The 57671-nt window shown below is 72.4% G+C and carries 47 protein-coding genes, 1 pseudogene and 1 riboswitch (2 of these 49 only partly in view); of the genes and pseudogenes, 16 read left to right on the top strand and 32 right to left on the bottom strand.

The genetic code is table 11. The annotated features are described in order from the left end of the window. The 15 genes and pseudogenes from ACIGZJ_RS08540 to ACIGZJ_RS08470 form a co-directional block, all read right to left on the bottom strand. On the bottom strand, window positions 1-2064 hold the 5' portion of the coding sequence (locus tag ACIGZJ_RS08540; RefSeq protein ID WP_396456552.1) for a putative bifunctional diguanylate cyclase/phosphodiesterase. The gene continues 861 nt to the left of window position 1, outside the view; the window shows 2064 of its 2925 coding nt (coding positions 1-2064); the start codon lies at window positions 2062-2064; its stop codon lies beyond the left edge, outside the window. 459 nt (window positions 2065-2523) lie between these two features. Further along, on the bottom strand, window positions 2524-5559 hold the full coding sequence (locus ACIGZJ_RS08535) for an AAA family ATPase (protein ID WP_396456533.1): 3036 nt from the start codon (window positions 5557-5559) through the stop codon (window positions 2524-2526). A gap of 131 nt (window positions 5560-5690) precedes the next feature. After that, on the bottom strand, window positions 5691-5855 hold the full coding sequence (locus tag ACIGZJ_RS08530; RefSeq protein ID WP_396456532.1) for a hypothetical protein: 165 nt from the start codon (window positions 5853-5855) through the stop codon (window positions 5691-5693). A 287-nt stretch (window positions 5856-6142) separates the two neighbouring features. Continuing rightward, window positions 6143-7654, bottom strand: a complete 1512-nt coding sequence (gene gatB, locus ACIGZJ_RS08525) for an Asp-tRNA(Asn)/Glu-tRNA(Gln) amidotransferase subunit GatB (RefSeq protein ID WP_396456531.1) — start codon at window positions 7652-7654, stop codon at window positions 6143-6145. 73 nt (window positions 7655-7727) lie between these two features. Beyond that, a complete protein-coding gene (locus tag ACIGZJ_RS08520; protein ID WP_387945351.1) occupies window positions 7728-7967 on the bottom strand; it encodes a hypothetical protein in 240 nt (79 codons plus the stop codon). Further along, window positions 7964-9457, bottom strand: a complete 1494-nt coding sequence (gene gatA / locus ACIGZJ_RS08515) for an Asp-tRNA(Asn)/Glu-tRNA(Gln) amidotransferase subunit GatA (protein ID WP_396456530.1) — start codon at window positions 9455-9457, stop codon at window positions 7964-7966. The genes ACIGZJ_RS08520 and gatA overlap by 4 nt, the downstream gene beginning before the upstream one ends. A gap of 6 nt (window positions 9458-9463) precedes the next feature. Continuing rightward, window positions 9464-9760: an Asp-tRNA(Asn)/Glu-tRNA(Gln) amidotransferase subunit GatC gene (gene gatC, locus ACIGZJ_RS08510; RefSeq protein ID WP_030302932.1), complete on the bottom strand. Its 297-nt coding sequence runs from the start codon at window positions 9758-9760 to the stop codon at window positions 9464-9466. Between the two features lie 230 nt (window positions 9761-9990). Then, a pseudogene (locus tag ACIGZJ_RS08505) lies at window positions 9991-11667 on the bottom strand (putative bifunctional diguanylate cyclase/phosphodiesterase); the annotation flags it as partial. Between the two features lie 373 nt (window positions 11668-12040). Continuing rightward, window positions 12041-14350, bottom strand: coding sequence for an NAD-dependent DNA ligase LigA (gene ligA, locus ACIGZJ_RS08500; protein ID WP_396456551.1), 2310 nt, complete (start codon window positions 14348-14350; stop codon window positions 12041-12043). A 22-nt stretch (window positions 14351-14372) separates the two neighbouring features. After that, window positions 14373-15416, bottom strand: a complete 1044-nt coding sequence (locus ACIGZJ_RS08495; protein WP_396456529.1) for a methionine synthase — start codon at window positions 15414-15416, stop codon at window positions 14373-14375. A 125-nt stretch (window positions 15417-15541) separates the two neighbouring features. Continuing rightward, window positions 15542-17647 (bottom strand): right-handed parallel beta-helix repeat-containing protein, encoded by a 2106-nt coding sequence (locus ACIGZJ_RS08490; RefSeq protein WP_396456528.1) that lies wholly within the window; start codon window positions 17645-17647, stop codon window positions 15542-15544. A 440-nt stretch (window positions 17648-18087) separates the two neighbouring features. Continuing rightward, complete coding sequence (locus tag ACIGZJ_RS08485) at window positions 18088-18774, bottom strand: hypothetical protein (RefSeq protein WP_396456527.1); 687 nt, start codon at window positions 18772-18774, stop codon at window positions 18088-18090. A 155-nt stretch (window positions 18775-18929) separates the two neighbouring features. Next, window positions 18930-19619 carry an SDR family oxidoreductase gene (locus ACIGZJ_RS08480; RefSeq protein ID WP_396456526.1) on the bottom strand — a complete coding sequence of 230 codons (690 nt, stop codon included), beginning with the start codon at window positions 19617-19619 and terminating at the stop codon, window positions 18930-18932. Window positions 19620-19632: 13 nt separating this feature from the next. Next, window positions 19633-20163, bottom strand: coding sequence for a TIGR00730 family Rossman fold protein (locus ACIGZJ_RS08475; protein ID WP_396456525.1), 531 nt, complete (start codon window positions 20161-20163; stop codon window positions 19633-19635). A gap of 95 nt (window positions 20164-20258) precedes the next feature. Beyond that, window positions 20259-20861, bottom strand: coding sequence for a TetR/AcrR family transcriptional regulator (locus ACIGZJ_RS08470; RefSeq protein ID WP_396456524.1), 603 nt, complete (start codon window positions 20859-20861; stop codon window positions 20259-20261). Window positions 20862-20953: 92 nt separating this feature from the next. Here ACIGZJ_RS08470 and ACIGZJ_RS08465 point away from each other — a divergent pair, with 92 nt between their 5' ends. Then, the gene (locus ACIGZJ_RS08465; protein WP_396456523.1) at window positions 20954-22087 is read left to right on the top strand and encodes an FAD-dependent monooxygenase; all 1134 of its coding nucleotides are present in this window, start codon (window positions 20954-20956) and stop codon (window positions 22085-22087) included. 129 nt (window positions 22088-22216) lie between these two features. Here ACIGZJ_RS08465 and mnmA read toward each other — a convergent pair whose 3' ends face one another. Together mnmA and ACIGZJ_RS08455 are read right to left on the bottom strand one after the other, a co-directional pair. Next, window positions 22217-23353, bottom strand: coding sequence for a tRNA 2-thiouridine(34) synthase MnmA (gene mnmA, locus ACIGZJ_RS08460; protein WP_396456522.1), 1137 nt, complete (start codon window positions 23351-23353; stop codon window positions 22217-22219). A gap of 45 nt (window positions 23354-23398) precedes the next feature. Beyond that, window positions 23399-24586 (bottom strand): cysteine desulfurase family protein, encoded by a 1188-nt coding sequence (locus ACIGZJ_RS08455; protein WP_396456521.1) that lies wholly within the window; start codon window positions 24584-24586, stop codon window positions 23399-23401. 180 nt (window positions 24587-24766) lie between these two features. Here ACIGZJ_RS08455 and ACIGZJ_RS08450 point away from each other — a divergent pair, with 180 nt between their 5' ends. Next, window positions 24767-25516 (top strand): IclR family transcriptional regulator, encoded by a 750-nt coding sequence (locus ACIGZJ_RS08450; RefSeq protein WP_396456520.1) that lies wholly within the window; start codon window positions 24767-24769, stop codon window positions 25514-25516. On the opposite strand, the gene ACIGZJ_RS08445 is transcribed toward ACIGZJ_RS08450, so the two are convergent. From ACIGZJ_RS08445 to ACIGZJ_RS08410, 8 genes are all read right to left on the bottom strand, one after another. After that, window positions 25452-26111 (bottom strand): trimeric intracellular cation channel family protein, encoded by a 660-nt coding sequence (locus tag ACIGZJ_RS08445; RefSeq protein ID WP_396456519.1) that lies wholly within the window; start codon window positions 26109-26111, stop codon window positions 25452-25454. The two genes, ACIGZJ_RS08450 and ACIGZJ_RS08445, sit on opposite strands and share 65 nt — an antisense overlap. Before the next feature lie 159 nt (window positions 26112-26270). Then, on the bottom strand, window positions 26271-27362 hold the full coding sequence (locus tag ACIGZJ_RS08440; protein WP_396456518.1) for an ABC transporter ATP-binding protein: 1092 nt from the start codon (window positions 27360-27362) through the stop codon (window positions 26271-26273). 34 nt (window positions 27363-27396) lie between these two features. After that, the gene (locus tag ACIGZJ_RS08435; RefSeq protein WP_396456517.1) at window positions 27397-28464 is read right to left on the bottom strand and encodes an ABC transporter ATP-binding protein; all 1068 of its coding nucleotides are present in this window, start codon (window positions 28462-28464) and stop codon (window positions 27397-27399) included. Next, window positions 28461-29471, bottom strand: coding sequence for an ABC transporter permease (locus tag ACIGZJ_RS08430; RefSeq protein ID WP_396456516.1), 1011 nt, complete (start codon window positions 29469-29471; stop codon window positions 28461-28463). Before ACIGZJ_RS08430 ends, ACIGZJ_RS08435 begins: the two co-directional genes overlap by 4 nt. Before the next feature lie 98 nt (window positions 29472-29569). Then, entirely contained in the window at window positions 29570-31339 is a 1770-nt protein-coding gene (locus ACIGZJ_RS08425; RefSeq protein ID WP_396456515.1) for an ABC transporter substrate-binding protein, read from the bottom strand. A 53-nt stretch (window positions 31340-31392) separates the two neighbouring features. Beyond that, window positions 31393-32382, bottom strand: a complete 990-nt coding sequence (locus ACIGZJ_RS08420; RefSeq protein ID WP_396456514.1) for an ABC transporter permease — start codon at window positions 32380-32382, stop codon at window positions 31393-31395. A 512-nt stretch (window positions 32383-32894) separates the two neighbouring features. After that, complete coding sequence (locus ACIGZJ_RS08415) at window positions 32895-33833, bottom strand: enhanced serine sensitivity protein SseB C-terminal domain-containing protein (RefSeq protein ID WP_396456513.1); 939 nt, start codon at window positions 33831-33833, stop codon at window positions 32895-32897. A 147-nt stretch (window positions 33834-33980) separates the two neighbouring features. Further along, on the bottom strand, window positions 33981-34763 hold the full coding sequence (locus ACIGZJ_RS08410) for an enhanced serine sensitivity protein SseB (RefSeq protein WP_396456512.1): 783 nt from the start codon (window positions 34761-34763) through the stop codon (window positions 33981-33983). 300 nt (window positions 34764-35063) lie between these two features. Continuing rightward, window positions 35064-35169: riboswitch (glycine riboswitch) on the top strand. Between the two features lie 228 nt (window positions 35170-35397). On the opposite strand from ACIGZJ_RS08410, the gene gcvT reads away from it, so the two are divergent. The 4 genes from gcvT to ACIGZJ_RS08390 all read left to right on the top strand — a co-directional run bounded on the left by gcvT (window position 35398) and on the right by ACIGZJ_RS08390 (window position 39900). Next, the gene (gcvT, locus tag ACIGZJ_RS08405) at window positions 35398-36519 is read left to right on the top strand and encodes a glycine cleavage system aminomethyltransferase GcvT (RefSeq protein WP_396456511.1); all 1122 of its coding nucleotides are present in this window, start codon (window positions 35398-35400) and stop codon (window positions 36517-36519) included. 146 nt (window positions 36520-36665) lie between these two features. Then, complete coding sequence (gcvH, locus tag ACIGZJ_RS08400) at window positions 36666-37043, top strand: glycine cleavage system protein GcvH (RefSeq protein WP_396456510.1); 378 nt, start codon at window positions 36666-36668, stop codon at window positions 37041-37043. An 81-nt stretch (window positions 37044-37124) separates the two neighbouring features. Continuing rightward, window positions 37125-38393, top strand: a complete 1269-nt coding sequence (gene glyA, locus ACIGZJ_RS08395) for a serine hydroxymethyltransferase (protein WP_387945312.1) — start codon at window positions 37125-37127, stop codon at window positions 38391-38393. Between the two features lie 139 nt (window positions 38394-38532). Continuing rightward, the gene (locus ACIGZJ_RS08390; protein WP_396456509.1) at window positions 38533-39900 is read left to right on the top strand and encodes an L-serine ammonia-lyase; all 1368 of its coding nucleotides are present in this window, start codon (window positions 38533-38535) and stop codon (window positions 39898-39900) included. Window positions 39901-40013: 113 nt separating this feature from the next. On the opposite strand, the gene ACIGZJ_RS08385 is transcribed toward ACIGZJ_RS08390, so the two are convergent. Continuing rightward, window positions 40014-41264 carry a helix-turn-helix domain-containing protein gene (locus ACIGZJ_RS08385; RefSeq protein WP_396456550.1) on the bottom strand — a complete coding sequence of 417 codons (1251 nt, stop codon included), beginning with the start codon at window positions 41262-41264 and terminating at the stop codon, window positions 40014-40016. A gap of 212 nt (window positions 41265-41476) precedes the next feature. On the opposite strand from ACIGZJ_RS08385, the gene ACIGZJ_RS08380 reads away from it, so the two are divergent. From ACIGZJ_RS08380 to ACIGZJ_RS08365, 4 genes are all read left to right on the top strand, one after another. Further along, the gene (locus ACIGZJ_RS08380; protein ID WP_396456508.1) at window positions 41477-41815 is read left to right on the top strand and encodes an ATP-binding protein; all 339 of its coding nucleotides are present in this window, start codon (window positions 41477-41479) and stop codon (window positions 41813-41815) included. 156 nt (window positions 41816-41971) lie between these two features. Further along, window positions 41972-42394, top strand: a complete 423-nt coding sequence (locus ACIGZJ_RS08375) for a hypothetical protein (protein ID WP_396456507.1) — start codon at window positions 41972-41974, stop codon at window positions 42392-42394. Window positions 42395-42465: 71 nt separating this feature from the next. Further along, window positions 42466-42960 carry a MarR family winged helix-turn-helix transcriptional regulator gene (locus ACIGZJ_RS08370; protein WP_396456506.1) on the top strand — a complete coding sequence of 165 codons (495 nt, stop codon included), beginning with the start codon at window positions 42466-42468 and terminating at the stop codon, window positions 42958-42960. Continuing rightward, window positions 42957-43418 (top strand): MarR family transcriptional regulator, encoded by a 462-nt coding sequence (locus ACIGZJ_RS08365; protein ID WP_396456505.1) that lies wholly within the window; start codon window positions 42957-42959, stop codon window positions 43416-43418. Before ACIGZJ_RS08370 ends, ACIGZJ_RS08365 begins: the two co-directional genes overlap by 4 nt. 74 nt (window positions 43419-43492) lie before the next feature. Here ACIGZJ_RS08365 and ACIGZJ_RS08360 read toward each other — a convergent pair whose 3' ends face one another. Together ACIGZJ_RS08360 and ACIGZJ_RS08355 are read right to left on the bottom strand one after the other, a co-directional pair. After that, window positions 43493-44281: a hypothetical protein gene (locus tag ACIGZJ_RS08360; RefSeq protein WP_396456504.1), complete on the bottom strand. Its 789-nt coding sequence runs from the start codon at window positions 44279-44281 to the stop codon at window positions 43493-43495. A gap of 67 nt (window positions 44282-44348) precedes the next feature. Next, the gene (locus tag ACIGZJ_RS08355) at window positions 44349-44756 is read right to left on the bottom strand and encodes an ATP-binding protein (RefSeq protein WP_396456503.1); all 408 of its coding nucleotides are present in this window, start codon (window positions 44754-44756) and stop codon (window positions 44349-44351) included. Window positions 44757-44921: 165 nt separating this feature from the next. Here ACIGZJ_RS08355 and ACIGZJ_RS08350 point away from each other — a divergent pair, with 165 nt between their 5' ends. From ACIGZJ_RS08350 to ACIGZJ_RS08340, 3 genes are all read left to right on the top strand, one after another. After that, window positions 44922-45734 (top strand): helix-turn-helix transcriptional regulator, encoded by an 813-nt coding sequence (locus ACIGZJ_RS08350; RefSeq protein ID WP_396456502.1) that lies wholly within the window; start codon window positions 44922-44924, stop codon window positions 45732-45734. After that, entirely contained in the window at window positions 45731-45931 is a 201-nt protein-coding gene (locus tag ACIGZJ_RS08345; RefSeq protein WP_396456501.1) for a DUF397 domain-containing protein, read from the top strand. The genes ACIGZJ_RS08350 and ACIGZJ_RS08345 overlap by 4 nt, the downstream gene beginning before the upstream one ends. A gap of 228 nt (window positions 45932-46159) precedes the next feature. Then, window positions 46160-47002 (top strand): hypothetical protein, encoded by an 843-nt coding sequence (locus tag ACIGZJ_RS08340; RefSeq protein ID WP_396456500.1) that lies wholly within the window; start codon window positions 46160-46162, stop codon window positions 47000-47002. A 325-nt stretch (window positions 47003-47327) separates the two neighbouring features. Here the strand turns inward: ACIGZJ_RS08340 and ACIGZJ_RS08335 are convergent, their stop codons facing one another. The 4 genes from ACIGZJ_RS08335 to ACIGZJ_RS08320 all read right to left on the bottom strand — a co-directional run bounded on the left by ACIGZJ_RS08335 (window position 47328) and on the right by ACIGZJ_RS08320 (window position 52173). Further along, window positions 47328-47804, bottom strand: a complete 477-nt coding sequence (locus ACIGZJ_RS08335; protein WP_392929378.1) for an ATP-binding protein — start codon at window positions 47802-47804, stop codon at window positions 47328-47330. A gap of 198 nt (window positions 47805-48002) precedes the next feature. Beyond that, a complete protein-coding gene (locus ACIGZJ_RS08330; RefSeq protein WP_396456499.1) occupies window positions 48003-49262 on the bottom strand; it encodes an Ig-like domain-containing protein in 1260 nt (419 codons plus the stop codon). Between the two features lie 200 nt (window positions 49263-49462). After that, entirely contained in the window at window positions 49463-50728 is a 1266-nt protein-coding gene (locus tag ACIGZJ_RS08325; protein WP_396456498.1) for an Ig-like domain-containing protein, read from the bottom strand. A gap of 215 nt (window positions 50729-50943) precedes the next feature. Beyond that, window positions 50944-52173, bottom strand: a complete 1230-nt coding sequence (locus ACIGZJ_RS08320) for an Ig-like domain-containing protein (protein ID WP_396456497.1) — start codon at window positions 52171-52173, stop codon at window positions 50944-50946. 235 nt (window positions 52174-52408) lie between these two features. Between ACIGZJ_RS08320 and glgX the strand changes: the two genes are divergently transcribed. The 3 genes from glgX to ACIGZJ_RS08305 form a co-directional block, all read left to right on the top strand. After that, complete coding sequence (glgX, locus tag ACIGZJ_RS08315; RefSeq protein WP_396456496.1) at window positions 52409-54643, top strand: glycogen debranching protein GlgX; 2235 nt, start codon at window positions 52409-52411, stop codon at window positions 54641-54643. A gap of 176 nt (window positions 54644-54819) precedes the next feature. Continuing rightward, window positions 54820-56691, top strand: a complete 1872-nt coding sequence (locus ACIGZJ_RS08310; RefSeq protein WP_396456495.1) for an ABC transporter ATP-binding protein — start codon at window positions 54820-54822, stop codon at window positions 56689-56691. Beyond that, on the top strand, window positions 56688-57671 hold the 5' portion of the coding sequence (locus tag ACIGZJ_RS08305; RefSeq protein WP_396456494.1) for an ABC transporter ATP-binding protein. The gene runs 873 nt beyond the window's last position; only the first 984 of its 1857 coding nucleotides appear in the window; its start codon is at window positions 56688-56690; its stop codon lies beyond the right edge, outside the window. Before ACIGZJ_RS08310 ends, ACIGZJ_RS08305 begins: the two co-directional genes overlap by 4 nt.

Raw genomic sequence — 57671 nt, 5'->3', positions numbered from 1 at the left:
GCGGGCCTGCGCCTCGACGGTGGCCACGGCGCCGTTGACGAGGTCCACCACCGGCTGGTGGAGCAGGGTGAAGCCGCCCTCGCGGACGGCCACCCGCAGCCGCTCCTCCAGCTCGGTGCGGCGCTCCAGGTCGGCGCGCATGGCCGGGGTGTAGAGCACCACCCGGCCCTTGCCCTCGGACTTGGCCCGGTACATCGCGAGGTCGGCGTTGCGCATCAGCTCGTCGGTGGCGGCCCTCGGGTCGGCCGCCGGGCCGCGCTCGGGGGTGCCGAAGGCGATGCCGATGCTGGCCGCGACGCTGAGTTCGGCGCCGCCGATCCAGTACGGCTCGGAGAGCGCGACCCGCAGCCGCTCGGCGAGCTCCTGGACCTGCAGCCGGCCGAGCGGTCCGCAGACCAGGGCGGCGAACTCGTCGCCGCCGAAGCGGGCGACGGTGTCCCCGCAGCGCACCGCGCCCTGGAGCCGGCGGGCGGCCTGCACCAGCAGCTCGTCGCCGACCTGGTGGCCGGCGCTGTCGTTGACGGCCTTGAAGCCGTCCAGGTCGAGGAAGAGCACCGCGACCCCGGTGCCGCTCTCGCCCTGCTGTCCGCGGGCGCCGAGCGCGGCCCGCACCCGTTGGGAGAACAGCGCCCGGTTGGGCAGGTCGGTCAGCGGGTCGTGGAAGGCGTTGTGCTGCAACTGGGCCTGGAGTATCACGCGTTCGGTGACGTCCCGGCTGTTGAGGATCAGGCCGTCGCGGTACCGGTTGACGGTGGACTCGACGTGCAGCCACTCGCCGCCGCCGGAGCTGATCCGGCACTCCACCCGGGCGGAGGGCTCGGCGGCGCCCGGGTTGCGGTGGGCCGCGCGCCGGCCGCGGGCGAGGAAGCGGCGGACCTCCAGCAGCACCCGGTCCACGTCCTCGGGGTGGACCAGGTCGAGCAGGTTCCCGCCGACCAGCTCCTCCGGGTCGCGGCCGTAGACGCCGAGCGCGGCCGGGGAGACGTAGGAGAGCACGCCGTTGGCACCGGCGATCATGATGACGTCGCTGGAGCCCTGCACCAGGGAGCGGAAGTGCGCCTCCTTGTGGGCGAGTTCCTGCGCCAGCGAGAGGTTGTCGAGCAGCATCACGCCCTGCCGCAGGATCAGCGCGAGGCCGACGGTGCAGGCGGCGGAGGCCACCACCCGGTCCAACGGCCGTCCACCGAGGGCGTTGTAGAGGATCCCGGCGGTGCAGACCGCGGCCGCCGCGTACGGGGTGAGCGCGCTGAAGGTGGTGGCCACCCGGCGGCGCGGCAGGCCGCCGACCGAGGGGTGCTCGCGCAGCGGGCGGCGCCAGCGCGGCGACCACGGCGCCCAGGCCAGCAGCAGGCTGCCGGCGAACCAGCCGGCGTCCAGCAGCTCGCCCGAGTGGTAGCTGACCCGCAGCTCGGGCGAGGTGAACAGGGCGTCGCAGAGCACCGTGACGGCCAGGCCCACCATCGCGGTGTGCACCGCCGCCCGGTTGCCGTCGCGGCCGCCGAAGCGCAGCCCGACGACCAGGCTGACCAGCAGGATGTCCAGGACGGGGTAGGCCAGGTTGAGGGCGAGGCGCAGCGGGGAGCCGACCTCGCCGGCGGCGGTGCGCCCGAGCGCCAGGCTCCAGCTGAGGGTGAACAGCGAGCCGGCCACCAGCCAGCCGTCGAGCAACAGGCAGAGCCAGCCGGCCGCGCTGCGCGGGCGCTGGGCGAGCACCAGGACGCCGGTGATGGCGAGCGGGGCGAACAGCAGGAAGGCGTACTCGGCGAGCGAGTCCTGGGGCAGCGGGGTGCCCTCCACCAGTTCGTACCAGCCCCAGGTGCCGTTGCCGAAGGAGACCATCAGCGAGGAGAGGCCGAACAGCAGCCAGGCGGGGCGGGCGTGGCCGCCGACCGCGCAGCCGTACGCCAGGCAGGACAGCGCGGCCGCGAGGGCGGCCGCGGCCAGGCCGAAGTCACCCATGAAGACCGAGAGTTGGGGGGATCCCCAGCCCAGGGACGCACCCAGCGCATACGTCAGGCAGAGCGCGCCGAGCGCGGCGCCGGGCAGCCCGCGGCTGTGCAGCAGCCTGCGGGTCGGGCCGCCCGGGGCGGTCGTGGACGCGTCGGATTCCGGTACGCCGGGCCGTCCGGCTCCGGGCAGCACCGCATCGGTGGAGCTCACTCGGCCTCTCCCCCTCCGGCCCGGGACCTCGCGCCCCGGCCACGGTCCACCGGCCGCGCACCAGGTGGCCGTACGCGGTGACCTGGCGCCCCGTCAGGGCGGTGGCCCAGGGGGTGGGCGGCCTTCCGGTCGCCGCACCGCACCGATGTTCCCTGGTGGGACCCTACACCACTTCGGTCACTCAATGACACGCACACTCAACTTAGAGTAATGGCGCAGGGGTGGGGAATTGCACCCGATTCCGCCGGATCGGCCCGGTTGGCGGCGGCGCGCGGGCGGGGGCTCACGCGGCGCGCACGGGAGCACGCGGCGGCGCCCGCCGCCGGCCGCACCCGGGCGCGGTCCCGGCGGCGGACCGGCGGATCAGCGGCCGGCCGCGGCGAGGTCCTCCGGGAAGAGCCGGAGCCGGTGGGCCAGCGCGGCCGCCTCGCCCCGGCCGGTCACCTCCAACTTGCCGAGGATGTTGGAGACGTGCACGCTCGCGGTCTTCGGCGAGATGTACAGCTCCTCGGCGATCTGCCGGTTGGTACGGCCCTGCGCGAGCAGTCGGAGCACGTCCCGCTCACGGGGGGTGAGGCCGAGGGACTCCCCGGCGAGCGGCGCCTTGGCGGGGGCTGCCCGGCGCGCGGTGAGCGCCAGGCCGGCCCGGTCGGCCAGCGCGGCGATCTCGGCGAGCAGCGGGGCGTCACCCCGGGCCTTGGCCAGCTTCCGTGCCTCGCGCAGCAGTTCGCCGGCCTCCTCGCGGCGCCCGGCCAGCACCTCGGCCTCGGCGGTGCGCAGCAGCGCCCAGGCCAGCGGGTACGCCAGTGCGGTCGGGCGCAGCGCGTCGACGGCGGCCGACCAGTGCGCCGGGGTGTCGGCGCCCTCGGCCCGGGCCAGTTCGGCCTCCAGCAGCCGGGCCCAGCCGTGGTGCAGCGGCGCCTTGGGGGTCAGCCCGGCGGCCGCGGCGGCGATCCTGGCCAGTACCTCGGCGCGGCCGTCCTCGGCCTCCGGCAGGCCCCGGCAGTCGGCCTCCACCGCGGCGCCCTCCACCAGCAGCGGGTAGAGGTCGGCCTCCTGCCCGATCGGCAGGTCCAGTGCCGCCAGCAGCTCGGCGCGGGCCTCCAGCGGGCGTCCGCTCAGGGCGGCGATCCGCACGGCCAGCCGGCTGATCGGCACCGAGTGCTGGAGCTGGCCGATCCGGTTGGCCGCCCGGGCCTGCGCCAGCAGTCCGGTCGCGGCCGACAGGTCGCCGCTCAGCAGGGCGAGTTCGCCGCGCATCCGGTCCAGGAACTCCGCGTGGGTGCCGTGCGGGCGGGTCGCCTCGGAGTCGGCCAGCACCCGGGCGGCCTCCTCGGTGCGGCCGAGGTCGATCAGCGCCTCGGCCAGGTTGCCGATCAGGATGGTGCCGGTGTTGCGCAGCAGCCCGGTGCTGTCGGCGGCCTCCAGCCCCTCGCGGGCGAGCGCCACCGCCTCCTCGGAGCGGCCCAGCCCGCGCAGCATGCTGGCCAGGTTGTTGATCCCGCGCAGCAGGACGTCGGGCACCCCGAGCCGGCGGGTGGCCTCCACCGCCGCGGTCAGTTCGGCGACGGCGGCGTCCGGGTCGTTGCCGAGGTCGTTGTGCAGGCTGGAGAGGGTCATCCGGGCGTGCTGCTCGACCGAGTGCGCGCCGACCTGCCGGGCGATCGCCACGGCCCGCTCGGCGAGTTCGATGTGCTCCGGCCCGGGGTGCTTGAGCATCGCGACGCCGGCCCCGAGCGCGAACACCTCGGCCTGGACGGCGGACGGCGCGAGGTTCTCGACCAGCCGGTGGGCGTGCGCGATCTCCTCGTCGTCGCCGGAGCGGCGCAGGTGGCCGAGCATCCGGGCCCGGTTGATCCGGAACCAGGCGGCGCGGGCCGGGTTCTCCTGCTCGTCGACCAGCTTCAGTGCGCGCCGGGACAGGCTCAGCCCGCGCTCGCGGTCGCCGCTGCGGCGGGCCGCGACCACCGCCTCGGCCAGGACGTCGATCAGTTGCAGCCGCGCGCAGGAGGCGTCGTGCGTATCGTGGTCGCAGCCGCAGGGCGGGTAGGTCTCGGCCCAGTCGTAGGGGCGCAGGGTGTGCTCCAGGACGTCCTCGGACACCTGGTCCCACAGCTCCAGGGCGCGCTCCAGCATGCCCAGCTGCTCGGCGAAGGCGTTGCGCCGCCGGGCGGCCCGGGCGGCGTCCAGGGCGGTCGGCAGGGCCCGCGCCGGATCGTGCGCGTGGTACCAGTAGTTGGCCAGCCGGGCCGGGCGGACGTCGCAGGCGACCAGGTGGGGCTGGGCCTCCAGGGCGGTGGCGAAGTGGCGGTTGATCCGGTGCCGCTCGCCGGGCAGCAGGTCGTCCGAGACGGCCTCGCGGACCAGCGCGTGCCGGAAGCGGTAGCCGTCGCCGTCGGTGTCCGGGCGCAGGATGTTGGCGCCGACGGCGGCCCGCAGCGACTCGATCAGCTCCTCCTCGTCGTCCAGGACGGCGGCGAGCAGCGCGTGTTCGACGTAGGAGCCGCCCTCGGCGGCGATCCGCACGGCCCGCTGGGTCCCCTCGTCCAGGCTCTCGACCCGGACCAGCAGGATGTCGCGCAGCGAGTCGGTCAGTCCGGAGAAGCAGCCGTCCTGGAAGGCGGTGGCGAGCTCCTCGACGAAGAACGGGTTGCCCTCGGAGCGGCGGTGGATCCGGTCGACCAGCTGGCTGTCGGGCGCGCCGGTGCCGAGGATGCCGGCCAGCTGGGCGGCCACCTCGCCGCGGCGGAAGCGCTCCAGCTCCAGCCGCTGGACGGTGCGCAGCCGTTCGAGCTCGGCGAGGAAGGGCCGCAGCGGGTGGCGGCGGTGCAGGTCGTCGGTGCGGTAGGTGGCGACCAGCAGGACCCGGGCCCGGTGCAGGGTGCGGACCAGGTAGGCGAACAGCTCGCGGGTGGAGCGGTCGGACCAGTGCAGGTCCTCGACGGCGAGGACGAGGGTACGGTCCACGCCGAGTCGCTCGAACAGCCTCGCGGTGTGCTCGAACAGCCGGGCTCGGCCGTACTCGTCGTTGGGCTCGCCGTCGGCCTCGCCGAAGTCGGGCAGCAGCCGGGCGAGATGGCCCTCGCTGCCCTCGGCGGCGGCCTCCAGTTCGGCGCCCAGGGCGCGGTGCAGCCGACGCAGCGCGGTGGACAGCGGCGCGTACGGCAGGCCCTCGGCGCCGACCTCCAGGCAGCCGCCGACGGTGGTGACGACCTGTCCGCCGCCGTCGCAGGCCTGCTGCAGGAACTCCTCCAGCAGCCGGGTCTTGCCGACCCCCGCCTCGCCGCCGATCAGCACGGCCTGCGGGCTGCCGGCCCCGGCCCGGCGCAGCGCCTCCCCCAGTGCGGTGATCTCGGTGCCACGGCCGACGAAGACGGGACTCACCGATATCTGCTGCATGGATGCGAGCATGCCATAGGCCCAGTCGGCAGGCCGACCGGTTATCCCGTCCCCCGGACGGCCGGAAGGGGAGGCGCCGGTGGGCACCTCCCCTTCCTTCTCCCCCTCGGCACCCGAGGGGTGCCGGTCTGTCAGCACTCGCGGAGGTGAGCGGCGCGCCGCTCGGTACGGGTGCCGACCAGGCGGCGCAGTCCGCGCCCGGCCCGCGGGGCCCTGGCCTGGAGGACCAGCCGTTCCTGCTCGGCGCGGTGGCGCAGCTCCCGCTGGTGCTGCTGGATGAGCTCGTACTCGATCACGGTGTTTCCCCTCGTGGTGGTCTCTCGTTCTGAGGTAAAGATTCCTCTCCCAGTGGGGGGTGCCACATCGGCAGCCTGCCGGATCTTGCGGGCGGTCTTCGGCTTAGACCCGGCACCCCGGGTACGGCAAAGGCCCGGATCCACCCCACTTACGAGGTGAATCCGGGCCCTGAGTCGACCTAAGGTGCCTTAGAAGGCCTTAGGCGCCTTAGAACCGTAGGCAAAACCGCGGTTCTGCGGACAGTTCCTACTACTGGCCCTCCACGCCGAGGCGCTCCAGGCTGTACTTACTGGCCCTCCACGCCGAGGCGCTCCAGGATGAGGTCCTTCACGCGCGCCGCGTCGGCCTGGCCACGGGTGGCCTTCATGACCGCGCCGACCAGCGCGCCCACGGCCGCGACCTTGCCGTCGCGGATCTTGGCGGCGATCGCCTCGTTGCCGGCGATGGCCTCGTCGACGGCCGCACCGAGCGCGGAGTCGTCCGAGACCACGGCCAGGCCGCGCTTCTCGACGACCTCGTCCGGCTCGCCCTCGCCGGCCAGCACGGCCTCGATGACCTGGCGGGCCAGCTTGTCGTTCAGCTTGCCCTCGGCGACCAGCGCGGTGACCCGGGCGACCTGCACCGGGGTGATCGGCTGCTCGCTCAGCTCGGTGCCGGTCTCGTTGGCCCGGCGGGCCAGCTCGCCCATCCACCACTTGCGGGCCTGGTCGGCCGGGGCGCCGGCGGCGATAGTCTCCAGGATCGGCTCGACCGCGCCGGCGTTCAGCACCGACTGCATGTCCTTGTCGGACAGGCCCCAGTCGCCCTGCAGCCGGGCGCGGCGCACCCGCGGCAGCTCGGGCAGCCCGGCGCGCAGCTCCTCGACCCACTCCCGGGCGGGCGCGATCGGCACCAGGTCCGGCTCGGGGAAGTAGCGGTAGTCCTCGGCGTTGTCCTTGATCCGGCCGGAGGTGGTGGAGCCGTCCTCCTCGTGGAAGTGCCGGGTCTCCTGGATGATCGTGCCGCCGTCGGTCAGCACGGTCGCGTGCCGCTGGATCTCGAACCGGGCGGCCCGCTCGACGCTGCGCAGCGAGTTGACGTTCTTGGTCTCGGAGCGGGTGCCGAACGTGGTGGTGCCGTTGGGGCGCAGCGACAGGTTGACGTCGCAGCGCATCTGGCCCTTGTCCATCCGGGCCTCGGAGACGCCCAGCGCCTTGATCAGCTCGCGCAGCTCGGCGACGTACGCCTTGGCGACCTCGGGGGCGCGCTCACCGGCGCCCTCGATCGGCTTGGTGACGATCTCGATCAGCGGGATGCCGGCCCGGTTGTAGTCCAGCAGCGAGTGCGAGGCACCGTGGATACGGCCGGTGGCACCGCCGACGTGGGTGGACTTGCCGGTGTCCTCCTCCATGTGGGCGCGCTCGATCTCCACCCGGAAGGTCGAGCCGTCCTCCAGCTGCACGTCGAGGTAGCCGTTGAAGGCGATCGGCTCGTCGTACTGCGAGGTCTGGAAGTTCTTCGGCATGTCCGGGTAGAAGTAGTTCTTCCGCGCGAACCGGCACCACTCGGCGATCTCGCAGTTCAGCGCCAGACCGATCTTGACGGCCGACTCCACGCCGATCGCGTTGACCACCGGCAGCGAGCCCGGCAGGCCGAGGCAGGTCGGGCAGACCTGGCTGTTCGGCTCGGCGCCCAGCTCGGTCGAGCAACCGCAGAACATCTTGGTCTTGGTGCCCAGCTCGACGTGGACCTCCAGGCCCATCACCGGGTCGAACGACGCGAGAGCGTCCTCGTAGGAGACCAGGTTCATGACGCTCACAGCGTCCCTTCACTAAAAAGTCTTTGGGAGGTACGGGCCCGGCCGCCGCTCGCGCGGGGCCGGGCCGGGGCGCTCAGCCCAGCAGGACGTCGTCGTCGCCGAGGCGGCGCAGCTCGCGTACCAGCAGGGCCGTACCGGTGACCAGGGCGGCGGCGCCGACCAGGGCGTTGATCAGCTTGAGCGTGTCGTTCTCGCCGCGGGCGCGCTTGACGTCCTTGACGATCGACACCGCGCCGAAGGCGCTGGTGCCGATGGACAGCCACAGGCCGGGCTTGCTGTGCTTGAAGCCCTTGGCCTTCTCGATCTTGCTCACAGTGCCGGTGCCTCCTCCAGCAGGGGGTGCCCCCACTTGTCGTTGAGTGCGGCCTCGACGGCGCCGCCCACGCGGTACAGGCGGTCGTCCGCCATCGCGGGTGCGATGATCTGCAGGCCGACCGGGAGATTGTCCTCCGGGGCGAGCCCGCAGGGCAGCGACATGGCCGCGTTGCCCGCGAGGTTCGACGGAATCGTGCAGAGGTCGGCCAGGTACATCGCCATCGGGTCGTCGGCGCGCTCGCCGATCGGGAAGGCGGTGGTCGGGGTGGTCGGGGAGACCAGCACGTCCACACCGGCGAAGGCGGCGTCGAAGTCGCGCGAGATGAGCGTGCGGACCTTCTGGGCCGAGCCGTAGTAGGCGTCGTAGTAGCCCGAGGAGAGGGCGTAGGTGCCGAGGATGATGCGGCGCTTCACCTCGGGGCCGAAGCCGGCCTCGCGGGTGAGGGCGGTGACGTCCTCGGCGGAGCGGGTGCCGTCGTCGCCGACCCGCAGGCCGTAGCGCATCGCGTCGAAGCGGGCCAGGTTGGAGGAGGCCTCGCTGGGCGCGATCAGGTAGTACGCCGGCAGCGCCAGGGTGAAGGACGGGCAGGAGACCTCGACGACCTCGGCGCCCAGCTCGCGCAGCAGCTCCACGGACTCGTTGAAGCGCTGCATCACGCCGGCCTGGTAGCCCTCGCCGGCGAACTCCTTGACCACGCCGATCCGCATGCCGCGCACGTCGCGCAGCTTGGCGGCCTCGACCACGGCCGGGACGGGCGCGTCGATCGAGGTGGAGTCCAGCGGGTCGTGCCCGGCGATCGCCTCGTGCAGCAGCGCCGCGTCCAGCACGGTGCGGGCGCAGGGGCCGCCCTGGTCCAGCGAGGAGGAGAACGCGACCAGGCCGTAGCGGGACACCGAGCCGTAGGTCGGCTTGACGCCGACCGTGCCGGTGACGGCGCCGGGCTGGCGGATCGAGCCGCCGGTGTCGGTGCCGATCGCCAGCGGGGCCTCGAAGGCGGCCAGCGCGGCGGCCGAACCGCCGCCGGAGCCGCCGGGGATGCGGGAGAGGTCCCACGGGTTGCCGGTCACGCCGTAGGCGGAGTTCTCGGTGGAGGAGCCCATCGCGAACTCGTCCATGTTGGTCTTGCCGAGGATGACGACGCCGGCGTCCTTGAGACGCGTGGTCAGCGTGGCGTCGTACGGCGGGATCCAGCCCTCGAGGATCTTGGAGCCGCAGGTGGTCGGCACACCCTTGGTGGTGAAGACGTCCTTCAGCGCGAGCGGGACGCCGGCCAGCGGGCCCAGCTCCTCGCCCTTGGCGCGCTTCTCGTCGACGGCGCGGGCGGCGCTCAGCGCGCCCTCGGTGTCGACGTGCAGGAAGGCGTTGACCTTCTGGTCGACGGCGCCGATGCGGTCCAGGTGGGCCTGGGCGACCTCGACGGCGGAGACCTCGCCCTTGGAGATCGCGGAGGCGGTCTCGGCGGCGGTGTAGTGGATCAGGTCGGTCATGGTGGGTCAGTCCTCCCCGAGGATCTGCGGCACACGGAAACGCTGCTCCTCGGCGGCCGGGGCGCCGGCCAGCGCCTGGTCCGGGGTGAGCGACGGCCGCACCTCGTCCGCGCGCATGACGTTGGTCAGCGGCAGCGGGTGGGAGGTCGGCGGGACGTCCTGTCCGGCGACCTCGGAAACGCGGGCGACCGCGCCGATGATCACGTCGAGCTGCTCGGCGAAGTGGTCCAACTCTTCGGCCTGCAACTCAAGACGCGACAGCCGAGCGAGGTGGGCGACCTCCTCGCGCGTGATGCCAGGCATGCAGCGATCCTCAGGGTGAGTTCTGGTGAGACCCGGCGACGCGCTCAGGCGGTGCCGGGCCCGGGCAGGAGCAGCCGGCTCGGCGCTCCCGTCCTCTTGGTCTGTGGCCCCATCCTATGGGGCTCGGCCCGGCCACCGGCCAACGAGTAACCGCCGGGCCCGGTCACCGCGGCGCCGGCGGCCGCCGCCGCGGCCTGCTCGGGGCCCGGTCACCGTGGTGCCGGCGGGCGCTACTGCGGCCTGATCGGCGCCCAACTCGGCGCGGCGGGGGCCTGGATCTCCAGATGCGCGGCCTGGACGGCCTGGATCGCCGGCGGCAGGACGGGCGGCATGGCAGGCGGGATCGCCGGCTTGACGACGGAGGGCAGCTGCGGGGCCGAGGTCAGCCGCTCCACCGGCGGGGCCCCGGTGCGGTGCACCCGCAGCCAGGCGGTGGCCTGCTCGGCCGGCAGCGCCGCCGAGACCAGCCAGCCCTGGACGGCGTCCACGCCCATGCCGTGCAGCCGCTCCCAGGTCTCGTCGTCCTCGACGCCCTCGGCGACGACGGTCAGGCCCAGCGAGTGGGCCAGCTCCACCGAGCAGCGGACCACGGCCGCGTCGTGGTCGTCGGCGACCATCCGGGAGACGAAGGAGCGGTCGATCTTCAGCTCGCCGACCGGCAGGCTGCGCAGCCGCACCAGCGAGGAGTGGCCGGTACCGAAGTCGTCCAGGGACATCCCCACGCCGTAGCCGCGCAGCTCGGCGAGGGTGTCGGCGGCCCGCCGGGAGTCGTCCAGCAGCAGCCGCTCGGTGATCTCCAGCTGGAGTGCGTGGGCCGGCACCTGGTGGCGCACCAGGTGCCCGGCGACCCGCTGGGCGAAGCCGGGGTTGAGCACGTCGCGCGGCGAGACGTTCACCGCGACCTGCACCTGGAGGCCCTGCTCGCGCCAGTAGGCGAGCTGGCCGACCGCCGCCTCCAGCACGTAGTCGGTCAGCCGGGGCATCAGGCCGCTGGACTCCGCCAGCCCGACGAACTCGTCCGGGGAGACCTTGCCCTGGCCGGGCCGCTCCCAGCGCAGCAGCGCCTCCAGACCGACCACCCGGCCGTCGAAGGCCACCTTCGGCTGGTAGTGCAGCTGCACCTCACCGGTCTCCAGGGCCCGCCGCAGATCGCCGAGCAGCCCGATCCGGTACGGCGTGTCGGCGTCCTGGGCCTCGTCGTACTGCTCGACGCTGGTCCGGCCGCGCTGGGCGTGGCCCATCGCGACGTCGGCCCGGCGCAGCAGCGCCTCGGCGTCCTGGGCGTGCTGCGGGTAGACGCAGACGCCCGCGCTGGCCTCCAGCACGAGCAGCAGACCGTCCAGCCGGATCGGTGCGGCCAGCTCGGCGATCAGCGCCTTGGCGACCCGTTCCAGGGTGTCCGGGCAGCCGATGCCGGGCAGCAGGACGGCGAACTCGTCCCCGCCCATCCGGGCCACCAGCGGGCGGCCGCGCCGGTAGTGCCGGGGCAGCCCGGCGAAGACGTCGTCGATCGACTCCCGGGTCGCGCTGCCCGCGTGGCCGCCGGAGCGCAGCGCCCGGTGCAGTCGGCGGGCGATGTGAACCAGCAGCCGGTCGCCGGCCGTGTGTCCGAGTGTGTCGTTGAGCGACCGGAAGCGGTCGAGGTCGAGGAGGATGAGACCGACGCTGTAGCCGTCCTCCTGCTCGGCGATCGCCTCCTGGGCGGCCAGGAGTAACGCCTGACGGTTGGGCAGATCCGTCAGCGGGTCGGTCAGCTGGTCACGGGCGCGGTCCCGGGCGATCCGCCAGGCCGCGAAGAGCACGGCCAGCGGCACCGCGAACAGCGGCAGCAGCTCGGGTTCGTACCGGTAGACCAGGACGGCCAGCGGGATGAGCGGCGCGGCGCCGGCCAGCAGCACGCCGAGCAGCAGGACCGCACCTGCCACCCCCTGCGGCGGGCGTGTGGGCGCACCGCCGGTCGTACGATCCATAAGCCCTGTCCTCCGTCGGGCCCGCCCCGTCAGGCCGCCTTACGGTGAGGCACCGCACTGGTACCGGCAGCTGCCGGGCATGGAGCGACCCCGCGGAGACCGGCTCAGCCGGTGCCCCCACCCCTGCTGACACTCTGTTGCGCTCCAGGGTATTCCCGGGCCCACCCGGCGGGCAGACTTTCGGACAACCGGGAACGCGCCACCGCGTTCCGGTGCCGCACGGTGACACAATGCCCGCTTTCACCGTGCGGCACCCGATGACGTTGCATCAGGACGATAACAAGACCGGGCCGCCCCTCCCGCGCGCGGGTCAGCCTTCGGCCGGGGCCTCCTCGGGCGCCTGCTCCAAGGCCTGCTCAGCGGCCTCTTCGGCGGCCTCGGGGGCCGCGATCCCGAGGTGGGTGCGGGCCGCCTGCGGACCCTGCTCCAGCAGGACGGTGAAGCCCGCGTCGTCCAGGACGGGCAGGCCGAGCTGAACGGCCTTGTCGTACTTGGAACCGGGGTTGTCACCGGCGACGACAAAATCGGTCTTTTTGGAGACCGACCCCGTCACCTTGGCACCGCGCGAGGTCAGCGCCTCCTTGGCGCCGTCCCGGGTGTGCCCGGCCAGCGTGCCGGTGACGACGACCGTCAGGCCCTCCAGCGGGCGCTCGCCCTCCTCCTCGGTGCGCTCCTCGACGAACCGGACGCCGGCGGCGCGCCACTTCTCCAGGATCTCCCGGTGCCAGTCCTCCTGGTACCACTCGATGATCGAGCGGGCCGTGCCGGAGCCGACGCCCTCGGTGGCGGCCAGCCGCTCCTCGTCGGCCGCGAAGATCGCGTCCAGGTCCCGGAACTCGCGTGCCAGCGCGTCGGCGGCCACCGGCCCGACATGGCGGATCGACAGGCCGTTGAGGAACCGCCAGAGCGGCTGCCGCTTGGCCTTCTCCAGGTTCTCCAGCAGCAGGCCGGTGGTCTTCTTCGGCGCGCCCGTGGTGGTGGCGAAGAAGAACACCTCCTTCTCCTCCCCCGTGGTGTCGTCCAGCTTGGGCATGCCCGTCTTCGGGTCGCGCACCAGCACCCGGATCGGCAGCAGCTGCTCCTCGGAGAGCCCGAAGATGTCGCCCTCGTCCCGGACCGGCGCCTCGGCCGGCTCCAGCGGCTGGGTCAGCGCGGTGGCCGCGACATAGCCCAGGCCCTCGATGTCCAGCGAGGACCGGCCGCCGAGGAAGGCGATCCGCTCGCGGATCTGCGCCGGGCAGAACTGCGCGTTCGGGCACCGCAGGTCGATGTCCCCCTCGGCCATCGCGCGCAGCTCGGCGCCGCACTCGTGGCAGTGCGAGGGCATCACGAACTCCACCTCGGTGCCGTCCCGCAGGTCGTACACCGGCCCGAGGATCTCGGGGATGACGTCCCCCGCCTTGCGCAGCACCACGGTGTCGCCGAGCATGACGTCCTTGGCCTTCACCACCTGCTGGTTGTGCAGCGTCGCGTACTGGACCATCGAGCCGGCCACCTTCACCGGCTCGGCCAGCACCGCGTACGGGGTGGCCCGGCCGGTGCGCCCGATGCCGACCTTGATGGCGGCCAGCCGGCCGGTCACCTCCTCCGGCGGGTACTTCCACGCGATCGCCCAGCGCGGGGACTTGGAGGTGGCGCCGAGCCGGCCCTGGAGGGCGATCTCGTCCACCTTGACCACGACGCCGTCGATCTCGTGCTCGACGGAGTGCCGCTGCTCGCCGAAGTGCCTGATGAACTCGCGGACCTCCGCCAGGGTGCCGACCACCCTGTTGTGCCGGGCGGTGGGCAGGCCCCAGTCGTGCAGCAACCGGTAGGCGTGGGACTGGCAGTCGATGTCGAAGCCGGAGCGCGCGCCGATGCCGTGCACCACCATGTGCAGCGGGCGGGAGGCGGTGACGAGCGGGTCCTTCTGGCGCAGCGAACCGGCCGCGGCGTTGCGCGGGTTCATGAACAGCCGGATCATCGCCCGGGGCCGGCGGCCCTCCTTGGCGCGCTCCTCGTTCTCCTGCCGGCGGAGCTCGTTCTCCTGCGCGAACGAGGCGTTCAGCGCGTCGAACTCCTCGGTGGGGAAGTACACCTCGCCGCGGATCTCCACCAGCTGCGGGATGTTCTCGCCCTTGAGCTGGTGCGGGATCTCCTTGATGGTGCGGACGTTGGCGGTGATGTCCTCGCCGACCCGGCCGTCGCCGCGGGTCGCCGCCTGCACCAACTGGCCGTTCTCGTAGGTGAGGTTGACCGCCAGGCCGTCCACCTTGAGCTCGCACAGGTAGTGGTAGTCGATGCCGTGCAGCTCGGTGGCGACGCGCTCGGCCCAGGCGGCGAGCTCCTCGTCGTCCATCGCGTTGTCCAGGCTGAGCAGCCGCTCGCGGTGCTCGACCGGGGCGAACAGTTCGGTGGGCGCCCCGCCGACCCGCTGGGTCGGCGAGTCCGGCGTGACCAGCGCCGGGTGCTCCGCCTCGATCGCCTCCAGCTCGCGCATCAGCGCGTCGAACTCGGCGTCGCTGACGACCGGCGCATCCTGCTCGTAGTACCGCGACCGGTGGTCCTCGATCTCGGCCGCCAGCTCGGCGTGCCGCCTGCGCACCTCCGCCGGGATCTCCTCCCAGCCCTCGACAGCCACCACCGCAAGCCCTCCTACGCTCTTATTCCGGGTTGTCCACCAGGCTCTGGGCCGCCCTCACGCTCAGTGACAGCGCTTTGCGCGCATACGCCGGGGAGGCCCCGGCGAGCCCGCAGGTGGGCGTCACCAGCACACGGCGGCCCAGCAGCTCCGGGGCGAACCCGAGCCTGCGCCACAACGTCCTGACACCCTGGACACTACCGGCCGGGTCGGACACTGCCGTTGATTGAGAGGACGCCTGGTCAGAGGACGCCTGGTCGGTGGAGGGCACGACCCCGGCGAGGATCATGGTGCCCGCCTCGACGGCCTCGCCGAGGTCCTCGTCGCTACGGTCCGTCAGGAGCGAGAAGTCCAGCGAGATCCCGGCCACCCCGGCCCGGCGCAGCAGCGGGATCGGCACGGAGGGGGCGCAGCAGTGCACCACCACGGGCGCGTCCAGGCCCCGGACCACCTCGCGCAGCACCTCCTCGGCGACCTGGCGGTCCACCGAGCGCAGCCGCTGGAAGCCGCTGGCGGTCTTCACCGCGCCGGTCAGGACGGCGGGCAGCGAGGGCTCGTCGAGCTGGAGCACCACCTGCGCGCCGGGGATGCGCGTACGGACGTCGGCGAGGTGGCGGCGCAGCCCCTCGGTGAGCGAGCCGGCGATGTCGCGGCAGGCGCCGGGGTCGGCGAGCGCCTTCTCCCCGTGCTTGAGCTCGATCGAGGCGGCCAGCGTCCACGGTCCGACGGCCTGCAGCTTGAGCGCGCCCTGGTAGCCCTGGGTGAACTCCTCCAGCGCGTCCAGGTCCTCGCCGAGCCAGGAGCGGGCGCGCCGGGTGTCCCGGCCTGGCCGGTCGGTGAACCGCCAGCCGCTCGGCTCGGTCTGCGTGAACAGCTCGACCAGCAGGCCGGCCCCGCGTCCGATCATGTCGGCACCCGGGCCGCGCGCGGGCAGTTCGGGCAGGAACGGCAGCTGCTCCAGGGCCCCGGTGGAGGTCTTGGCGGCCTCCCGTGCGTCGGTGCCGGGCAGCGAGCCGACGCCGGTGGCGGCGCCACGCAGGTCGGGGAAGGGGAGTCCGTTGGTCACCCCGGAAGCGTACGAGATCGGAGCTGCGCCGGCGGACGGGCGCGGCCCCGGTCCGAGCGCGGGGCTCGGGCCGGGGCCGCGGGTGTGCGGGTAGTGCGGGTAGTGCAGGTGTGCGGGTCCGGCGGTCAGTAGACCTGGAGCCCGAAGATGTCGACCACCACGTGCACCGGTGCGTCGCTCGCGTTGTAGAAGGAGATCCGGCCGTCCTTCACCGGGACCACGACCTGGTTGGCGATGGTCTCCCCCGAAAGGAAGTTGAGGTTCGAGGCGTTCGGCGCCGCGTCCCCGTGCGGGTACGCGGTGAGGTGGCCCTCGGCGCCCGGTCCGGTGACCGTGACGTTCAGGACCGCCGCGCCCAGGTTCGGCACGCCGCTGACGTCGACGTCGAGGGTCCCCCAGGCCGCGACGGCGCCCGCCGGGCGGTCCCCGGCCTCGCTGTGGCCGACCTCGCGGGTGTCCATGATCCGCGACGGCCCGGCGGTGTAGTAGGTCAGGCGCCCCTCGGCGGCGTAGTAGCCGGCCAGGTCGGCGATCAGGTGCACCGTGCCGCCCGAGGCGTTGTGGAAGGACACCTTGCCGTCCTTCACCGGCACCGTCACCAGGTTCGCGATCGTGCGGCCGGCGGGCCAGTTGAGGTTGGACGCGGTCGGCGCCGCGTCACCGTGCGGGTAGACCGTGAGGTGGCCCTCCTGCTGCGGATCCGTGACGGTCACGTTCATCGTCACCGCCGTCACCCCGCTCGCCGGGATCCCCGCCACACCGGTCACCGGCAGGTCGATCGTGCCGTACGCCGGGACGGCCTGCGCCGACGGCGCCCCGATCGGCGCCCGGGTGTCCAACAGCCGGGCCGGGCCCTGCGGGTGGAAGAGGTCGCCCTTCGGGCCGTAGTAGCCGGCCAGGTCGGCGATCAGGTGCACCGTGCCGCCGGAGTGGTTGTAGAAGGACACCTTGCCGTCCTCCACCGCCACCGTCACCTGGTTCGGAATCGTCCGGCCGGCGGCCCAGTTGAGGTTGGACGCGGTCGGAGCGACGTACCCGTGCGGGTAGACCGTGAGGTGGCCCTCCTGCTCGGGATCCGTGACGGTCACGTTCATCGTCACCGCCGTCACCCCGCTCGCCGGGATCCCCGCCACACCGGCGACCTGAAGGTCCACCGTGCCGTACGCCGGGACGGCCTGCGCCGACGGCACCCCGATCGGCGCCCGGGTGTCCAACAGCCGGGCCGGGCCGGCCGCCGTGAAGAGGCTGCCGAAGTTCAGGGACTCGTACGCCCCCCGGTCGCGGACGCCGCTGCCGGTACCGGTGTTGGGCACGGTCGGGTCGTCGGTGGCCGCGGTACCCCAGTTGTCGGTTGCCAGCATCCCCGGCGCGGCCTCGTCGGCCGAGTCGATCATGTGGCTGACCGGCTGGTCGGGGCCTCGGCGCGCCAGGGTGGTCGGCTCGATGAAGTCGTGGGCGCCCTGGCCGCTCGCCGCGGTGAACGCCGGCTGGTCGGCGTACGGGGCGCCGGCCCAGCTGTAGGCGCCGCCTCCACTGGTCGGGTCGACCAGGTTGTAGTCCGCCCTGGTGCCGCCGGTGGCGCTCTGGGCCACGGCGATTCCGGTGGCGCGCGCGGCACTTGCGCCGCACGCCCGGGTGGCGGACTGCGCCGTGTTCACCGTGTTGTTCTCGACGACCGCGCCGCCGGAGGCACCGTTCAGCACGATGCCGGGGAAGCACTCGGTCTGCACGGAGTTGGCCACGACCACGGTGTTCGGGGCGTCCTCGACCACGATCCCGGTGCCGTCGGCGCTGCTGCCGGGAGTGACCAGGTTCGTGGTCAGCACCGTCCCGGTGGAGCCCCCGTCGACCCGGAAGGCCGGACCGCCCAGGTGGTGGAGGCTGCCGGCCGCGAAGACGACCCGGTCGGAGCCGTTGGTGATGTGCACGCCGCTGCCGCCGGAGCCCTGGACGCCGGTGAAGGACACGTCGTGCCCGCCGTCGACCACCACGACCGGCCTGAAGTACGACCCGAGGCTCAGGTTCTCGAACCTGATGTGCTCGGCGCCCTTGACCACGATGGCGCTGGTCGGGGCGTTCGGCGCACCGCCGGTGAGGTTGGCGTTGCCGTGGTTCCTGGCCGGGCCGCGGAAGGTGATCGGCGCCTCGGCGGTACCCGAGCGCGTCACGGTCACCGCGTTGTCGACGTAGCCGCCCGCCGCGATCTCCACCGTCTGCCCGGGCAGCACCACCGCGGCCGCGGCGCCGACGTGGCAGAACGGCGCCGCACGGGTACCGGTACCGCTGTCGGTGCAGTTGGCGCCCGCGCCGTTGTCGACGTAGAGCGTGGTGGCCGCGGCGACCGCACCACCCGCTCCGACGGCCGGCAGGCCGATCGTGCCGAGCAGTGTCGCGCCGACGGCCAGCGCTGTGCGGAGTCTGGAAATGGGATTCCCCCCTGGGAGTTCGAAGCTCGGATCGCGCCCTGCGACCCACCCCGTTCGAGCCGGTCGAACAGCGGGCGGAGCGGATCATTCCACAGCGGACAGACCCCCGCCAACGCGGTTTTGACGCCCCGCCGGACGCCCCGCCCGACGCCGCGCCAAGGCTCCTGCGCACCCCATGGAACGGCCCCGGCACCGAGCACGGGGCTCGGCACCGGGGCCTCGGGTGAATCGTCGGCCGGCTGCGGTCAGTAGCGCTCGGCGCCGTAGTAGTCGACCACGAGGTGCACCGGCGCGTCGCTCGCGTTGTAGAAGAGGACGGTGTCCCCGCCCGTCGGGACCACGACCTGGTTCGAGATCGTCTCGCCCCGCAGGAAGTTGAGGTTGGACGTACCGGGCGCCGGGCCTCCCTGCGGGTACACCGTGAGGTGGCCCTCGGCGCCCGGCTCGGTGACCGTCACGTTCAGCGTCACGCCGGGCGGGTAGGACCCGTAGGACGGCCTGACCGCCAGCGTGCCCCAGGCCGGAACGGGCGCCGCCGGGTGCGAGTTGGGGCTTCCCTGGCCCACCCGGGTGTCCATCACCCGCCGCGGCCCGCCCGGGTGGAAGGCGAGTCGGCCCTCGGTGCCGAAGTACCCGGCGAGGTCCGCGACCAGGTGGACCGTCCCGGCGGAGTGGTTGTAGAAGGACACCTTGCCGTCCTTCACCGGTACCGTCACCAGGTTGGCGACGGTACGCCCGGGCGTCCAGTTCAGGTTCGACGCGGTCGGCGCCGCGTCACCGTGCGGGTAGACGGTGAGGTGGCCGCCCTGGGCCGGGTCCACGGCCGTGACGTTCATCGTCACCGCCGTCACCCCGCTCGCGGGCACCCCGGCCGCACCGGTCACCGGCAGGTCGATCGTGCCGTACGCCGGGACGGCCTGTGCCGACGGCACCCCGACCGCCTCCCGGGTGTCCAGCAGCCGTGCCGGACCCTGCGGATGGAACAGGGAGCCCCTTGGACCGCGGCGCGCGGATTCCCGACGGTCGTCCGTACCCGCCCGGAGCAGGAAGTCGGACCGGCCGACTTCCTGCTCCAAGGAGGAGCCGCTCAGCGGCCCGGGCGGACGGTGATGTCGGTGATCTCGGCGTCGCGCGGCAGGTCCAGGGCGGTGAGCAGGGCCTTCACCACGGACTCGGGGGCGATCCAGCGCTCGGCGTCGTAGTCCCGGCCCTCCTGCTGGTGGACCTTCACCTGCATCGCGGTGGCGACCCGGCCCGGGTAGACCGAGGTGACCCGGACGCCGTTGCCGTGCTCCTCCTGGCGCAGCGCGTCGGCGAGCGCCTTCAGGCCGTGCTTGCTCGCCGCGTACGCCGACCAGTCGCCGTGCGCGTTGAGGCCGGCGCCCGAGTTGACGAACACCACGTGCCCCTTGACCAGCCGCAGCGAGGGCAGCAGCAGGCGGGTGAGCTCGGCGGGGGCGACCAGGTTGACGTTCAGGGTCTCCTGCCAGGCCTTGACCGGCAGCTCGCCGACCGGGCCCAGCTCGACGACGCCCGCGATGTGCAGCAGGGAGTCCAGCTCGACGGGCAGCTCCTGGTGGCCGAAGGCCCAGGAGAGCTTGGCCGGGTCCCCGAGGTCGCCGACCAGGGTGCGGGCGGTGGGGAACCGCTCGCGCAGCTGGGCGGCCCGGCGGGCGTCGCGGGCCAGCAGCCAGAGGTCGTCCCCGCGTTCGGCGAGTCGCTCGGCGAGGACGGCGCCGATGCCGGAGCCCGCGCCGGTGATCAGATGTGCAGCCATGGTCCTGATCCTCTCAGGCCGCGGTCTTGAGCTGCTCGAACACCTCGGCGGGAGTCTCCGCGAAGCCGATCAGCTCGCCGAGCGGGCGCGGCAGGAAGCCCTCCGCGTCCATCCGCTCCAGCTGGGTCCGCAGGCCCGCGTAGAAGCCCTCGGTGTCGAGGACGACCACCGGCTTGTCGTGCAGCGCGTGCTTCTTGAGCTCCAGCACCTCGGTGACCTCGTCCAGCGTGCCGAGGCCGCCGACCAGGACGACGACGGCGTCGGCCCGCATCAGCAGCTGCGCCTTGCGCTCGGCGAGGTCCCGGGTGGTGATCAGCTCGTCCGCGCCCTGGTACGCCTTGTGCCGCAGCAGCTCCACGGACACCCCGACCAGCCGGCCGCCGGCGGCCTTCACCCCGTCCGCGAGCAGCCCCATCAGCCCGGCGTTCGAGCCGCCCCAGACCAGCGTGTGCCCACCCTCCCCGAGCAGCCGGGCGAACTCGGCGGCGGGGGCGGTGTAGCGGTCGTCGAGGGAGTACGCGGAACAGAAGACAGAGATATTCATAGTGCTCCCCGGTCTATCACGCACCCGGGATTTCTCCGACCGGCTTTTCGCCTCGAGTGCGCGACCCCGCGCCGGGTTGTCGGGGCACCCCGGGTTCAGTCGGCCGCCCGCCAGGGGGCCAGGGCGGTGTCGGTGGCCGCCTGGAGGGCGGTGTGGAGGTCCGCGGGGGTGGCGGGGTGGCCGGTGGTGTCGAGGAGGGCCTGGAGGGCGCCGGTGATGGCCCCGATGAAGGCGCCCGTGAGGGCGCCGGCGGCGACCGGGTCCAGACGGTCGGGGAACGCGTCGGCCAGCTGCCGCGCGATCTCCTGCTGGGCGTCGAGCTGGATCTGCAGGGCGCGGCCGCGCACGGCGGGCACGGTCCGGATCAGCCGCAGGCGCAGCGCCGCCAGCGGGCTGACCAGGTCGTCGCCGGCCTCCGGGACCGCACCCAGGGCCCGCAGCAGCACCTCGGCCGGGCCCTCGGCCGGGGCACGGGAGGCGATGGCGTCACGGACGGCCTGGACGCGGGCGTCGGACTCCGGGAACAGCAGCTCTTCCTTGCTGGCGAAGTAGCCGAAGAACGTGCGGGTGCCGATCTCGGCCGCCGCGGCGATGTCGGCGACCGTCGTCTCGTCATAACCCCGGCGCTCGAACAGCTCTGTCGCCGCGTCGACCAGGGCTTGGCGGGTGCGGGCGCGCTTGCGGTCGCGGAGGGACATGCCGGGCAGTTTACCGCACACGGCGCATGGATGCACTGAGTGCAAAATTGCATCTATTGCCTATCTGCACTGAGTGCATCTATGGTCGGGGCATGACTCCGCGCAGCGTGCTCATCTCCGGGGCCGGCATCGCCGGCCCGACCCTGGCCTACTGGCTGGCCCGTCACGGATTACGCCCGACCGTCGTGGAGAAGTCCCAGGGCCTGCGCTCCAGCGGCAACCCGGTCGACGTCCGCGGCCCGGCCCTCCCCGTCGCCGACGCCATGGGCGTCCTGCCGCAGCTGCGCTCGGCCGCCACCCGCGTGACCGCGATGCGGCTGCTGAACGCCTCCGGGCGCGAGGTCGCCCGGGTGCGCATGCCCGGGAGCCGTGGCGGTGCGCAGGAACGGCAGGAGGTCGAGGTGCCGCGCGGCGACCTGGCCGCCGTGCTGTACGCGGCCGCCCGAGACGAGGCCGAGTTCCTCTTCGACGACACCGCCACCGAGCTGCGCCAGGACGGGCACGGCGTGGACGTCACGTTCGAACGCGCGCTGCCGCGCCGCTTCGACCTGGTGATCGGCGCGGACGGGCTGCACTCCACCGTGCGGCGCCAGGTCTTCGGCCGTGAAGGCGACTTCGTCCGCCCCACCGGCCTCTACGTCGCCACCATGCCCCTCGACCCGCCCGGAGAACGGGCGGACCACCCGCAGGAGGTGCTCCTCTACAACGCGCCGGGGCGACTGGTCTCCGTACACCCCTCCCGGGACAGGCCGCTGGCCGCCTTCGTCTTCCGCCGGCCGGACATCACGGCCTTCGACCACCGCGACACCGACCTGCACAAGCGCATCGTGGCCGAGTCCCACGCCGGTCTCGGCTGGCGCGTCCCCCAACTGCTCGACCGACTCCGCCAAACCGACGACCTCTACTTCGACGCCGTCAGCATCGTCGACCTCCCCTCGTGGTCGCGGGGCCGCATCGCCCTGCTCGGCGACGCCGCCTCCTGCGTGTCCCTCCTGGGGGACGGCTCCAGCCTCGCCATGGCCGGGGCGCACACCCTGGCCGAGTCGCTGGCCGCGCACCCGGCCGACCATGCCGCCGCCTTCGCCCGTTACGAGACGGCCCACCGGGCCCGCGTGGCGCCCAGACAGCGCGGCGTCGGGCGCGCGGCGGCCCTGCTCGTTCCCCGGACCCGGCTCGGCCTCGCCGCCCGCAACCTCGCCGCCCGGCTCTGGCCCGGGGGGCTCTGAGGCGGGAGCACCAGTCCGGACCGGGCCGCACGCCCGGTCACCGGCCGACCGTTCCTCAGCCGCTCCTCAGCCGGGGAGGGGCCGGGTGCGTGCCATGACCAGGGCGGCCCGGCCCGCCGACACGTCGGACTACGCCGGGACGGCCGGGCGCGCGGTGGTGGCGATGGTGGCGGAGCCGACGACGCGGGTGCCGTCGTAGAGCACCACCGCCTGGCCGGGCGCGATGCCGCGCACCGCGGAGTCGAGGGCGACCCGCAGCTCGCCGTCGACGACCGAGGCGGTCACCGGGACCTCCTCGCCGTGGGCGCGCAGCTGGGCGGTGTAGCGGCCGTCCGCCGCCGGGGACCCGCCGCACCAGCGGGGGCGGATCGCCGTGAGCGCCGTCACGTCCAGGCCCTCGACCGGGCCGACCGTGACGGTGTTGTTCACCGGCGAGATGTCCAGCACGTACCGCGGCTTGCCGTCGGCGGCCGGGCGGCCGATCCGCAGGCCCTTGCGCTGGCCGATGGTGAAGCCGTACGCGCCGTCGTGCTCGCCGAGCTTGGTGCCGTCCGCGTCGAGGATGTCGCCGGTGGCGGTGCCGAGGTGCTTGGCCAGGAAGCCCTGGGTGTCGCCGTCGGCGATGAAGCAGATGTCGTGGCTGTCCGGCTTCTTGGCGACGGCCAGGCCGCGCCGCTCGGCCTCCTCGCGGATGACGTCCTTGGTGGTGTCGCCGAGCGGGAACAGCGAGTGGGCGAGCTGGTCGGCGTCGAGCACCCCGAGGACGTAGGACTGGTCCTTGGCCGCGTCCACCGCCCGGTGCAGTTCGCGCGAACCGTCCGGCAGGTCGACGATCCGGGCGTAGTGGCCGGTGCAGACGGCGTCGAAGCCGAGCGCGATCGCCTTGTCCAGCAGCGCGGCGAACTTGATCTTCTCGTTGCAGCGCAGGCAGGGGTTGGGGGTGCGGCCGGCCGCGTACTCGGCGACGAAGTCGTCGATCACGTCCTCGCGGAAGCGCTCGGCGAGGTCCCAGACGTAGAACGGGATGCCGATCACGTCGGCGGCGCGGCGGGCGTCCCGGGAGTCCTCGATGGTGCAGCAGCCGCGGGCGCCGGTCCGGAAGGACTGCGGGTTGGCGGACAGCGCCAGGTGCACGCCGGTCACCTCGTGCCCCGCTTCGGCCGCGCGGGCGGCGGCGACGGCGGAGTCCACCCCGCCGGACATCGCCGCGAGCACGCGCAGGCGGCCAGTGGACGGAGCGGTCGGGGCACCCGGGAAGTCAGTCATGATGCCAACAAGAGTACGTGGTCGCGCCGGGCGCCCGGCCGGGGTTTACCGGGCGCGGGCGGCCGCCGCGAGGCCGGCCCGGCGGGCCCGCTGGACGGCCGGCTCGATGGCCGCGGCGAGCGCCGCGACGTCGTCCCGGGTGGAGGTGTGGCCGAGCGAGAACCGCAGCGAGGCGCGGGCCAGCAGCGGGTCGACGCCCATCGCCAGCAGCACGTGGCTGGGCTGCGGCACCCCGGCCGAGCAGGCCGAGCCGGTGGAGCACTCGATGCCCTGGGCGTCGAGCAGCATCAGCAGCGCGTCGCCCTCGCAGCCGGGGAACGAGAAGTGCGCGTTGGCGGGCAGCCGGCCCTCGGGCGACGGGTCGCCGTTGAGCACCGCGTCGGGGACGGCGGCCAGCACCGTGGCGACCAGCTCGTCGCGCAGCAGACCGGACGCGACGGCGTGCTCGGCCCGCCGCTCGACGGCGATCGCCGCGGCGGCCGCGAAGCCCGCGGCGGCGGGTGCGTCCAGGGTGCCGGAGCGCACGTCGCGCTCCTGGCCGCCGCCGTGCAGCAGCGGGACGGGCGCGGCGCCGCGCGACAGCAGCAGCGCGCCGATGCCGTAGGGGCCGCCGATCTTGTGGCCGGTGACGGTCAGTGCGGTCAGCCCCGACTCGGCGAAGGAGACCGGTACCTGACCGAGCGCCTGCACCGCGTCGGCGTGCATCGGAATGCCGTACTCGGCGGCCACGGCGGCGAGTTCGACGACCGGCTGGACGGTGCCGACCTCGTTGTTGGCCCACATCACTGTGACCAGCGCGACCGTGGACGGATCCCGCTCGACGGCCTCGCGCAGCGCTGCCGGGTGCACCCGGCCGAGGCCGTCGACGGGCAGGTACTCGACGGTGGCGCCCTCGTGCTCGGAGAGCCAGTGCACCGCGTCCAGCACCGCGTGGTGCTCGACCGGGCTGCACAGCACCCTGGTCCGGGCCGGGTCGGCGTCGCGCCGGGCCCAGTACAGGCCCTTGACGGCGAGGTTGTCGGACTCGGTGCCGCCGCCGGTGAGGACGATCTCGCTGGGTCGGGCGCCGAGCGAGTCGGCCAGCGACTCGCGGGACTCCTCGACCACCCGGCGGGCCCGGCGGCCGGACGCGTGCAGGGAGGAGGCGTTGCCGACGACCCCGAGGTGTGCCGTCATCGCGGCGATCGCCTCGGGCAGCATCGGCGTGGTCGCCGCATGGTCCAGGTATGGCATAACCATCCGATTGTAGAGGGCCACCGACAGGAGGTACGGCCATCGCGGCGATCCGGCCATTGCGCCGACTGCAACGCCCCGTTGGCCGGGAGGCACCCCGCCGTTGGCCTGCCGCCCGGGGAAGCGGTTAGCCTGACGCCCCACCGCAAATCGGCCGCAGAGGACAGGACTGGGGGCGGCATGTCGCAGTCGGTCGACCGCGCACTCACCATCCTCGGCTCGCTCGGCGACGGCCCGGTCACGCTGGAACAGGCGGCGACCCGGATCGGTGTGCACAAGTCCACGGCGCTGCGGCTGCTGCGCACCCTGGAGGAGCACGGCTTCGTCCACCGCCAGTCGGACCTGCGCTACCGGCTCGGCGGCCGGCTGCTCTCGCTCGCCCACCAGGCGCTGGAGGAGATCGACGTCCGCCAGGTCGCGGCGCCCTATCTGGCCTCGCTCAGCGAGCGCTGCGGCCACACCGTGCAGCTGGCCGTGCTGCAGGACGGCGAGGTGCTGTACCTGGACGAGCTGGCCGGCCGCGGCTCCCCCGCCCGGCCGTCCCGGATCGGGCGGCGCGCCCCGGCGACGGGCACCGCGATCGGCCGGGTGCTGCTGGCCGGCCTGCCGGAGGGGGAGGCCGGCGCGGAGGCCCTGACCGCGGAGCTGGCGGCCGTCCGCCGCCAGGGCTGGGCCGCCGAGTCGGCCGAGCACCGGGAGGCCGTGGCCTGCGTGGCCGCCCCGGTGGCGGGCAGCGGCGGGCGGACCATCGCGGCCTGCGCGATCAGCGCCCCGGCGGACCGGGTGGCCCCGGCCGAGCTGGCCCGGCTGCTGCCGGAGCTGCTCTGCACCGCCGAGGCGGTCTCGCTGGCGTACGGCGGCTCGCCTACTCCTCGCTGGTGCGAGAACCGTTGCGGTGCCAGGCCCGCGGCGCGCGCCAGCCGTACCTGAGGGCGCACATCCGCAGCACGAAGGCGGTCAGCGCGGCGGCCGTCCCGGTGACGGCGGTCAGGTGGTCGAGGCCGATGAGCAGCACCACCAGGGCCGAGCCGACCAGGGCGGGCACCGCGTAGATCTCCCGGTCCCAGCGCAGCAGCGAGGGGATCTCGCCGGCCAGCATGTCGCGCATCACGCCGCCGCCGGCCGCCGTCACCATGCCGAGCGCCACCGAGGAGACCGCGCCGAGCCCGAAGTCGTGGGCCTTCACCGTGCCGGTGACGCAGAACAGGCCGAGGCCGAGTGCGTCGAGGGTCTGCACGGCCCGGTTGATCCGCTCGACCTCCGGGTGCAGGAAGAAGACCACCAGGCCGGCCGCGAGCGGCGTGCTGAAGTAGCCGAGGTTGCTGAACGCCGCCACCGGCGTGGCCCCGATGACCAGGTCGCGCATCACCCCGCCGCCCAGCGCGGTCACCTCGGCCAGCACGCAGATGCCGAAGATGTCCATGTTCTTGCGCACGGCGAGCAGCCCTCCGGAGAGGGCGAAGACGAAGATTCCGATGAGGTCCAGGGTCTGCTGCACGTCGGAGGGGAAGATCTGCGAGGTCACCGGACAACTATGAACCCCGCGGAACCCTCCCCTCCGCCTGCGTCACGCGGAGGCCGCACCCCGTTACCCGGCGTTACCCGGGGTCGCGCGAATGCCACCCCGGGCCGGGCCGGCGCCACCCGGCCGCCACCCCGCCGTCACACCGCCGCCACCCCGCCGTCACACCGTGGCGAGCGGCTTCCCGCCCTCGGTCGCGCCCGGCGCGTTCTCCGGGAAGTGGCAGGCCACCTGGTGGCCGCTCTTCAGGGCGGTCAGCGGCGGCTCCTGGCTCGCGCAGACGTCCTGGGCCTTCCAGCAGCGGGTGCGGAACCGGCAGCCGCTCGGCGGGTTGATCGGGGACGGCACGTCGCCCTTGAGCAGGATCCGCTCGCGCTGCAGCCGCTGCTTGCGGCGCGGGTCGGGCACCGGCACCGCGGACATCAGGGCGTTGGTGTACGGGTGCATCGGGGTCTGGTAGAGCGAGTCCCGGTCGGCGATCTCGACGATCTTGCCGAGGTACATCACCGCGACCCGGTCGGACACGTGCCGGACCACCGAGAGGTCGTGCGCGATGATCAGGTACGTGAGGCCCAGCTCGCGCTGGAGGTCGTCGAGCAGGTTGACCACCTGCGCCTGGATGGAGACGTCCAGGGCCGAGACCGGCTCGTCCGCGACGATCATCTTCGGCCGCAGGGCGAGCGCCCGGGCGATGCCGATGCGCTGGCGCTGGCCGCCGGAGAACTCGTGCGGGTAGCGGTTGTAGTGCTCGGGGCTGAGCCCGCACAGCTCCAGCAGCTCCTGGACGGCCTTCTTCACCCCGCCCTCGGTCTGCACCTTCTGCAGCCGGAACGGCGCCCCGACGATGGTGCCCACGGTGTGCCGGGGGTTCAGCGAGGAGTACGGGTCCTGGAAGATCATCTGGATGTCGCGGCGCAGCGGCCGCATCGCACCGGCACCCAGGTGGGTGATGTCGGTGCCCTCGAACTCGACCTTCCCGCCGGTCGGCTCGTCGAGCCGGGTGACCAGCCGGCCCATGGTCGACTTGCCGCAGCCGGACTCGCCGACGACGCCCAGGGTCTCGCCGGGGTTGACCGTGAAGTCGATGCCGTCGACCGCCCGCACCGCGCCGCTCTGGCGCCGCAGCAGCCCGCTGTGGATCGGGAAGTGCCGGGTCAGGCCGGTCACCCGGAGCAGCGGCTCGCGGTCGGGGGCGGGTGCCGGCGCGGGCACCTTCTTCATGGGCTCGGGGGCCGCCGCCTGAGTGTCCGTCATCGGTTCTCTCCAGAATGGTGGTACGAAACCGGGCTCACAGCCGGGGCGCGATCTCTTCGGCGAAGATGCGGTGCCGGTCGGCGGCGGCGAGGTGGCACGCCGCGTGGTGCCCGGGGGCGGCCTCGGTCAGTACGGGGATGTCGCTGGTCGAGCGCCCGCCGGTCAGCTCGGCGTACGGGCAGCGCGGGTGGAAGGCGCAGCCGGACGGGACGTTGATCAGGCTGGGCGGGGTGCCCTTGACCGGCAGGAGCCGGTCCTGGAGCTCCCGGTCGAGGCGCGGCATCGAGCCCAGCAGGCCCCAGGTGTAGGGGTGTTCGGGCGCGTCGAAGAGGGTCTCGGCGGGCCCGCGCTCGATGCACTTGCCGCCGTACATGACGAGGATGTCGTCGGCGAGCTCGGCGACCACCCCGAGGTCGTGGGTGATGATGATGACGGCCGAGCCGAACTCCTGCTGGAGGTCGCGGATGAGGTCCAGGATCTGCGCCTGGACGGTGACGTCCAGCGCGGTGGTGGGCTCGTCGGCGATCAGCAGCGAGGGGTCGTTGACCAGCGCCATGGCGATCATGGCGCGCTGGCGCATGCCGCCGGAGAACTGGTGCGGGTAGTCGTCGACCCGGCGGTCGGGCTGCGGGATGCCGACCCGGTCGAGCATCTCGACGGCGCGGGCCCGGGCCTGCTTCCGGGTGGCCTGCGGGTGGTGCACCCGGTAGGCCTCGACGATCTGCGCCCCGACCGAGTAGTACGGGTGCATCGCGGTCAGCGGGTCCTGGAAGATCATCGCCAGCTGGCGGCCGCGCAGCTGCCGGACCCGCTCGGGCCCGGCCGCGATGAGCTCCTCGCCGTCCAGGTGGATCTCGCCGCTGATCCGGGCCCGCTTGGAGCGGTGCAGGCCCATGATGCCGAGCGAGGTGACGGACTTGCCGGAGCCGGACTCGCCGACGATGCCGAGCGTGCGGCCCTTGTGCAGGTCGAAGCTGACCCCGTCGACCGAGCGGACCAGGCCGTCGTCGGTGTCGAAGTGGATCCGCAGGTCCCGCACCGAGAGGAACGGGTCCCCGGTCGGGGCGGCCACGGGCGCCGGGGTCTTCTGGAGCTCGGTCACGACAGCCTCACCCGGGGGTCGACAGCGGCGTACAGGAGGTCGACCACGAGGTTGCAGACGACGATGAAGAAGGCGGCGAGCAGGGTGACGCCGAGGATCTTCGGCAGGTCGTTGTCGGCGATCGCGGAGACCGCGAAGGCGCCGACACCCTGGAGCGAGAACACCTGTTCGGTGATCAGGGCGCCGCCGAGCAGCAGGCCGAGGTCCATGCCGAAGATGGTGACGACCGGGGTGAGCGCGGAGCGCAGCCCGTGCCGCACGACCACCTTGCGTTCGACCAGGCCCTTGGCCCGGGCGGTGCGGATGTAGTCCTCGCTCATCGTCTCCAGCATTCCGGCGCGGGTGAGCCGGGCGTAGAGGGCGGAGTAGAGGAAGGCCAGCGAGATCCACGGGAGGATCAGGTTGCGGGCCCACATCAGCGGGTCGTCGGTGAAGTTGACGTACTGCAGGTTGTCCAGGATCGGCCACTCGTAGCTGAAGAGCGTGAGCAGCAGGGCGCCGGTGAAGAAGACCGGAAGCGAGACGCCGGCCAGCGCGATGCCCATGGAGAGCCGGTCGAAGATCGACTTCGGCTTGAGCGCGGAGATGACACCGGTGGTGACGCCGGAGACCAGCCACAGCACCGCGGCACCGACGGCCAGCGAGAGCGTGATCGGGATGCGCTTGGTCAGCTCGGGCCAGACCTCAAGGTGGTTCTTGAAGGAGTAGCCGAAGCAGGGCACGTGGCAGGTGGCCGCGTCCGGACCGAACTTGTACTCGGCCCCGGTGACCAGCGCCTTCAGGAAGCGCCCGTACTGGACGTAGATCGGCTGGTCGAAGCCGAGGTTCTTCTTGACCGCCGCTACCGCTTCGGGTGACGGGTTCTTCCCGATGTACTGCGTGGCCAGCTGGTCGGTGGTCTCGCCGGCCAGGCGCGGCAGCAGGAAGAAGATCGCGAAGGTGACCGCGCTGACCACCAGCAGCAGCACCACGGCCGCGAGCGTCCTGCGGAGGATGTAGGCAAACACAGTTGGGCGGCTCCGGCGGCCCGCCGCCGTCCGGGATCTTCCGGACGGCGGCGGGCGCCGCTGCCTTCACCTGCCTTCAGGGATGCGGAGCCAGGCTCTTACTTGGTCGTACCGATGTTCAGGTAGTCGTACTCGCCCGAGAAGGCCGAGGTGGAGACGACGTTGGTGGCGGTGTCCGAGCGGTACAGGAACACCTTGAAGTAGGTCAGCGGGACGTAGACCGCCTGCTCCATGACCTTCTTGTCGATCTCCGCGTAGATCTTCTCGCGGGCCGCCTTGTCGGTGGTGACGGCGGCGTCGTCGATCAGCTTGTTGATCGCCGGGTCGTTCAGCGAGGCCAGGTTGTTGTTACCGGCCTCCTTGATGGCGCGGCCGTCGACGATCTGCTGCAGGAAGCCGTAGCCGGTCGGCCAGTCGGCGCCCCACTGCATCATCATCAGGCCGATGTTCTTCTCCTTGTTCTTCGCCGGCACGCCGACGTTGTCGGAGAGGTACTTGCCCTGCGGGAACTGCTGGATCTCGGCGTTGATGCCGACCTTCTTCAGCGCGGCCTGGATCGAGGTCGCGGCGGCGATCTCGGTGGCGCGCTCGGTGCGGGCGCTCAGGACGGTGTTGAAGCCGCCCTCCTTGCCGCAGGCCTTGAGGGCCTCCTTGGCCTTGGCCTCGTCGCCCTTGTTGTCCTTGGTCGCGTACAGGTTGATGTCCTGGTGGCCCGGGATGTCCGCCGGGAGCACCGAGTTGGCGATCTGGCCGCGGATCGGGCCGCCGACCGCGGTCTGCACCGAGACCTTGTCGATCGCGTACTGGACGGCCTTGCGGCACTCGACGTTGTCGAACGGCGCGACGTGGCTGTCGATCGCGGTGTAGACCAGACGGCCGCCGTAGGCGTTGTCGGTCTTGGCCTTGAGCTTCGGGTTCTGCAGGATCTGCGCCTGGGTCTGCGGGTCGACGCCGCCGCCGACGAGGTCCACCTGGGCGTTGCCGGCCAGCAGGTCCTTGTCGATGGTGGACTGCTCGATGTTCATCTTGAGCAGGATCTTGTCCGCGAGCTGCTTGCGGATCGGGTCGGACTTCGGGTCCCAGTTGGTGTTCGGCACCAGCGTGAGCTGCTTGCCGTCCTCGTAGGACTCGAACTTGTACGAGCCCGAGGCGAGCGGGTGCTTGACGTAGTCGGCGCCCTTGTCCTTGTCCTTCGGGACCGGCACGGTCTGCGGGGCGGAGACCAGGTAGTCGAAGTCCGCGAAGGCGTGCTTCAGGTGGAAGACGACGGTCAGGTCGTCCGGCGTCTCGATGGACTTCAGGTCGCCGGTCGCGTCCTTGTACGGCCCCTCGTAGGGGGTCGGGTTGTCGACCAGCAGCTCCTTGAAGTACGTCGGACCGTTGGAGAACACGTCCGGCGCGAAGTTGGAGCGCTCCACCGCGTACTTCACGTCCTTGGACGTGATCGCGCTGCCGTCCTCGTACTTCAGGCCCGCGCGCAGCTTGTACGTCCAGGTCAGGCCGTCCGCACTGGGCTGGCCCACCGACTCGGCGAGGTCCGGGACCAGCTTGTTGCCCTCGTCGCCGGCGCCCGGCGCGAAGGTCGTCAGCGAGCGCCCGTACAGGCGCGAGAAGTTGTAGATGTAGGCGTAGTACGTGTTGCCCGGGTCCAGGGAGTCCGGGGTGCCCTTCATCTCGTAGGTGACCGTCCCGCCCTTCTTGTCCGAGGCGTTGACGATGCCCTTGGTGGCCGCGTCGGCGCCGCCACCGGCAGCGGCCGAGGAGGACGAGTTGTCCCCGCTCTTGGAGGAACCGGAGGAACAGCCGGTGACGACCAGGACAGCGGCGGCGGCCACTGCGGTCAGCGCGACGGTACGGGACCTGCGCATGGTGAGATCAACCCCTTGAGGAGTGGTGGCGGATCGGAAACCCTGACGTTGCGTCAGTTGCTCTTGGGATCGAGGGCGTCACGCAGCCCGTCGCCGAGCAGGTTGAAGGCGAGGACGGTGAGGAAGATCGCCATACCCGGGACCACCATGTACTGGGGGTCCACCTGGTAGTACTTGATCGCGTCGTTGAGCATCCCGCCCCAGGAGGCCTGCGGGGCCTGGATGCCGACGCCGAGGAAGCTGAGGCCCGCCTCGAAGAGGATGTTGGTCGGGATCAGCAGGGTCGAGTAGACCAGGATCGGACCGACCAGGTTGGGCAGCAGCTCCTTGAACAGGATGAACGGGCCGCGGGCGCCCAGGCTGCGGGCGGCGTAGACGAACTCGCGCTCGCGCAGCGAGAGCGTCTGGCCTCGCACGATCCGGCCCATGTAGGGCCAGTTGAAGAAGCCGATCACGAAGATCAGCACCATGATGTGCAGCGGGAGGCCGTGCAGGCCGAACGCGCCGCCCTGGAGCGAGGCGGAGATCGCGATGGCGAAGAGCAGCAGCGGGAACGCCAGGAAGACGTCCATCACCCGGCTGATCAGGTTGTCCACCCAGCCGCCGTAGTAGCCGGCCATCACGCCGAGCACGGTGCCGATGGTGTTGGAGAGCAGCGTCGCGCCGAAGGCGACGAGCAGGGAGACCCAGGAGCCCTCGATGATCCGGGAGAGCAGGTCACGGCCCTGCAGCGGGTCCACGCCGAGCGGGTGGTCCGCGCTCATCCCGCCCCAGTCGCCCATCGGCAGTCCGCCGAGGTTGGCGTCGAGCAGGTCCTGGTTGAGCGCGTCGGGGTCCAGGTCGAGGAGCGACTCGATCGGCCTGGCCAGCACGGCGAGCAGGATCAGCAGGATCACCACGATGCCGCCGGCGACGGCGGCCTTGTCCCGCTTGAAGCGGATCCAGGCGATCTGGCCGAGCGAACGGCCCTCGATCTTCTTGGCCGGGATCGCGGCGGCTGCTGCCCCCGGTTCGGTTCCGGCGGTCTTGACGGGTGCGGTCATGGTCAGTTCGGTCCCCTCGCCGACGGTGGCCGGCCCACGGGTGCCGGTCGCCGGTTCGGCGGTACGGCTGGTGCGGACGTGCGGAGGTGCAGATGCGGAAGTGCAGGTGCGGGTACGGGTGTTCACAGCGGTACGGCGTGCTGGGTCCTGCGGCCGCGCGGGATGGGCATCACGAGGCTCAAGCGGTCCGCCTGCGCGTTCACCTTCGTGGGGCTGCAAGTACGCGCGGTGCGTTGCGCAGAACTCTCTGCCATCCGAACTGGCTTGCGCCAGCCCTGACAACCGAGAGAAACCCAACTGTGATCTGTCGGCATGCACCTCCTGACCTTCGGCATATCCCTCTTCACACAGCTGTTACATGCATGTCAAGGGGGAGGGCGGCACCGGCTGAAAAATCGTCCGGAAAACGCGGGAAGCCGATCCGACATATCGTCAGATCGGCTTCTCTGATGGGATTACAGCCCTCGGCTGGGATTCCGAAGGGATGCGGCCTGGAGGACCCCGGACAGGGCCTAGCGCCCCGGGTATCCCGGCCAGGGCTGCTGCGGCGGCGGCTGCTGCCCCGGCCAGCCCGGACCGGGCGGCTGGGTGCCGTAGCCGTAGCCCGGCCCCGCCTGCGAGGCGTACGGCGGCGGCGGCACCGGCGGGTAGGGCGCCTGCGGACGGCCCTGCACCGACGCCTCACGGTCGTAGAACGGCCGCGCGTTGGCGCGCATCCAGAGCGCCACCGGGTCGTACTCGTCCCCCATCGCCACCGTCGAGACCGCCAGGCCCTCCGGCGCCACCGCGATCGCCCGCTGCATCAGCGCCCGGACGGCCTCCACGGTCGGGGGCGAACTCTCGTACAGCTCGAGACCGATGGCCAGATACGGTTCGCCCACGGAGGGCTGCACCCAGGCCCGGCGCAGCGCCTTGACCGCGCGCACCTCGCCCGCCTGCCGCTCCAGCAGCGCGAAGAACTGCTGCGCCGGCACCTGCGGTTCGCTCAGTCTCAGCGGCCCGGCCGGCAGCCGGTCCAGGCCCGCCGCGATCCGCCGCAGGTCCGCCCACGGCACCCCGACCCCGCCGCCCGGCGCATGCGGATTCAGCCACAGGCCCCAGCGGGTGCGGTACAGCGAGGCGGCGATCTCCCGGCCGGAGATCACCTCGTGCGCCCGCGCCCAGCCGGACGCGGCCAGCTGCTCGGGCGAGGTGACGGCCGGCGCGTAGCCGTGGCCGCTGATCTCCATGTTTCCGTACTGGGCGTCCTGGCTGCCGGGCGTGCCGTGCCAGAGCAGCATCCAGACCTGGCCCGCGGCGAGCGCCTGCAGCAGCGCCTCGTACGCCTCGTAGCGCTCCGGACCGACCTCGCGCAGGGCGCGCTCCAGCGCACCCGGATCCGCGCCGGGGCGCCCGGCGGAGGACTGGCCCCAGGGCCCCGGTGCACCGCCCGCTACCGCTCCCGCACTCATGCGCCCACCTCGCTGCGCCTCTTCTTCTCTCACCTGCCGCCGGCCCGGCGGGTGTCTGCACGCACCCTATGGGGCGCCACCGACCGCCGCCACGCCGACGTGCCTACAAGGGGCCCTCCTCCCCCGTGGCGGGTGAGGAGGGACGCGTCACATCCGGGCGTAGAACGGCCGGACCCGGTTGAGCATCCACTCGACGACGGGATCGTCCGCGAGGTCGAGCAGTACGAGGTGGACGCCCCCGGGCAGCGGCGCGGTTCCCAGCGCGCGGCCGAGCGCCTCGTTCACGGCGGCCGGTGCGACCGGGGCGCCCTGGTCCAGCTGCACGCCGATGAACATCACCGTCGGCTCGCCCTCGACGCTGGCCAGCGCGCGGCGGGCGGTCAGCACCCCGGGCAGGACGGCCAGCTCGGCCCGGCAGGCGGCCAGGAAGGCCTCCGGGTCCTCGCCCGCCACCGGCTCCCGCAGCGCCACCCGGCCGCCGGTCGGCCCGTCCGGGGCCTCCCAGCGGTCCTCGCGCGGGCCGCGCCGCAGCTCCGCCACGCCCTGCGGCGGGACGGGGATGCCGACCGGCGCCTCGGGGTTCACCGCGATGCCCACGCCGAGCGGCAGGCCCCGGGCGAACTCCCAGACCGGCGCGACCGCGAAGGCCATCCCGGGCGCCTGCCGCAGGAACACCTCCTGCGAGGAGAACACCGGCACGTAGGGGTCGCCGGCCAGCTCGATCGTCGGCAGGTCCAGCGCCTGGCCCTGCGGGTCGGCCCCGGACGGCAGCGGGATCCACACCTGGCTGCGGGCGAGCACCTCGAACACCCGGGGGGTCGCGCCCGGATCACCGAGCGCGGCGCTGAGCACCTGCTCCAGCTCGTTGGCCGGCCATCCGCCGCCCGGTGGCGCCGCCTCCGGGCCGCCCCACCCCTGCTGCTGCTCCACCGGGTACCCCATGCGCCCTGTACCGCCCTACTGGCTCGTCGACGCGTGCAGCCTAGCGCCCCGCGGACGAGCCGAAGGGGCGCGCCGGTGCCGAAAGCGAAGAGCGACAAGCGACCGACCAAGGAGGGAGCGCCGCAGCGATGAACGTCGACGCCGGGTCCGAGCGCCCCGGAGGCGAGTCGGGCGCCAGGCGAAGGGGCCCTCCCCCTCCCCCCTCTCCCGCGTGGGGCACAGACGTGCCATGATGTGCGCGTCTCCGCGTGTTTTCCGCCGGAGGCCCCTAACTCCATACCGGCCGCTCGAACCCGCGCGGGAGAGCCCGGAGTACCCCGAGAGGCGGTACAGCCGGCGCCGAAGGAGCAAGTCCTCCCCGGAATCTCTCAGGCACCCCTACCGCACGGGTTAGGCACATCTGGAAAGCGGAACACGGCCCTGCCGTGCGCCCACCCACGGTGCAAGCCGCCATGCTGTCCTGTTAGCTGTAAGAGCTGCGGGCCCGCGTGCGGTGAAGCTCTCAGGTTCGACGACAGATGGGGAGGCCCTGCCGCCGCATGCCCGCGCGCAGGCCGTGCCCCCGAGCGGGACCGGTCCGGCGTGCGCACCCCTGAGTGCCCAGACCGAGGAGTTCCAGGCCATGTCGTCCCTCCGCCTCACCGCGCTCGACGCGCTGCACCGCGCCCTCGGCGCGACGATGACCGACTTCGCCGGCTGGGACATGCCGCTGCGCTACGGCAGCGAGCGCGAGGAGCACCTCGCCGTCCGCACCAAGGCCGGTCTGTTCGACCTCTCCCACATGGGCGAGATCACCATCACCGGCCCGCAGGCCGGCGAGATGCTGGACCACGCGCTGGTCGGCTTCGTCTCCGCGCTCGGCGTGCTGCGCGCCCGCTACACCATGATCTGCGCCGAGGACGGCGGCATCCTGGACGACCTGATCGTCTACCGCCTGCGCGAGGACGCCTTCCTGGTCGTCGCCAACGCCTCCAACGCCCAGCTGGTCCTGGACGAGCTGATCGGCCGCGCCAAGGGCTTCGACGCCGTCGTCACCGACGACCGCGACACCTACTCGCTGGTCGCCGTCCAGGGCCCCGAGGCCACCGCGATCCTGGCCGCCACCACCGACGCCGACCTGGCCGGCCTCAAGTACTACGCGATCCTCCCGGCCCAGGTGGCCGGCCGCGAGGTGCTGCTGGCCCGCACCGGCTACACCGGCGAGGACGGCTTCGAGATCTTCTGCGCCCCCGGCGACGCCGAGCGGATCTGGACGGCGCTGACCGAGGCCGGTTCGGACCGCGGTCTGATCGCCTGCGGCCTGTCCTGCCGCGACACGCTGCGCCTGGAGGCCGGCATGCCGCTGTACGGGCACGAGCTCTCCACCGAGCTGACCCCGTTCGACGCGGGCCTGGGCCGGGTGGTGCGCTTCGACAAGACCACCAACGAGGGCGCGTTCATCGGCCGCAAGGCGCTGGAGAAGGCCGCCGCCGAGGCCGAGGCCAACCCGCCGCGGGTGCTGGTCGGCCTGGTCTCCGAGGGCAAGCGCGTCCCGCGCGCCGAGTACACCGTGGTCTCCGCGGACGGCGAGCCGATCGGCCGGATCACCTCCGGCGCGCCCTCCCCCACCCTGGGCAAGCCGATCGCGATCGCCTACGTGGACGCGGCGCACTCCGCCCCGGGCACCACCGTCGCGGTGGACGTGCGCGGCAAGCACGAGCCGGTCCAGGTCGTGGCGCTGCCCTTCTACAAGCGCGCCCGCTGATCCACCGGCGCGCCCGCTGAGGCTGGTTTCCGGCGGGCCCGCCGAGGCCTGGTTTCCGGCCCGCACATTTCCACAGATCATCGTCGAAGCCGTCCGCCCGGCGGCCCGCTTCGCCGTACCCGCTTCCCATCCTGGAGAATGACGCCATGAGCAACCCCCAGCACCTGCAGTACACCAAGGAGCACGAGTGGCTGACCGCCGCCGAGGCCGGTGTCTCGACGATCGGCATCACCAAGCACGCGGCCGACGCCCTCGGTGACATCGTCTACGTGCAGCTTCCCGAGGTCGGTGACACGGTGACCGCGGGTGAGACCTGTGGCGAGCTCGAGTCCACCAAGTCGGTCAGCGACCTGTACTCGCCGGTCACCGGTGAGGTCGTCGAGGCCAACCAGGCCGTTCTCGACGACTTCTCGCTGGTCAACAGCGACCCCTTCGAGGGCGGCTGGCTGTTCAAGGTGCGCGTCGAGGCGACCGACGAGCTGCTGAGCGCCGACGAGTACGACGCCATCATCAACCCGGCCTGAGCCACCGCCGGGGCGGCCGCAGCGCGGCGGCCGCCCCGCCCCGCCGGCCCGCCCTCCCTCCTCCCCTGGGAAGACCACACCATGACGGTTCTGAACCAGTCCCTGCACGCTCTCGACCCCGAGATCGCCGCCGCGGTCGACGCCGAGCTGCACCGCCAGCAGACCACCCTGGAAATGATCGCCTCCGAGAACTTCGCCCCGGTGGCGGTCATGGAGGCCCAGGGCTCGGTGCTGACCAACAAGTACGCCGAGGGCTACCCCGGCCGCCGCTACTACGGCGGCTGTGAGCACGTCGACGTGGCCGAGCAGATCGCCATCGACCGGATCAAGGCCCTGTTCGGCGCCGAGTACGCCAACGTCCAGCCGCACTCCGGCGCGCAGGCCAACGCCGCCGCGATGTTCGCGCTGATCCAGCCGGGCGACACCATCCTGGGCCTGAGCCTGGCCCACGGCGGCCACCTGACCCACGGCATGAAGATCAACTTCTCGGGCAAGCTCTACAACGTGGCCGCGTACCACGTCGACGAGAAGACCAACCGGGTCGACATGGACGAGGTCGAGCGCCTCGCCAAGGAGCACCAGCCGAAGCTGATCATCGCCGGCTGGTCCGCCTACCCGCGCCAGCTCGACTTCGCCGCGTTCCGCCGGATCGCCGACGAGGTCGGCGCCCTGCTGATGGTCGACATGGCGCACTTCGCCGGCCTGGTCGCCGCCGGTCTGCACCCCAACCCGGTGCCGTACGCGGACGTGGTCACCACCACCACCCACAAGACCCTGGGCGGTCCGCGCGGTGGCGTCATCCTCGCCAAGGCCGAGTACGCCAAGAAGATCAACTCCGCGGTCTTCCCCGGCCAGCAGGGCGGCCCGCTGGAGCACGTGATCGCCGCCAAGGCCGTGGCCTTCAAGGTCGCCGCCTCGGAGGAGTTCAAGGAGCGCCAGCAGCGCACCCTGGACGGCGCCCGCATCCTGGCCGAGCGCCTGCTGCAGGCCGACGTCGCCGAGGCCGGCGCCTCGGTGCTGTCCGGCGGCACCGACGTCCACCTCGTCCTGGTCGACCTGCGCAACAGCGAGCTGGACGGCCAGCAGGCCGAGGACCGCCTCCACGAGGTCGGCATCACGGTCAACCGCAACGCCATCCCGAACGACCCGCGCCCGCCGATGGTCACCTCCGGCCTGCGGATCGGCACCCCGGCCCTCGCCACCCGCGGCTTCCAGGCCGAGGACTTCCGCGAGGTCGCCGACGTCATCGCCGAGGCCCTCAAGCCGGCCTTCGACGAGACCGTCGCCGCCGCGCTGAAGGCCCGGGTCTCCGCGCTCGCCGCGAAGTACCCGCTCTACCCGAACCTCTAGTTCGGCCACAGGTGACCGGGCTCACCCCGCCGGGCCACCTGGGATTCCGGGGCACCGCGCACACTGGACAGTGCGCGCGGTGCCCCGATCCGTGTCCACCCCGCTTGTCCTTCCACGAGACCAGACAAGGACGTCCCCCGTGGCCATCAGCGTCTTCGACCTCTTCTCCATCGGCATCGGCCCCTCGAGCTCCCACACCGTCGGCCCGATGCGCGCGGCCCGGATGTTCGCCCGTCGGCTGAAGTCCGAGGGCCTGCTGGCCGAGGTCACCGCCGTCCGCGCCGAGCTGTTCGGCTCGCTCGGCGCCACCGGCCACGGCCACGGCACCCCGAAGGCCGTCCTGCTGGGCCTGGAGAACAACTCACCGCGCACGGTCGACGTCGACCAGGCCGACGTGGACGTCGAGCGGATCACCGCCGAGAAGCGCCTGCGGCTGCTGGGCACCCACGCCATCGACTTCGACCCCGACACCCAGCTGATCCTGCATCGCCGCCGGTCGCTGCCGTACCACGCCAACGGCATGACGATCTGGGCGTTCGGCGCCGACGGCTCGACGCTGCTGGAGAAGACCTACTACTCGGTCGGCGGCGGCTTCGTGGTGGACGAGGACGCGCTGGGCGCGGACCGGGTCAAGCCCGACGACACCGCCCTGAAGTACCCCTTCCGCACCGGCGACGAGCTGCTGCGGCTCAGCCGGGAGACCGGCCTGTCGATCTCCGGCCTGATGCTGGAGAACGAGAAGGCCTGGCGCTCGGAGGAGGAGATCCGCACCGGCCTGCTGGAGATCTGGCGGGTCATGCAGGAGTGCGTCCGGGCCGGTATGTCCCGCGAGGGCATCCTCCCCGGCGGCCTGAAGGTGCGCCGCCGGGCGGCCTCGGGCGCCCGCGCCCTGCGCGCGGAGGGCATCGGTCCGGCCAACGCCATGGAGTGGGTCACCCTCTACGCGATGGCCGTCAACGAGGAGAACGCCTCCGGCCGCCGCGTGGTCACCGCCCCCACCAACGGTGCGGCCGGCATCATCCCCGCCGTCCTGCACTACTACCTGAACTTCATCCCGGGCGCCGACGACGACGGCATCGTCCGCTTCCTGCTCGCCGCCGGGGCGATCGGCATGCTCTTCAAGGAGAACGCCTCCATCTCCGGCGCCGAGGTCGGCTGCCAGGGCGAGGTCGGCTCCGCCTGCTCGATGGCCGCCGGCGGCCTCGCCGAGGTGCTCGGCGGCAGCCCCGAGCAGGTCGAGAACGCCGCCGAGATCGGCATCGAGCACAACCTCGGCCTCACCTGCGACCCGGTCGGCGGCCTGGTCCAGATCCCCTGCATCGAGCGCAACGGCATGGCCTCCGTGAAGGCCGTCACGGCCGCCCGGATGGCCCTGCGCGGCGACGGCCGCCACCACGTCTCCCTCGACAAGGCGATCAAGACCATGAAGGAGACCGGCGCGGACATGAAGATCAAGTACAAGGAGACCTCCCGCGGCGGCCTCGCCGTCAACGTCATCGAGTGCTGATCCAGCCGACGGTGTGAGGGTCCCTACCGGCCCCGGAATCCCGCCCCGCAGCGCCCGATGCAAGCGGGCGCTGCGGGGCGGGTGCACCCAAGAGCAGCTCCCCGTCCCGGCGTCTACGAGACGCCCGTGCGCGCGGCCAACTCCCGCACCCCGGGCACCGTCACCGGCGCGTACAGCAGGTCCGCCGTCAACGCCCGCAGCGCTGGTCGGCGCACCTCCTCAGGCGCCACCTGCTCCGTGAACCGCAGAGCCGTGAACGTTCGGCGGTGGTCGCCGAGGTGGTGCCACATGCGGGCGCAGTCCGTGCCGAACCGGGCCCGTCGCTCCGCAGTCGGCAGCTGCCCCGGCACGATCCGCGCAGCGTACGGAACCCCCTCGTCGGGAGTGCCGAGCGCTGTGTGCACGCCGATCCAGTACAGGTCCAGTTGCGCGGTGGTGGCGTCGACTGTGAACAGCGGGGTGCTCGGCATGACAGTGCCGCCGAGGCTGCCGACCGCGTCCTCGGCGCCCGCCATCAGGTCGAGGGCGTCGCCGCGGCGCCGGCCGCACGCGGCAGTGTAGGCGGCCGTCATCAGCAGCGTCGCTGCCACAGCCCTGGACACTCCGTCCCGCTCCTGTCCGAGCGAGGCCGCCGTGCGCCGCAGTAGGTCGACCGCGGCAGCCGGTCGGCCCGCGCGCCGCATCGTGATCGCCAGGACCCGGGCCGCCTCCCCCTGCACCACCGGATCACCGCTGGCCCGAGCTGCCGCGAGAGCCCGGTCCGCAGCCGGCCAGGCCACATCCGCATGCCCCTTCAGCGCGAGTTCCGTAGCCAGCACCCAGGCTCGGGCCGCGCAGGCGTTCGCCTCCTCTCGGGCCCCGCCCGAGAGGGCGTCGCGGGTCGCCTGGGCCGTGCCCAACAGGGTGGGCAGCGTCTCGCCGAGGTCCGCGTAGCGTGCCGCCGTGAAGTGGGTGCGCGCCGACGCCAGCGCCCGGCCGAGCTGCGGCAGAGACGTGGGCGCCGACACCGCGGGCTCGTACAACGCCCCGACGATCCGGGCCGACGCATCCGGACGCGAGGCAGAGGCAGAGGCAGCCGTCGACGAAAGCGCCGACGCCCCCACCGCCGCCGCGCCGGCCACGAGCAGCTGCCTGCGGAGCATGGCGTCCTCCTGATCCGGGGTCACATCCGCCGCCAGGGTAGCCCGTCGGCCCACTCCGATGGCGTCACGCGACAGGTCCAGCGCCTGGGCAATCAGCAGCAGCGGCTGCTCGGCCGGCCGCAGCAACCCCGCCTCCACCCGGCTGATCGCAGACGCCGAGTACCCACACGCCCGGCCCAGCTGAGCCTGAGTCATCCGCTGTGCACACCGGGCGGCCCGGATGACCGTCCCGGCAGCACCGCAGTGCTGCCCTTCCGCTGACAGGCACGACGAAGCGCTCCCGCCCGGACTTCCGGGCGGGAGCGCGTTGTGTTCAGCGGGCCTTCGGCTCCGGTGTCCTGGGCTTCCACGTAGGCGAGCTGTTCGTGGTCAGGCCCCTCCAAAGGACGCTCCACGCCAAGGATTTTGATGGTCACTCAGCCCGCCTACATCGAGTGGATGCTCCCCCGGGGCCCCCGCAGCGTGGCCGTGCCCGGCTGCAACTCCTGCGGCAGGCCCACTCCTGGCGCGTACCCGACGACGCCACCGAGACCGCCCTGCTCCTCCTCAGCGAGCTGGTCACCAACGCCTGCCGCCACGCCTGCGCCCCGCGCGACCGCCTCATCGGCGTTCGCTTCGCCTTCTCGTCGGGCGAACCGCTCCGGGTCGAGGTCACCGACGCCAACCCGGCCCTTCCCGATCCCCGCCAGGCCGGGCCCGAGGACGAGAACGGCCGCGGCCTGGAGCTGGTCGAGGCCCTCGCCACCGCCTGGGGCGTCGAGCTCAAGCCGTAGCGGGCGGTCGGCACACCGGCCGCGCACAGGAAGTCGGCCTGACCGACTTCCTGTGCATAGGTGGCGCGTTCCGCGCTGCGGGAACCAGCCGATGGGCACGCCACAGGCCCTGAGGCCGAGGCCGGTCCTGCCAGAGCCGACCGGTACCGTGGCCTCATGGCCATCGACCACACGCACAACTCCCGCCCGCCGAGCGGCAATACGCTCCTTCACGACACCTCGCGACCCTTCGCCGAGCGGCTCGGCGGGCTGGTCCGAGCCTGGGCGGAGTCCGGCCGGGAAACGGACTGGCTGGTGAGCGGCCACGCCTTCTTCGCCCTCTGGTGCTGGCACCTGGCGGACGCCCGCCGCGCCCAGCAGTACGACGAGGAGACGGCCGCGTACGTCCGCAGCGCTCACGAGGCGATCGGCGGTGCGCCCGGCTGGAACGCCCTGCTCCGCCAACGGGGCTTCTGCTCCTGCCACGGCGACCAGTGGCGGCTGGAGAACATCTCGGTCTGCCTCGGCTGCATGCGCCACCTCTGCTACCAGCTCGACGGCCCCTGCCCCTGCGGCCGCGCGGCGGAGATCGTCGGCTGAGCCCGGGCGCGCCCGCCACGCCCGCCGGGAAATAGTAGCCATGGATATAGTAGCCATGTACTCTATCTGCCATGAGCAAGGGTTCACCGGGTCCCACCCCCGGCTTCCTGGTGTGGCGACTCGCCAACAAGTGGCGCGTCGCCGTCGATCGCGCGCTGGCCCCGCTGGGCCTCACCCACGCGCAGTACTCACTGGTCGCCTCGCTGCACGGCATGCAGCGCACCGGCGAGCGGCCCAGCCAACGCCGGCTCGCCGACCACACCGGCATGGAGGCGCTGTACGTCTCGAAGCTGGCGCGGGCGCTGGAGTCGGCCGGCCTGATCGAGCGCACCCGCGACCCCCGCGACCCGCGCGCCGTGCAGCTCGCCCTCACCGAGCAGGGCCGGACCGTCACACGGCAGGCCGTCGCGGCGGTCCAGGAGCTGCTCGAACAGCTGACGGAGCCGCTCGGCGGCCTGGACGCCCCGCGGACGCACGCCTTCACCGACGAGCTGACGGCCCTGCTCGACGTACCTCTCGCTCCATCCCTACCGACCGACGAGAGCACTCAGGGGAGTACACCGTGACCACCAGCACCGCACTCACCAGCACCACACCCCTCGCCGACGCCCGCGCGCTCGGCCTGGCCCACTACGCCGCCCGCGGCGTCCTGGAGCACGTCCTGGCCCGGCACGGCCTCACCTTCCAGGAGCAGGTCACCCTGCGCGCCGCCATCACCGCCGACGCCCCGCAGACGCCGGACGGTCTCGTCGCCCGGGTCCAGGCCTCCCTCAAGGCCGATCCGGCCGACCTCCACGCCACCCTCGACGGTCTGCTGGCCAAGGAGCTGCTCGTCGCGGACGGCGCGAGCCTGCACCCCACGGACGCCGGGCGCGAGCTGCTCGCCGCCGTCGGCGCGGAGACGGCACCAGTCTCCGCCCGCATCTGGGGCGGGATATCCGAGGAGGACCTGGCCGCCGCCGGCCGCGTCCTCGCCCTGGTCACCGAGCGCGCCGACGCGGAGCTCGCGGCACTGACCGCCTGATCACCCGACCGCCTGACCGGCCACCTGTCTGCCCGCCGGGAACACGGGAGTAGGAAGTCGGACGGGCCGACTTCCTACTCCCCGGAGTTCTTCGGGGCCACCCAGATCTCGCCGGGCTGCGGGCGGTCGGCCGGGACGGGTTCGCCGAAGCCGCTGAGGGTGAAGGTGCCGGACGGCTCGCGGCCGGAGGAGTCGAACTCCACCTTCAGGGGGTACGGAGTGCCCTCAGCCGCCACCGAGACCTTGGCGATCCCGGACAGCCCCGCCGAACGCAGGACGATCACCGGCGTCCCGCCGACCTCGCCGGTCGCGCTCCGGGTGACCTTGAGGGTCTTCGTGGTGGGCGACTCGCTGCGGATCAGGTCGGCGACGAACTGGGCGGAGCACCGCGCGCGCCACTCCTTCAGCACGGCCTCGCCGTCCGGCTGCCACTTCGACATCAGGGCGAACACCTCCTCCCGGTCCTCGGGAGGGGTGTGGCTCCTGGTGTCCGAGTCGTACTCCAGCCACTCCCGGTCCGGGTGCGACCAGCCCTCCTCGCCCACCTTGCGGAAGAGGAAGGAGCCGTGCTCGACCCTGGACTCCCCGACGCAGTTGCCCTGCTGGTCGAAGGAGACGCGGTAGCCCGGGTTCGCCGTCCGGCTCGGCTGCTCGGCGAGCAGCGTCACCGAGGGGGAGCCGAGCAGCGCCTCCCGGGCCTTCTTGGCGAGTTCCAGCGCCACGGCGTCCTCGCTGGGCGAGGCCGTGATGCTCGGGACTGCCGGGACTTCCGGGGGTGGACTCTTCTCCGCGGCACCGCACGCCGCCAGTGCCACCATCGCCACGGCGGCCAGACCGGCCGACAGGACTCCCGAAGTCCGCACGCTTCCACCCCTGTTCGATCCGGAGTCTTCACTGTCCCATACGGGGAATGGAGCGGCCGACGGGTGTCTACAGCTTCAGCTGGAACCAGACGGTCTTGCCGATGTAGCCGTCACCTCGGAGGTGGGCGCCCCAGGAGTCGGCGAGGGCGGTGACGAGTTCGAGCCCGCGGCCGCTCTCGTCGTCGGGGGTGGACCGGCGGGGTAGGGGGAGGTCCTCGCTGGCGTCGGTGACCTCGACCCGGAGGAGGGCCGAGTCGAGGACCAGGCAGCGGACCCCGATGAGGCGGTCCCGCGGGGCGCGGGCGTGACGGCAGGCGTTGGTGACCAGTTCGCTGAGGAGGAGCATCGCGATCTCGGTGGCCTCGTCGGGGACTTGCCACAGGAAGGCCTGCCGAAGCAGCTGGACGCGGGCCCGGCCGGCACTGCGGGGGTGGCTGGGGAACATCCACTCGATGTCGACAGGCTGAGTGATCATCAGGGTCCTTGGAGGCATGGAGTCTTGCGGCGTCACTCACAGGGGCGGAGTTCGGCCAATTCACGTTCCAAGAGTCGACATCCGGGCATAGCCTCGGGAGTTGCAACCGAGGTACAGCGGCGAAGTGTCTCGCCTGCCGACCAGCACGGGAACGGGGGTCCGGGGATGAGCGCGCCCGCGCAGCAGCCGATGGCTTGGAAGTACTGCGGCGATCAGATCAAGCGCTGGCGCGATCAAGCCGGTGTAACGAGGGAGGAGTTGAGCAAGGCTGCGAGCTACGACATCGAGAGCGTCCGCTCGATGGAGGCGGGCCGGAGGAAGCCCTCACTCAAGCTTCTCGCGGTGGCGGACGAACTGTGCCACGCACGAGGGATGCTGCTCGGAGCTCAAGATTTCCTGAAGCCGGAGAAGTTCCCGTCCTACTCGCGGGGCTACACGCAGGCCGAAACTGAGGCCATTGCGATCCACACCTACGAGGCGCTACTCATCCCTGGCCTGCTCCAGACCGAGGAGTACGCCAGAGAGCTGATGAGCAGCTCCTACCCTCCGCTCGACGACGAGACGATCGAAGCGCGTGTTGCCAGTCGGCTTCAGAGGCAGGAGCGGCTCAGGAAGTCCCCCACCACCCTCTTCGGGTTCGTCATCTATGAAGCCGCGTTCCGAGCCGTCGTAGGCGATGCAGGCGTCATGAAACGCCAGCTCAAGCACCTACTCGAGGTAGGCCGACTCCGCAACGTCTCGATCCAGGCGCTGCCGCTCAATCGCTCGGCTCGCGCAGCTTTGGATGGGCCCATCATCCTGCTGGAGAGCCCTGACCACGAGCAGCTCGCATACGTCGAGGGGCAAAACTCGGGGATCCTCTACGCCGACGCAGAACGGGTCAATGTTCTTACTCAGCGCCATGGCATGATCCGCATGCAGGCCTTCAGTGTTGAGGAGTCTGAAGCGTTCATCAGAGGGATGGCGGAGGAGCTATGAGCAACAGGCTCGAATGGTTCAAGTCCAGCTACAGCAACAGCGAAGGCGGCGCCTGCGTCGAGGTCGCCGCCTCCCCTCACTCCGTCCACGTCCGGGACTCCAAGGACAAGGCCGGGCCGCAGCTCTCCTTCTCCCCCGCCGCTTGGGGCGACTTCCTCGCCTTCGCGGCCGAAGCTCAGGTGTCGGCGGCCGAGTGACCTCCTAGTGGAATGGGTGGGTAACCACCTCCCACCCACCCAAGTACCGCTACTGCCAGCATGTATGACTAATCGCCACTGTTGGCCACCATACGTTCCCGACGTGTAGCGTGCGCACCAACGAATCAACCCCCGCCGGTGCGCCAACACCGAACGGGGGTTTGACCAGCACGATCGATGGGACTCGATCCTGTGGCTACCCACGACTTTAGCGTTCCCGCGCCCGCCATGGCCTCGTCCGGCTACGGAAAGCGCTCCGCGCCGGGTGAATCCGCCCGTAGCGCCGAGGACTTCGCACACCTGCCCGTCCGCGAGGCGTACCTGGCGAGCCTCATCGACCACCTGCCCGAAGGGGCGGCGATGGACACCAAGACGCTCGCCGCGCACCAGCCCCTCTACGGGCAGCAGGCCGTCCGGACGGCGCTGAACAGCCTCTCCGCCGCCGGGCACCTGCGCCGCATCCGCGAGCGGGTCGGCGCCGACCGCACCCAGTGGGTGTTCCGCACCTACTTCTCCCGCACGTCCCGCACCGACGGCTGGTGGGCCCACTTCCTCGCGACCGGCGAGGCCGGCGCCCCGGACGCGCCCGCCGAGGTTCACCCGGACGAGCGCCCGGCCCCGGAGCCGCCCCGCTCGCCCGCCTACGCCGCCCTCGCCGGGCTCGGCCTCGCCGACGCCCGCCTCCCGCTCTCGGCCGCCGACTGCGCCGCCCTGGAGCCGCTCGCCGCCCAGTGGCTGGCGCGCGGCACCACCCCGGACCTCTTCACGGCGGCCCTCGCCTCGGGGCTCCCGCCCTCGGTCCACAGCCCGGCCAGCTTCGTCCGGCGCCGGCTGGTCGACAAGATGCCCCCGGAACGCGCCTGGTCCCCCGCCCCGGCCCCCACCGGCCGGGTCATGGAGTGCACCGCCTGCCGCACCCCGGGGCGCCCGACAGCCCTCCTCGGCGGCATCTGCCGGGCCTGCCGCACGGGCGCCACCACCACACCCCCACCCCAAGCCCGCCTCGCCCCGGCGGCGGTCCGTACACACGCCGCCCGCATTCGGGCTGGACTGATCACCAGCCGATCATGAATATTCACAGGCGACGGCGTTAACCTATGCAAAATCCAAAGGTGAACTAGGTTACAAACCTTGCAATCAAAGCCACCCGGTTTGCCCACATGCTGAGATCCGTGCAATAGTCGAGGAAGTCCAAGGGCGGGCGCCGACAAATCCCGCCGCGGACACCCAGAACTACGGCTGGCCCGACCTGGCGCAGCCGTCGACCATCGCACGGCACGCACCCCCTTGGCCGGCGCGATGACTTGCACGGGCCCCCACGCACCGGACCACGGTGACATCGGGGGCCCTGCGTGTTTTCCGGACCAGGCCGAAACGGGCCGGACCAGCCCGGGCCTCAGTGCCGCTCGCGGACCTTCAGCTCGAACCAGACGCCCTTGCCCCGCGGCAGCAGGTCCGCGCCCCAGCGGTCGGCCAGGTCGTCGACGACCTTCAGCCCCCGACCGAACTCGTTGATCGGCAGCGGCTCGGCGAGGATCAGACAGGGCAGCGCCCGCGAGGAGTCCCGCACCTCGACCCGCAGCCAGCCCGGTTTGCGCGTCACCTCAAGCCCGATCGTCCGCCCGGCCGCGTGCCGCACCGCGTTGGCGACCAGCTCGCTGGTGAGCAGTTCGCCCACCTCCAGCTGCTGGTGCAGATCCCACGACTCCAGCACCGAGAGCACCAGTCGGCGGGCCACCGGGCCGGACTCCGGCCGGGACGGCAGCCGGACCTCGCCCGGCTCGTCCTGGTCGCACAACTTGCCGTAGTACATCTGCTCCAGCTCCTTGGAGCTGCGCCCTTCCAGCGTCGCGAGCGCGTCTTGGAAGCACATCCAGGACGCGTCGGCGACCAAGCTGGACCCAGGAAGTGATGACTGATCTGTTTCGCCCCAACCCGCCATGCGGACCATCATTGCGGAACGCAAGCGGCCGCGTACGGACAATGAGCAAACGATCACCACCCGTTCGGCATATGCCGGACGCAACCCGGGTCCACGAACCGTCAAGCCCGGGTTGCCGCCGACCGCCTCCTACCAGGCGCTCCAGCCCAGGTTCCAGCCGCTCAGCCCGTTGTCCGGCTCGACCTGGCCGCGCGAGGAATTCTGCACCTTCACGACGTCCCCGATGAGCGAGCCGTCGTAGAAGGTGCCCGCGGAGGTCGAACCGCCGCCGCCCTTCACGTCCTTGAGGCCGACGCAGCCGTGGCTGACGTTGTCCTCGCCGAAGGCGTTGCTCCAGTAGTTGCCGTGTACGTACGTCCCGGAGGTGGTCAGCCGCATCGAGTGCGGCACCTGGAGGTCGTACGGCGCGCCGGTCATCCCGGGCATGCTGCTGGACTGCATCCGCACCACGCCCTCCTTGGACATCACGACCATGGTGCCGTTCCAGGTCGGGTGCTCGGGCGAGCCGGAGGTGATGTCGATGACGGAGGTCTGGCCGGAGGTGACCACCGTCATCTCGTGCGTCTTGGCGTCAACCGTCGAGACCTGCGATCGCCCGATCGTGAAGGGCTCGTCCCGCTCCACTCCCCCGTACACGCCCGGGGCGATCTCCACGTTCTTCAGCCGGTAGTGCATGGTGACCTTGGTGCCCGGCGCCCAGTACGCCTCGGGGCGGAAGTCCAGCCGGCGGTCGCCGAACCAGTGGCCCTTCACCACCGTCCCGTTGTCGGTCTCGAAGGTGATGCCCTTGGCGACCGCCTCCTTGTTCTTGACGTCCTTGTCGAAGTCCACCGAGACGATCATGCCGACGCCGTAGGTGGCGTTGTCGGTGATGTTGTCGCTCGCCTTCGCCTCGCGCTCCGGCGTCAGCGTGGTGAAGCTGCTGTCCGCCGCGGCGACCACGCCGCCGGCGTCCGTCGCCATCGCGCTCACCTGGTAGGCGGTGCCGACCGCGAGGGGCCCGGACGGGGTCCAGCTGCCGCCGTCGGCCGCGATCGCCCCGGGGATCTCCTTGCCGGTCCTGTCGCTGACCTTGACCGTGGTGAGCCTGCCGCCCGCCACCGCGACCTTCAGCGCGCCGTTCGGCGCCACGTCCACCGAGCCGGCCTTCGGCTGGATGTCCAGCACCGCCTGCGAGGTCTTCGGCGCCGCGCTCGACGCCGCGGCCGGGGCCTGCGCGGACCCGGTGGCACCCGCGGACGCGGTCGACGCGGCCCCCGCGGTCGCGCCACCCCCGAGCTCCGCCTTGGCCGCGCTGCCACCGCCCCCGCCGCTACCGCCGCAGGCGCTGGTCAGCACCATCACGCCGCCCAGCACACCGACGGCCATCACCCTGCGTATCGACTTCACGTCGACTTCCTCCCTTGATCCCGCCCCTGGCCCAATGGGCTCGACAGATACACGCGGGGGCCAGCGAAAAGGTTGCGCCATTCAGGTGGCGATTACCCCGGGAACCACGACCGGCCCGACCCCAACGAGTGAGGATCGGGCCGGTCGTCATCGAACCGGGACTACCGGTGGCTACCGCCGGGTAGGGGTAACCGGTTCGGCTACCAGTTCGCCCAGGCGACGTTCCAGCCGCTGAGCCCGTTGTCGGGCGCGACCGTCTTCTCCTTGGAGTTCACGACCTTGACCACGTCGCCGATCATCGAGTCGTTGAAGAACTTGCCCGCGACCGAGGCGTCGCTGCCGTCCTTGGTGTCCTGCATCGAGATGCAGCCGTGGCTGGCGTTGGTCTTGCCGAACGGGTTCGCCCAGTAGTTTCCGTGCACGAAGGTGCCGGAGTTGGTCAGGCGCATTGCGTGCGGCACGTCCGGGATGTCGTACTCGCCACCGAGACCGACGGTCTGCGAGTTCATCCGGGTGACCTTCTCCTTGCTGGAGATCACCATCACGCCGTTCCAGGACGGGTTCTTCTCGTCGCCGAGGGTCACCGGCACGGTGTGCGGCTGGCCGTCCCGGACCACCGTCATCGTGTGGGCCGCGGAGTCGGCGGTGGAGACCTGCGAGCGGCCGACGGTGAACGGCTCGTCCTTGTCCACGTCGCCGTAGACGCCCGGCGAGACCTCGACGTTCTTCAGTCGGTACTTGATGACGACCTTGGTGCCCGGCTTCCAGTACTCGGCCGGACGGAAGTCCAGCCGCCTGGCGCCGAACCAGTGGCCCTTCACCTCGGTGCCGTCGCTGGTCTCGAAGGTGATGCCCTTCGCGACGGCCTCCTTGTTCTTGACGTCCTTGTTGAAGGCCACCGAGACGATCATGCCGACGCCGTAGGTGGCGTTGTCGGTGATGTTGTCGTTGGTGGAGATCTTCTTGTCCGGCGTCAGCGTGGTGAACGAGGTGGTCGACGCGGCCACCAGGCCGTCGGCGTCCTTGGCCTGCGCGTTCACCTTGTACGCCATGCCCACGGCCAGCGCGGCGTTGGGCTTCCAGCCGGAGCCGTCCGCGGCGATCGCGCCCTCGACCGGCTTGCCCTCCTTGTCGGTCACCTCGACCGCGGTGAGCTTGCCGTTCGCCACCGAGACGTTCAGCGCGTTGGTCGGCGCGACGTCCTGGGCGCCGTCCTTCGGCTCGACCGACAGCACGGCGGCCGAGGTCTTCGGCGCCGCCGAGGTCTGCCCGCCCGCCGGGGCGCCGGAGGCGCCCGCCGTCGCGGCCGCCTCGTTGGAGCCGCCCCCGTTGCCGTCGCCGCCCTTGTCGTCCCCGCAGGCCGCGGTGAGCAGCAGCACCCCGCCCATCATCAGCGCCATCGCACCGCGGCGCATACGACGGTTGGTGGTACGTATCGCGGCGTCGGCCGCCCTAACCTGCTTCACGGTCTCTCCCCTCCCGGTGTCCACCCTGATGGACGCGCGGATACCCGGACGGGTTGCACCCCGGCCGTGATCTTTCACGCCGGGCTTGCGGCGCGGCAAGCAGGATAACTGGGCCGAATGAGTGAACCCCGGGGGGAGGGCGGTGAACCAGGTGTGGAACCAGGGTGAAGATCTACCCGGCCGACGGCGGACTCAGGGCCGCCGGGCCCGGCCGGTCAGTGCTCCAGCGCGCTCCCGGCCCGCCACTGCTCCCAGGGCAGGTTCCAGCCGTTGAGCCCGTTGCTCGGCGGGACGAAGTCCCCCGTCGAGGCCTTCACCTCGATCACGTCCCCGGGGACGGTGTGCTCGAAGAGCCAGCCCGCCGGGCTGTCCTTGCTGGTGCCGCCCTTGGCGTCGGCCAGGCCGATGCAGCCGTGGCTGGTGTTGGCGGTGCCGAAGACCCGCGGGTCGGCCCAGTAGTTGCCGTGGACGAAGGTGCCGGAATTGGTCAGCCGCATCGCGTGCGGGACGTCCTTGATGTCGTACTCGTCGCCCATCCCGACGGTCTGCGAGTTCATCCGGGTGACCTTGTACTTCTCCGACACCACCAGGACGCCGCGGTAGGTGGTGTGCTTGGGATCACCCCCGGACACCTTGAGCACCTTCACCGCCTTGCCGCCCGCGCCCTGCCGGACGGTGAGCGTGTGGGCGTCCAGGTCCGCCGTGGAGACCTGGGCCCGGCCGATGGTGAAGCGGACGTCCTTCGACTGGGTGCCGAACTCGCCCGGCGCCCCCTGCACGTCCTTCAGTCGCAGCGCCACCGCGACCTTGGTGCCGGCCGCCCAGTACGCCTTCGGCCGGAAGTCCAGCCGCTGGTTGCCGAACCAGTGCGCGGCCACCTCGACGGCCGGCTCGGCCGTCACCGCCACCGCCCGCTCCACCGCCGCGCGGTCGGTGATCGGCCGGCTGAAGCGCAGCGAGACCGGCATGCCGACGCCGACCGTGGAGCCGTCCTCCGGGGTGAAGAAGGCCACGAAGGTGTGTGCCCGGGCGACGGTCGAGAACGCCGAGTGCTGTGCCGCCTTCTGGCCCTGCTCGTCCTCGGCCACCGCGTCCAGGGTGTAGGCGGTGCCCAGCGGGAGCGGGCCGTCCGGCGTCCACGAGGCGCCGTCCTGGCTGATCGTCCCGGCCACCTCGGTGCCCTTGGCGTCGGCCAGCCGGACGGAGACCAGTCGGCCCGGCGCCGCCGTGACCCGCACCGGGCCCTCCGGCGGGACGTCCTGCGCGCCGTCCGCGGGCAGGGCGCTGATCGCCGCCCGGGAGACGGGCGGCGGCGCGGCCAGGCCCGGCGGGGCCGCATCACCGCCGCCCGAGGGGGCACTCCCGCCGGTGCAACCCGTCAGCACGGCCAGGCACAAGCCCAGCGCCGCCGTCCGCCGTGCCCAAACCCGTTGTCGGGGCCGCATCCCGGGGCCTCCCGCCGTTTCCGTCCGATACCCCGCTAACGAGGGCAATCACGACAGGACACGCAGAACGCTCACACCCACGGCCGAACGCCCGAAGCCGAACCCGACCGCCGTCCGACCGCCGCCCCCGGCCGCCATCCGCCGGTAAGCCACCGTTCAGCGGCTTCCGATCAGCAGGATCAGGGAAAGAAAGGTGGGCGGGGTCCGGGACACTCCGCCCAGGGAGGGTGCGGCCATGGCGTCAGGGCAGGAGCTGGAAGCCGGTGCGCGGCGGCTCGACGGCGGGCCCCGTGCCGAACCGCCACCCTGGCCCGGCAGCTGGCAGCCGCTCGGCGCCCGCTTCCGCACCGACGCGCAGGGCCGCCAGGGCACCAACTTCGCGCTCTGGGCGGCCGGCGCCGAGGCCGTCGACCTCTGCCTCTTCGACGAGGACGGCCGGGAGAGCAGACACCGGCTCACCGAGCAGGACTTCCAGACCTGGCACGGCTTCCTGCCCGGCGTCGGGCCGGGCACCCGGTACGGCTACCGGGTCCACGGCCGCTGGGACCCGTGGACCGGCGCCCGGTGGAACCCGGCCAAACTGCTGCTCGACCCCTACGCCCGGGCCGTCGACGGCTGCTACACCGCCCACGACGCCGTCTGCGGCTCCGTCCGCAACTGGCCCGAGGCCGATGTCGCCGACACCGTCCGGGACAACCGCGACTCGTCCCGCCACGTGCCCCGGTCCGTGGTCGTCCACGACGACGACGACTGGTACGACGACCACCGCCCGAAGACCCCGTGGGCCGAGACCGTGCTGTACGAACTGCACGTCCGCGGCTTCACCATGCGCCACCCCGGCGTCCCGCCCGAGCTGCGCGGCACCTACGCCGGACTGGCCCACCCCGCCGCGCTCGAACACCTCACCGGCCTCGGCGTCACCGCCGTCGAGCTGCTGCCCGTCCACCAGTACGCCAGCGAGGACCACCTCCAGGCCCGCGGGCTGGTCAACTACTGGGGCTACAACACCGTCGGCTACTTCGCCCCGCACGCCGGCTACTCCTCCTCCGGCAGCCGCGGCGGCCAGGTCGGCGAGTTCAAGCGGATGGTCCGCGCCCTGCACTCGGCCGGGATCGAGGTGATCCTCGACGTCGTCTACAACCACACCGCCGAGGGCGCCGAACTCGGGCCCACCCTCTCGCTGCGCGGCATCGACAACGCCGGCTACTACCGCCTCCCGCTGCACCGCCCGCGCGGCTACGCCGACTACACCGGCTGCGGCAACACCCTGGACACCCGCCGCCCGCACGTGGTCCGGCTGATCACCGACTCGCTGCGGTACTGGATCACCGAGATGGGCGTGGACGGCTTCCGCTTCGACCTCGCCGCCGCCCTCGCCCGCGGCGGCGACGGCGTGGACATGGACCACCCCTTCCTCGCCGCCGTCTCCCAGGACCCGCTGCTGAGCCGGGTCAAGCTGATCGCCGAGCCCTGGGACGTCGGCCCGGGCGGCTACCAGGTCGGCGGCTTCCCGCCGTTGTGGGCCGAGTGGAACGACAAGTACCGCGACACCGTCCGGGACTTCTGGCGCGGCGCCCGCCCGGACGTCCGCGAACTCGGCTACCGGCTCTCCGGTTCCTCCGACCTCTACCAGCGCGGCGGGCGACGCCCGTACGCCTCCGTCAACTTCATCACCGCCCACGACGGCTTCACCCTGCGCGACCTCGTCTCCTACAACCGCAAGCACAACGAGGCCAACGGCGAGGCCAACCGGGACGGCACCGACGACAACCGCTCCTGGAACCACGGCACGGAGGGGGAGAGCCCCGACCCGGCGGTCCAAGGCCTGCGCCGGCGCCAACTGCGCAATCTGCTGGCCACCCTGCTGCTCTCCACCGGCGTGCCGATGATCACCGCGGGGGACGAGTTCGGCCGCACCCAGGGCGGCAACAACAACGCCTACTGCCAGGACAACGAGGTGAGTTGGCTCGACTGGTCGCTGCTGGACGACGCGGGCTGGCGCCATCTTCGCGATCTCACCGCCCGACTGGTCCGACTGCGCCGCACCCACCCGGTGCTGCGCCAGCGGGCGTTCTTCTCCGGCCGGGCCCCCGCGCCGGGCGGCCAGCCCGACCTGGCCTGGTTCACCCCGCTCGGCAAGGAGATGACGGAGGCCGACTGGTTCTCCCCCACCGCCTGCCTGGGGATGCTGCTCTCCGGCGCCGCGATGTCCGAACGCGACGAGGAAGGGCGCCAGTTGACCGACGAGAGCTTTCTGCTGCTGCTCAACGCCGGCCCCGGCGAGCCCGCGTTCACGCTGCCCGGCGAGCCCTGGGCCGCGCCGGACGCGATGTACCGGACGGTGGTGGACACCGCCTCGGACGCCCTGGACGACGACGCCGCCGCCGACCCCCCGAGCTACCGCCCGCAGGAGGCCGTGGTGCTGGGCGCCCGCTCACTGCACCTGCTGCGCACCCCCGCCCCACACTGAACCCCCGCCCCACACTGAACCGCGGACCTGCCAACCCCTTCACCCGCACCGGCCCCACCGAACGTCCGCGTGCGGAGGAGCCTTCGCCGCACCCGCCGCCGCCGGTGGCCGGTTCTCGCCGACAGGTCCGAAAAACCGGATGAGAAATGACGCGCCCCCGGCCTACCCTCACCGCGATGGCCGATTACGAAGACCCCGCGCTGCCCGATCCACCACCCCGGACCGGGCAGCACCCCCCGGACCCACCACGTCCGGAGCCCGCCCTGCGGACCGCCGACCCCGCCCACCGGTCGACGGTCCGCTCACTGCTGCGCCTGTGGCCCTACGCCCGGCAGATCCGCGGCCGGCTGGCCGCCTCGATCGGCTCGGCCGTCCTCGCGATGTTCAGCGTGCTCGGCGTCTCCCTGGTGCTCGGCCGGATCGTGGACGGCCCGATCGCCCACCACGACCTCGACGCCCTCTGGCCGCTGATCGGCCTGCTGCTCGCCCTGGGCCTGGCCGAGGCTGCGCTCTTCTACACCCGCCGGGTGATCCTGGCCCGCCCACTGGCCGGGCTGGAGACGGCGATGCGCGGCGACCTGTTCGCCAAGCTGCAGCGGCTGCCGATCTCCTTCCACGACCGCTGGGGCTCGGGCCAGCTGCTCTCCCGGGCGACGGCCGACATGTTCACCATGCGGCTGTTCCTGACCTTCCCGCTGGTGTTCCTGGTCGTGAACTCGGTGATGTTCCTGGCCGGCACGGCCCTGATGTTCACCCAGGACTGGCGGCTCGCGCTGATCGTGCTGGTGCCCGCCGTCCCGCTGATCGCCCTCACCCGGCGCTTCGAGGACGGCTACTCCGGCGCCGCCCGCCGCGCCCAGGACCAGAACGGCGACCTCGCCACGGTGATCGAGGAGTCCATCCTCGGCATCCGGATCCTCAAGGCCTTCGGCCGCCACCGCTCGATGGCCGAGCGGTTCCGGGCCCAGACCCGCGACCTGCGCCGCACCGAACTGCGCAAGGCCGGCCTGCTCGCCAACCTCTGGGCGGTCATCGTCGGCCTGCCCGAGCTGGCCCTCGGCTGCGCGCTCGCGGCCGGCGCCTACCTGGTCGCGCACGACGAGCTCAGCGCCGGCACCCTGGTCGCCTTCCTCTCCACCGCCCTCGCGCTGCGCTGGCCGGTCGAGTCGCTGGGCTGGCTGCTCGCCTACGCCAACGAGGCCGCCACCGCCACCGACCGCTTCTTCGAGGTGCTGGACGAACCCGAACCGGACGACCGGGGTGCCCGGCAGGGCGCGGGCGGCACGCCCGACGGTATCCGCCTCACCGGCGTCCGCTTCCGCTACCCCGACGCCCCGCCGGGCACCCCCGACCTGTTCCAGGGCGTCGACCTGCACATCCGCAGCGGCGAGACGATGGCCCTGGTCGGCGCGACCGGCAGCGGCAAGACCACCCTCACCGCGCTGCTCCCCCGGCTCTACGAGGCCACCGCGGGCAGCATCACCCTGGACGGCCTGGACATCCGCGAGCTGTCCCGGCAGCGGCTGCGCGAGCTGGTCGCGGTCGCCTTCGAGGAGCCCACCCTGTTCTCCGCCACCGTCCGGGAGAACGTCCTGATGGGCGCGCCCGGCGCCGGCCCCGAGCAGCTGCGCACCGCCCTGGCCACCGCCCAGGCCGACTTCGTCGACCGGCTCCCGGCCGGGGTCGACACCGAGGTCGGCGAACAGGGTCTCAGCCTCTCCGGCGGCCAGCGCCAGCGGCTCGCGCTGGCCCGCGCGGTGGTCGGCGACCCGGCGTTCCTGGTGCTGGACGACCCGCTCTCCGCGCTGGACGTGCACACCGAGGCACTGGTCGAACGGGCCCTGCGGGAGGTGCTCGGCTCCACCACCGCCCTGGTCGTGGCCCACCGCCCGAGCACCGTCCTGCTCGCCGACCGGGTCGCGGTGCTCGCCGACGGCCGGATCGAGGCGGTCGGCACCCACCAGGAGCTGCTGCACGGCTCCGCGCGCTACCGCGAACTGATGTCGGGCGAGGCCGCCCTCGCCACCGAGGGGAGCACCTCCCGATGACCACCACGATCGACCCCGCCGAGCGGACCGCGCCGAGCGAGCCGACCGAGCCGGCCGCGGAGGAGCTCCCGCCGCCGCCGGACGAGGAGGACATCCCCGTCCCGCCCGGCGCACCGCGCGCCCTGCTGCGCTCGCTGCTCGGTCCGCACCGGGCCCGGATCGTCACCGCCATGGTGGTGATCCTGGTCCAGCAGGCCGCCATGCAGTCCGGCCCGCTGCTGGTCGCGATCGCGATGGACCGGGGCATCCCGGCGCTGCGCGAGCACGACGCGGGCCCGCTGATCGCGGTGATCTCCGCCTACCTCTCCTGTGCGGTGCTCAGCACCGTGCTCCAGTGGGTGTTCATCAAGGTCAGCGCCCGGATCAACCAGGACATCCTGCTGGAGCTGCGCGGCCGGATCTTCCGGCACGCCCAGCGGCTCAGCCTGGACTTCCACGAGCGCTACACCTCGGGCCGGATCATCTCGCGCGCCACCAGCGACGTGGACGCGCTGCGCGAGCTGCTCTCCGAGGGCCTCCAGGAGCTGCTGACCGTCTTCCTGTCGGTCTGCTACATCTCGGTCCTGCTGCTGGTGATGGACTGGCGGCTCGGCCTGGTCTCACTGGCCTCGTTCCTGCCGCTGGCCCTGATCGCCCGCTCGTTCCGCCACCGCTCGCGCAAGGTCTACCGGCGCTCGCGCACCTCGGCCGCCTCGCTGATCGTCCGCTTCACCGAGACCATGAACGGCATCCGCCCGGTGCAGGCCTTCCGCCGCGAGCGCGCCAACGAGGCCGCCTTCGGCGTGGTGAACCGGCAGTCGGCCACCGCCATGGCGGACGGCCTGCTGGAGATCGCCCGCTTCGTCGGCCTGGCCCGCGCCACCGCGAACCTGTGGCTCACCGGCGTGGTGCTGCTCGGCGCCTACCTGGTCACCGACGGCGGCCTCGAACTGGGCGTGCTGACCGGCTTCGTGCTCTACCTGCGCCGGCTGTACGACCCG

This window comes from Kitasatospora sp. NPDC052868 (assembly GCF_044547105.1).
Classification (GTDB): Bacteria; Actinomycetota; Actinomycetes; order Streptomycetales; family Streptomycetaceae; genus Kitasatospora.
Note: the sequence above shows the minus strand (reverse complement) of the source record. Positions and strands in the feature narration are given on the sequence as shown.

Bases quoted from the DNA above. Each gene is read 5' to 3' on its own strand.
- ACIGZJ_RS08415 (WP_396456513.1), bottom strand. From the start codon at position 33,833: ATGAGTGCGGGAGCGGTAGCGGGCGGTGCACCGGGGCCCTGGGGCCAG.
- ACIGZJ_RS08355 (WP_396456503.1), bottom strand. From the start codon at position 44,756: ATGATCACTCAGCCTGTCGACATCGAGTGGATGTTCCCCAGCCACCCC.
- gatC (WP_030302932.1), bottom strand. From the start codon at position 9,760: ATGCCTGGCATCACGCGCGAGGAGGTCGCCCACCTCGCTCGGCTGTCG.
- ACIGZJ_RS08345 (WP_396456501.1), top strand. From the start codon at position 45,731: ATGAGCAACAGGCTCGAATGGTTCAAGTCCAGCTACAGCAACAGCGAA.
- ACIGZJ_RS08480 (WP_396456526.1), bottom strand. From the start codon at position 19,619: ATGGCTGCACATCTGATCACCGGCGCGGGCTCCGGCATCGGCGCCGTC.
- ACIGZJ_RS08440 (WP_396456518.1), bottom strand. From the start codon at position 27,362: ATGACGGACACTCAGGCGGCGGCCCCCGAGCCCATGAAGAAGGTGCCC.
- ACIGZJ_RS08310 (WP_396456495.1), top strand. From the start codon at position 54,820: ATGGCCGATTACGAAGACCCCGCGCTGCCCGATCCACCACCCCGGACC.
- ACIGZJ_RS08425 (WP_396456515.1), bottom strand. From the start codon at position 31,339: ATGCGCAGGTCCCGTACCGTCGCGCTGACCGCAGTGGCCGCCGCCGCT.
- ACIGZJ_RS08340 (WP_396456500.1), top strand. From the start codon at position 46,160: ATGGCCTCGTCCGGCTACGGAAAGCGCTCCGCGCCGGGTGAATCCGCC.
- ACIGZJ_RS08420 (WP_396456514.1), bottom strand. From the start codon at position 32,382: ATGACCGCACCCGTCAAGACCGCCGGAACCGAACCGGGGGCAGCAGCC.
- ACIGZJ_RS08335 (WP_392929378.1), bottom strand. From the start codon at position 47,804: ATGTGCTTCCAAGACGCGCTCGCGACGCTGGAAGGGCGCAGCTCCAAG.
- ACIGZJ_RS08470 (WP_396456524.1), bottom strand. From the start codon at position 20,861: ATGTCCCTCCGCGACCGCAAGCGCGCCCGCACCCGCCAAGCCCTGGTC.
- ACIGZJ_RS08320 (WP_396456497.1), bottom strand. From the start codon at position 52,173: ATGCGGCCCCGACAACGGGTTTGGGCACGGCGGACGGCGGCGCTGGGC.
- gcvH (WP_396456510.1), top strand. From the start codon at position 36,666: ATGAGCAACCCCCAGCACCTGCAGTACACCAAGGAGCACGAGTGGCTG.
- glgX (WP_396456496.1), top strand. From the start codon at position 52,409: ATGGCGTCAGGGCAGGAGCTGGAAGCCGGTGCGCGGCGGCTCGACGGC.
- mnmA (WP_396456522.1), bottom strand. From the start codon at position 23,353: ATGACTGACTTCCCGGGTGCCCCGACCGCTCCGTCCACTGGCCGCCTG.
- ACIGZJ_RS08475 (WP_396456525.1), bottom strand. From the start codon at position 20,163: ATGAATATCTCTGTCTTCTGTTCCGCGTACTCCCTCGACGACCGCTAC.
- gcvT (WP_396456511.1), top strand. From the start codon at position 35,398: ATGTCGTCCCTCCGCCTCACCGCGCTCGACGCGCTGCACCGCGCCCTC.
- gatA (WP_396456530.1), bottom strand. From the start codon at position 9,457: ATGACCGACCTGATCCACTACACCGCCGCCGAGACCGCCTCCGCGATC.
- ACIGZJ_RS08465 (WP_396456523.1), top strand. From the start codon at position 20,954: ATGACTCCGCGCAGCGTGCTCATCTCCGGGGCCGGCATCGCCGGCCCG.
- ACIGZJ_RS08350 (WP_396456502.1), top strand. From the start codon at position 44,922: ATGAGCGCGCCCGCGCAGCAGCCGATGGCTTGGAAGTACTGCGGCGAT.
- ACIGZJ_RS08370 (WP_396456506.1), top strand. From the start codon at position 42,466: ATGAGCAAGGGTTCACCGGGTCCCACCCCCGGCTTCCTGGTGTGGCGA.
- ACIGZJ_RS08535 (WP_396456533.1), bottom strand. From the start codon at position 5,559: ATGCAGCAGATATCGGTGAGTCCCGTCTTCGTCGGCCGTGGCACCGAG.
- glyA (WP_387945312.1), top strand. From the start codon at position 37,125: ATGACGGTTCTGAACCAGTCCCTGCACGCTCTCGACCCCGAGATCGCC.
- ACIGZJ_RS08455 (WP_396456521.1), bottom strand. From the start codon at position 24,586: ATGCCATACCTGGACCATGCGGCGACCACGCCGATGCTGCCCGAGGCG.
- ACIGZJ_RS08450 (WP_396456520.1), top strand. From the start codon at position 24,767: ATGTCGCAGTCGGTCGACCGCGCACTCACCATCCTCGGCTCGCTCGGC.
- ACIGZJ_RS08375 (WP_396456507.1), top strand. From the start codon at position 41,972: ATGGCCATCGACCACACGCACAACTCCCGCCCGCCGAGCGGCAATACG.